General features: G+C 71.1%; 36 protein-coding genes and 11 pseudogenes. 23 read left to right on the top strand and 24 right to left on the bottom strand.

Annotated features, from left to right (window positions below; translation table 11 throughout):
* From ABZZ04_RS33460 to ABZZ04_RS33445, 4 genes are all read right to left on the bottom strand, one after another.
* A partial coding sequence (locus ABZZ04_RS33460) for a nitroreductase family protein (protein WP_356935979.1) occupies positions 1 to 194 on the bottom strand: 194 nt, incomplete at its 3' end.
* A 66-nt stretch (positions 195 to 260) separates the two neighbouring features.
* Complete coding sequence (gene fdhF, locus ABZZ04_RS33455; RefSeq protein ID WP_356935978.1) at positions 261 to 2,957, bottom strand: formate dehydrogenase subunit alpha; 2,697 nt, start codon at positions 2,955 to 2,957, stop codon at positions 261 to 263.
* The gene (locus ABZZ04_RS33450) at positions 2,954 to 4,648 is read right to left on the bottom strand and encodes an NAD(P)H-dependent oxidoreductase subunit E (protein WP_356935977.1); all 1,695 of its coding nucleotides are present in this window, start codon (positions 4,646 to 4,648) and stop codon (positions 2,954 to 2,956) included. Before ABZZ04_RS33450 ends, fdhF begins: the two co-directional genes overlap by 4 nt.
* A gap of 592 nt (positions 4,649 to 5,240) precedes the next feature.
* Positions 5,241 to 6,197 (bottom strand): helix-turn-helix domain-containing protein, encoded by a 957-nt coding sequence (locus ABZZ04_RS33445; protein WP_356935976.1) that lies wholly within the window; start codon positions 6,195 to 6,197, stop codon positions 5,241 to 5,243.
* A 133-nt stretch (positions 6,198 to 6,330) separates the two neighbouring features.
* On the opposite strand from ABZZ04_RS33445, the gene ABZZ04_RS33440 reads away from it, so the two are divergent.
* Positions 6,331 to 7,287, top strand: coding sequence for a proline dehydrogenase family protein (locus ABZZ04_RS33440; protein WP_356935975.1), 957 nt, complete (start codon positions 6,331 to 6,333; stop codon positions 7,285 to 7,287).
* Positions 7,288 to 7,419: 132 nt separating this feature from the next.
* Here ABZZ04_RS33440 and ABZZ04_RS33435 read toward each other — a convergent pair whose 3' ends face one another.
* Both ABZZ04_RS33435 and ABZZ04_RS33430 read right to left on the bottom strand, forming a co-directional pair.
* Entirely contained in the window at positions 7,420 to 8,844 is a 1,425-nt protein-coding gene (locus ABZZ04_RS33435; protein ID WP_356935974.1) for a HAMP domain-containing sensor histidine kinase, read from the bottom strand.
* Positions 8,841 to 9,575: a response regulator transcription factor gene (locus tag ABZZ04_RS33430; RefSeq protein WP_356935973.1), complete on the bottom strand. Its 735-nt coding sequence runs from the start codon at positions 9,573 to 9,575 to the stop codon at positions 8,841 to 8,843. Before ABZZ04_RS33430 ends, ABZZ04_RS33435 begins: the two co-directional genes overlap by 4 nt.
* A gap of 172 nt (positions 9,576 to 9,747) precedes the next feature.
* Between ABZZ04_RS33430 and ABZZ04_RS33425 the strand changes: the two genes are divergently transcribed.
* The 4 genes from ABZZ04_RS33425 (at position 9,748) to ABZZ04_RS33410 (ending at position 13,130) form a co-directional block, all read left to right on the top strand.
* Positions 9,748 to 11,112, top strand: a complete 1,365-nt coding sequence (locus tag ABZZ04_RS33425; RefSeq protein ID WP_356935972.1) for a ferredoxin reductase family protein — start codon at positions 9,748 to 9,750, stop codon at positions 11,110 to 11,112.
* A gap of 11 nt (positions 11,113 to 11,123) precedes the next feature.
* Positions 11,124 to 11,558 (top strand): FMN-binding protein, encoded by a 435-nt coding sequence (locus ABZZ04_RS33420; protein WP_356935971.1) that lies wholly within the window; start codon positions 11,124 to 11,126, stop codon positions 11,556 to 11,558.
* Complete coding sequence (locus ABZZ04_RS33415) at positions 11,551 to 12,318, top strand: FAD:protein FMN transferase (protein ID WP_356935970.1); 768 nt, start codon at positions 11,551 to 11,553, stop codon at positions 12,316 to 12,318. Before ABZZ04_RS33420 ends, ABZZ04_RS33415 begins: the two co-directional genes overlap by 8 nt.
* Positions 12,319 to 12,614: 296 nt before the next feature.
* Positions 12,615 to 13,130: a DUF2231 domain-containing protein gene (locus tag ABZZ04_RS33410; RefSeq protein ID WP_356935969.1), complete on the top strand. Its 516-nt coding sequence runs from the start codon at positions 12,615 to 12,617 to the stop codon at positions 13,128 to 13,130.
* Between the two features lie 82 nt (positions 13,131 to 13,212).
* Here ABZZ04_RS33410 and ABZZ04_RS33405 read toward each other — a convergent pair whose 3' ends face one another.
* Both ABZZ04_RS33405 and ABZZ04_RS33400 read right to left on the bottom strand, forming a co-directional pair.
* The gene (locus tag ABZZ04_RS33405; protein WP_356935980.1) at positions 13,213 to 13,632 is read right to left on the bottom strand and encodes a CBS domain-containing protein; all 420 of its coding nucleotides are present in this window, start codon (positions 13,630 to 13,632) and stop codon (positions 13,213 to 13,215) included.
* 309 nt (positions 13,633 to 13,941) lie between these two features.
* A complete protein-coding gene (locus tag ABZZ04_RS33400; protein WP_356935968.1) occupies positions 13,942 to 14,271 on the bottom strand; it encodes a hypothetical protein in 330 nt (109 codons plus the stop codon).
* 301 nt (positions 14,272 to 14,572) lie between these two features.
* Here ABZZ04_RS33400 and ppk2 point away from each other — a divergent pair, with 301 nt between their 5' ends.
* A complete protein-coding gene (gene ppk2, locus ABZZ04_RS33395; RefSeq protein ID WP_356935967.1) occupies positions 14,573 to 15,394 on the top strand; it encodes a polyphosphate kinase 2 in 822 nt (273 codons plus the stop codon).
* Between the two features lie 18 nt (positions 15,395 to 15,412).
* Here the strand turns inward: ppk2 and ABZZ04_RS33390 are convergent.
* The 3 genes and pseudogenes from ABZZ04_RS33390 to ABZZ04_RS33380 form a co-directional block, all read right to left on the bottom strand.
* Positions 15,413 to 15,549: pseudogene (locus ABZZ04_RS33390) on the bottom strand (universal stress protein); the annotation flags it as partial.
* Between the two features lie 63 nt (positions 15,550 to 15,612).
* Positions 15,613 to 17,988 carry a phosphoenolpyruvate synthase gene (gene ppsA, locus ABZZ04_RS33385; protein ID WP_356935966.1) on the bottom strand — a complete coding sequence of 792 codons (2,376 nt, stop codon included), beginning with the start codon at positions 17,986 to 17,988 and terminating at the stop codon, positions 15,613 to 15,615.
* A 329-nt stretch (positions 17,989 to 18,317) separates the two neighbouring features.
* Positions 18,318 to 19,346: a zinc-binding alcohol dehydrogenase family protein gene (locus ABZZ04_RS33380; protein ID WP_356935965.1), complete on the bottom strand. Its 1,029-nt coding sequence runs from the start codon at positions 19,344 to 19,346 to the stop codon at positions 18,318 to 18,320.
* A 413-nt stretch (positions 19,347 to 19,759) separates the two neighbouring features.
* Here ABZZ04_RS33380 and ABZZ04_RS33375 point away from each other — a divergent pair, with 413 nt between their 5' ends.
* Together ABZZ04_RS33375 and ABZZ04_RS33370 are read left to right on the top strand one after the other, a co-directional pair.
* Positions 19,760 to 20,761 carry a nitroreductase gene (locus ABZZ04_RS33375; RefSeq protein ID WP_356935964.1) on the top strand — a complete coding sequence of 334 codons (1,002 nt, stop codon included), beginning with the start codon at positions 19,760 to 19,762 and terminating at the stop codon, positions 20,759 to 20,761.
* 766 nt (positions 20,762 to 21,527) lie between these two features.
* Positions 21,528 to 24,254 (top strand): SpoIIE family protein phosphatase, encoded by a 2,727-nt coding sequence (locus ABZZ04_RS33370; protein ID WP_356935963.1) that lies wholly within the window; start codon positions 21,528 to 21,530, stop codon positions 24,252 to 24,254.
* A 208-nt stretch (positions 24,255 to 24,462) separates the two neighbouring features.
* On the opposite strand, the gene ABZZ04_RS33365 is transcribed toward ABZZ04_RS33370, so the two are convergent.
* Positions 24,463 to 25,344, bottom strand: coding sequence for a universal stress protein (locus ABZZ04_RS33365; protein ID WP_356935962.1), 882 nt, complete (start codon positions 25,342 to 25,344; stop codon positions 24,463 to 24,465).
* Positions 25,345 to 26,025: 681 nt separating this feature from the next.
* On the opposite strand from ABZZ04_RS33365, the gene ABZZ04_RS33360 reads away from it, so the two are divergent.
* The 3 genes and pseudogenes from ABZZ04_RS33360 (at position 26,026) to ABZZ04_RS33350 (ending at position 27,457) form a co-directional block, all read left to right on the top strand.
* A complete protein-coding gene (locus tag ABZZ04_RS33360) occupies positions 26,026 to 26,487 on the top strand; it encodes a cyclic nucleotide-binding domain-containing protein (RefSeq protein WP_356935961.1) in 462 nt (153 codons plus the stop codon).
* A 119-nt stretch (positions 26,488 to 26,606) separates the two neighbouring features.
* Positions 26,607 to 26,798: pseudogene (locus ABZZ04_RS33355) on the top strand (DNA-binding response regulator); the annotation flags it as partial.
* A gap of 413 nt (positions 26,799 to 27,211) precedes the next feature.
* Complete coding sequence (locus tag ABZZ04_RS33350; protein ID WP_356935960.1) at positions 27,212 to 27,457, top strand: transposase family protein; 246 nt, start codon at positions 27,212 to 27,214, stop codon at positions 27,455 to 27,457.
* A gap of 676 nt (positions 27,458 to 28,133) precedes the next feature.
* Here the strand turns inward: ABZZ04_RS33350 and ABZZ04_RS33345 are convergent.
* Complete coding sequence (locus ABZZ04_RS33345; RefSeq protein WP_356935959.1) at positions 28,134 to 28,541, bottom strand: DUF6193 family natural product biosynthesis protein; 408 nt, start codon at positions 28,539 to 28,541, stop codon at positions 28,134 to 28,136.
* A gap of 133 nt (positions 28,542 to 28,674) precedes the next feature.
* Between ABZZ04_RS33345 and ABZZ04_RS33340 the strand changes: the two are divergent.
* Both ABZZ04_RS33340 and ABZZ04_RS33335 read left to right on the top strand, forming a co-directional pair.
* A pseudogene (locus ABZZ04_RS33340) lies at positions 28,675 to 28,774 on the top strand (transposase); the annotation flags it as partial.
* Between the two features lie 110 nt (positions 28,775 to 28,884).
* A pseudogene (locus ABZZ04_RS33335) lies at positions 28,885 to 29,102 on the top strand (e9imm peptide).
* 15 nt (positions 29,103 to 29,117) lie between these two features.
* Here ABZZ04_RS33335 and ABZZ04_RS33330 read toward each other — a convergent pair.
* Positions 29,118 to 29,358 (bottom strand): annotated as a pseudogene (locus tag ABZZ04_RS33330) (IS5/IS1182 family transposase); the annotation flags it as partial.
* 454 nt (positions 29,359 to 29,812) lie between these two features.
* Here ABZZ04_RS33330 and ABZZ04_RS33325 point away from each other — a divergent pair.
* Positions 29,813 to 30,394 carry a hypothetical protein gene (locus tag ABZZ04_RS33325; RefSeq protein WP_356935958.1) on the top strand — a complete coding sequence of 194 codons (582 nt, stop codon included), beginning with the start codon at positions 29,813 to 29,815 and terminating at the stop codon, positions 30,392 to 30,394.
* A 454-nt stretch (positions 30,395 to 30,848) separates the two neighbouring features.
* Here the strand turns inward: ABZZ04_RS33325 and ABZZ04_RS33320 are convergent.
* Positions 30,849 to 31,085 (bottom strand): annotated as a pseudogene (locus tag ABZZ04_RS33320) (transposase); the annotation flags it as partial.
* A 113-nt stretch (positions 31,086 to 31,198) separates the two neighbouring features.
* Between ABZZ04_RS33320 and ABZZ04_RS33315 the strand changes: the two are divergent.
* From ABZZ04_RS33315 to ABZZ04_RS33305, 3 genes and pseudogenes are all read left to right on the top strand, one after another.
* On the top strand, positions 31,199 to 31,741 hold the full coding sequence (locus tag ABZZ04_RS33315) for a hypothetical protein (protein ID WP_356935982.1): 543 nt from the start codon (positions 31,199 to 31,201) through the stop codon (positions 31,739 to 31,741).
* Positions 31,665 to 32,130, top strand: a pseudogene (locus ABZZ04_RS33310) (transposase); the annotation flags it as partial. The gene ABZZ04_RS33315 and the pseudogene ABZZ04_RS33310, both read left to right, overlap by 77 nt.
* Positions 32,131 to 32,210: 80 nt before the next feature.
* Positions 32,211 to 32,843, top strand: coding sequence for a hypothetical protein (locus ABZZ04_RS33305; RefSeq protein WP_356935981.1), 633 nt, complete (start codon positions 32,211 to 32,213; stop codon positions 32,841 to 32,843).
* 53 nt (positions 32,844 to 32,896) lie between these two features.
* On the opposite strand, the pseudogene ABZZ04_RS33300 reads toward ABZZ04_RS33305, so the two are convergent.
* Positions 32,897 to 33,010: pseudogene (locus ABZZ04_RS33300) on the bottom strand (IS5/IS1182 family transposase); the annotation flags it as partial.
* Between the two features lie 561 nt (positions 33,011 to 33,571).
* Here ABZZ04_RS33300 and ABZZ04_RS33295 point away from each other — a divergent pair.
* The 4 genes and pseudogenes from ABZZ04_RS33295 to ABZZ04_RS33280 all read left to right on the top strand — a co-directional run bounded on the left by ABZZ04_RS33295 (position 33,572) and on the right by ABZZ04_RS33280 (position 35,954).
* Entirely contained in the window at positions 33,572 to 33,742 is a 171-nt protein-coding gene (locus ABZZ04_RS33295) for a hypothetical protein (RefSeq protein WP_356935957.1), read from the top strand.
* Between the two features lie 58 nt (positions 33,743 to 33,800).
* The gene (locus tag ABZZ04_RS33290) at positions 33,801 to 34,463 is read left to right on the top strand and encodes a hypothetical protein (protein WP_356935956.1); all 663 of its coding nucleotides are present in this window, start codon (positions 33,801 to 33,803) and stop codon (positions 34,461 to 34,463) included.
* Between the two features lie 52 nt (positions 34,464 to 34,515).
* Positions 34,516 to 34,848, top strand: a complete 333-nt coding sequence (locus ABZZ04_RS33285) for a glyoxalase superfamily protein (RefSeq protein ID WP_356935955.1) — start codon at positions 34,516 to 34,518, stop codon at positions 34,846 to 34,848.
* A 36-nt stretch (positions 34,849 to 34,884) separates the two neighbouring features.
* Positions 34,885 to 35,954: pseudogene (locus ABZZ04_RS33280) on the top strand (IS630 family transposase).
* Here ABZZ04_RS33280 and ABZZ04_RS33275 read toward each other — a convergent pair.
* Positions 35,919 to 36,580: pseudogene (locus ABZZ04_RS33275) on the bottom strand (transposase family protein); the annotation flags it as partial. The pseudogenes ABZZ04_RS33280 and ABZZ04_RS33275 overlap by 36 nt on opposite strands.
* Before the next feature lie 104 nt (positions 36,581 to 36,684).
* Here ABZZ04_RS33275 and ABZZ04_RS33270 point away from each other — a divergent pair.
* The gene (locus ABZZ04_RS33270; protein ID WP_356935954.1) at positions 36,685 to 36,885 is read left to right on the top strand and encodes a DUF2191 domain-containing protein; all 201 of its coding nucleotides are present in this window, start codon (positions 36,685 to 36,687) and stop codon (positions 36,883 to 36,885) included.
* 95 nt (positions 36,886 to 36,980) lie between these two features.
* Positions 36,981 to 37,263: pseudogene (locus ABZZ04_RS33265) on the top strand (IS1380 family transposase); the annotation flags it as partial.
* A gap of 279 nt (positions 37,264 to 37,542) precedes the next feature.
* Here ABZZ04_RS33265 and ABZZ04_RS33260 read toward each other — a convergent pair.
* From ABZZ04_RS33260 to ABZZ04_RS33230, 7 genes are all read right to left on the bottom strand, one after another.
* On the bottom strand, positions 37,543 to 38,574 hold the full coding sequence (locus ABZZ04_RS33260; protein WP_356935953.1) for a branched-chain amino acid aminotransferase: 1,032 nt from the start codon (positions 38,572 to 38,574) through the stop codon (positions 37,543 to 37,545).
* 45 nt (positions 38,575 to 38,619) lie between these two features.
* Positions 38,620 to 39,003 (bottom strand): nuclear transport factor 2 family protein, encoded by a 384-nt coding sequence (locus tag ABZZ04_RS33255; protein ID WP_356935952.1) that lies wholly within the window; start codon positions 39,001 to 39,003, stop codon positions 38,620 to 38,622.
* Between the two features lie 49 nt (positions 39,004 to 39,052).
* Positions 39,053 to 39,433 (bottom strand): hypothetical protein, encoded by a 381-nt coding sequence (locus ABZZ04_RS33250; RefSeq protein WP_356935951.1) that lies wholly within the window; start codon positions 39,431 to 39,433, stop codon positions 39,053 to 39,055.
* A 51-nt stretch (positions 39,434 to 39,484) separates the two neighbouring features.
* Positions 39,485 to 40,669: an alpha-hydroxy-acid oxidizing protein gene (locus ABZZ04_RS33245; protein WP_356935950.1), complete on the bottom strand. Its 1,185-nt coding sequence runs from the start codon at positions 40,667 to 40,669 to the stop codon at positions 39,485 to 39,487.
* A gap of 34 nt (positions 40,670 to 40,703) precedes the next feature.
* A complete protein-coding gene (locus tag ABZZ04_RS33240; protein WP_356935949.1) occupies positions 40,704 to 41,516 on the bottom strand; it encodes an alpha/beta fold hydrolase in 813 nt (270 codons plus the stop codon).
* Complete coding sequence (locus tag ABZZ04_RS33235) at positions 41,513 to 47,881, bottom strand: type I polyketide synthase (protein WP_356935948.1); 6,369 nt, start codon at positions 47,879 to 47,881, stop codon at positions 41,513 to 41,515. Before ABZZ04_RS33235 ends, ABZZ04_RS33240 begins: the two co-directional genes overlap by 4 nt.
* Before the next feature lie 70 nt (positions 47,882 to 47,951).
* On the bottom strand, positions 47,952 to 53,747 hold a 5,796-nt coding region (locus tag ABZZ04_RS33230), incomplete at its 5' end, for a type I polyketide synthase (protein ID WP_356935947.1).

Here is a 53,747-nt window from a genome sequence, read left to right as displayed (position 1 = left end):
CCCGGCTCGCCGGGGCGGCTCGTGAAGAAGCCCCAGGGCTGGGAGTTCCCGGCGGACGGCGCCCACCGCGCGGCTTCCATCAGCAGCCCCAGGGAATAATCATCCACGGTGGCCGCCGGGTCGAACCCGTAAGGGCTGAACCGTCCGGCCGGCAGAGGACGGATACTCCCAGGCAGCTCCGAATCATGTTGCACGACCCAGCTCGGCGAACCCGCAGGGAGGCCGGCCGGGTACCCGTTCCGACGGCGAGGAGCGGTGTTTCAGTCGTCGTCGGCAGCCGCACTCAGCCGTACCGCCGTGACTTTGTACTCCGGGCACGAGGTCACGGTGTCGGCGTGCCGGGACGTCAGGGTGTTGACGCCGTCCGCGGGAAAGTGGAACGCGCAGAAGACCTGTCCGGGGACGAGTTCCGTCCCCACACGGGCGACGAGGCGGGCTCGCCCGTGGCGGCTCCGGACGGTGACGGGGGCACCGTCCCGCACTCCGTACCGGGCGGCGTCCTCGGGGTGGAGGTCGAGGCTGCCCCGGTTGTCGAGCAGGAGGTTGGCACCCCGGCGGGTCATGCTGCCGGAGTTGTAGTGGGCCCAGCGGCGCCCCGTGACGAGCAGGAGGGGGTAGTCGTCGTCCGGCTCCTCGCCCGGTGGCAGGTAAGGGACGGCGCAGAGGTGGGCACGTCCGTCGGCCGTGGCGAACTCCCTGGTGTACAGAGTCGCTTCGCCGGGCTCGTCCGGTGAAGGGCAGGGCCAGTGCACCGCGCCCTCACGATCGAGCCGCGCATGCGAGAGGCCGCCGAGCAAGGGCGCGATTCGGGCACATTCGTCCAGGGCTTCGGCCGGGGTGGGGCAGCCGAGGTCGGCGCCCGTCGCTGCGGCGACGGACCGCACGACCTCGAAGTCGGTGCGGACCGCTCCGGGCGGGCACACGGCGGCCCGTACTCGCTGGAAGCGACGGTCGAAGTTCACGAAGGTACCGTCCTTCTCCAGCCAGGAGGCCACCGGCAGGACGATGTCGGCGTGCCGGGCGGTCTCTCCGAGGAAGAGTTCGTTGACGACGACAAGCGGGCAGGTGTCGAGGGCTTCGGCGACGTGCCGACTGTCGGGGTCGGTCGCGCACACGTCCTCACCGATGACCCAGAGAGCACGCAACCGGCCATCGCGGGCGGCCGTGAACATCTCGGGGATCCGCAGTCCGGGTGCCGACGGAACCGCTCGCCCCCACACCTCTTCGGCGCGGGCGCGGGCCTCGGGGTCGGTGACACGACCGTAGCCCGGCAACAGATCCGGCAGTGCGCCCATGTCCGAGGCGCCCTGGACGTTGTTCTGGCCCCGCAGTGGAATGATGCCGTGGCCGCGTCCGGTGCCGCCGACCGCACCGCGCAGGATGGGCAGGTTCGCCAGGGTGCGGACGCCGTCGGTGCCGTGCAGGTGCTCGGTGACACCGAGACCATATACGACTGCGGGATGTTCGGCCCGGCCGTAGAGCCGCGCGGCGGCGACGACGTCGGCCGCGGGAACACCGGTGATGTCGGCGACGCGATCGGGCGGGTAGTCGGCGAGGAGCACGAGGAGATCGTCGAGACCGGTGACCCGGTCCCGGAGGAAACCGGAATCGGCCAGGCCCTCGGCGACGAGGACGTGGGCAAGCCCGTGGAAGAGGGCGACGTTGGTCCCGGGGCTCGGCCGCAGATGGATGTCGGCGTGGTGGGCGAGGCCCACGGCACGTGGGTCGGCCACGATCAAGGAGGCTCCGGCCAGAGCCCGTTGGAGCAGACGGGCCCCGACGACGGGGTGCGCCTCGACCGGATTGGCGCCCACGACGAGGAAGCAGTCGGCGGTCTCGACGTCGTCGAAGGAGTCGGTGCCGCCTGCACACCCGAAAGAGGCGGTCAACCCTGCGGCGGAAGGAGCGTGGCAAAGGCGCGAGCAGTTGTCGATGTTGTTGGTGCCGATCACCGCCCGCATGAATTTCTGGACGAGATAGTTCTCCTCATTGGTCGCCCGGGCGGAGGAGATCGCGGCGACCGCGTCGGGGCCGCCGTCGTGCACGGCCCTGCGCAGCCCTTCGGCGAACCGGGCCAGCGCCTCTTCCCAGGTCGCGGGGCGCAGTTCGCCGTTCTCCCGGACCAGAGGTTCGGTGAGGCGTTCGGCGGAAGCGAGGTAGCCGTGCGCGAAGCGGCCCTTCACACAGGCGTGCCCGCGGTTGACCGGTCCGTCCCGCGCCGGAAGCACGGCCGCGACCCGCCCCTCGCGGACGACGACGTCGAGGGCGCAGCCGACCCCGCAGTAGCCGCAGGTGGTGGGCACCCGGTCGGGCGGGGGCCGCCCCGAGTCGAGGCCCCGGCCGGGACCGGGCTGGCTGATCGCCCCGGTGGGGCAGGTGTCGACGCAGCCGCCGCAGGCCACGCAATCGGAGGCGGCCCAGGGCCCACCGGTGCCCGGTGCGACGACCGTGTCGGCACCGCGTCCGGTGAGGGTGAGGGCGAAGGTGCCCTGGACGTCGGAGCACATGCGGACGCAGCGTCCGCACGCGATGCACAGGTCGCGGTCGAGGTGGACGAACGGGTGGCTGTCGTCCCTCCCGCGGCCGGAGGTCCCGGCGGCGGTCTGCGAGCCGATGTCCAACTCGGTGCAGACGCGTGCCAGTTCGGTTCCCGCGTCGGCAGCGAGTGCACGCGGCGGAAGCGCGGAGGCGATGAGGGCGACGGCGTCCCGGCGGAGGGTCCGCAGTTCGTCATCGGCGACGTCGACGGCGGCGTCGGGGACGGCGGGTGTGACGCAGGCGGCGACGAGACGGCCGTCGGCGCGCACGAGGCAGGTCCGGCACGAGCCGGCCGGTCGGAGGCGGTCGTCGTGGCACAGGGCGGGCAGATCGGCACCCGCCGCCCGCACCGCCTCCAACAAGGATGCGTCCGGGGGGAGTTCCACTGCCTTCCCATCGACCCGGACGACGGGACTCATCGGTCCCATCCCGCGAGAGCGGGGGCGAAGGCACGGGCAAGGCTGCGGACCGCGGCGGGGACGCGACGACCGAAGGCACAGAGGCTCGCCTCCGTCATCAGGCGGGCGACGCTCCCGTACGTCTCACCGGGCGGGCCGCCGTCACGGGCGAGCGCGAGCCCGCGACGGGTTCCGAGCCGACAGGGCGAGCAGGCACCGCAGCTCTCGTCCGCCGCGAACTCCCACAGGTGCCACAACAGCTCGTACGGATCGGTGCCGGAGTCGAAGGCGACGATGCCCGCGTGCCCGAGGGCGGCTCCCCGGTCCGCGAGCGCCCGCGCGGTGAGCGGGAGGTCGAGGGCGTCGGCACCGAGGAAGCCGCCGAGCGGGCCACCGATCTGGAGTGCGACGACCTCATGACCGTCCTTGAGGCCGCCTCCGTACCGATGCACGATCTCGCGCACGGGAACACCGAGTTCGACCTCGTAGGCACCGGGGCGCACGAACCGCTCGGAGAGACAGACCAGCTTCGTGCCGGTCTCGTCCGGTGCGCCGCGCCGCGCGTGGGCCGCCCCGCCGTGTCTCATGATCCAGGGGACCGCGGCGAGCGTCTCCACGTTGTTCACCACGGTGGGCGCGTCCCACAGTCCGTGATCGGTGGGATACGGGGGGCGGGGGCGCGCCACCCCGCGACCGCCCTCCAGGCGGGCGATGAGCGCGGTCTCCTCCCCCGCCACGTAGGACCCCGCCCCTTCGACGACCTCGACGAAGGGGCGGGGCCCGGAAGCCCCGGGCGAGTCGGCCAGGTCCCCCGCCTCGATCGCCCGTGCCACCGCGTCGCGCAGCCGGGTGATCGCCCTCGGGTACTCGGACCGCACGAGGACGGTTCCACGGCGGGCACCACAGGCGAAGCAGGCCATGGCGAGCCCGGCGAGGACCCGCGCCGGGTCCTCCTCCATCAGCAGCCGATCGGCGTACGAACCGGGGTCGCCCTCGTCCCCATTGGCGACGACGACGGTTCCCTGCCCTCGGGCCACCGCATCCCACTTGGCCGCCACGGGGAAGCCTGCCCCGCCCCGCCCGCGCAGCCCGGAGGCGGCCACTTCCCCGCGCACGTCGGCGGGGCGCAGCCGGGTCGCCACCCGACGCCACACGTCCCAGGCGGATTCCTCTTCCACGATGCCCGTGAGGAGAACGGGCGCCCCGGTGGTGTCGGTCACGGGAATGCGCGGTGCCCGCGGCTGCGAGCGTCCGGCGAGCTGGTCGGCGAGGTCGTGTCCCGCGTGGGGCCGGGTGCCGTCGAGGGCAGCGGGCCCCGCGTAGCAGTAGCCCAAACAGTGCACGGCCTGCAGCGAGGTGGTGCGCCTCTCGTCGACACTGCCCGCCCTCACCCCGAGTTCTCTCTCGATCTCTCCCAGGTGCTGCCCGCCCCGCGCGGCGAAGCACGCGGTCGCCGTGCACACGCGCACGTGCCGGGTTCCGTGCGGAGCCGCCAGATCCGCGAAATACGTCGCGGGTCCGAGGCCTGCTGCGGCGGGCAGACCGACGGCCCGCGCGACCTCGGGTGCCCATGCTCCGGGTTCCTCCGCGGTGCCGGACCTGGCCTGCCGGAGCCCGGCGGCCAGCAGGCCGTCGCGCCCACCGCGCCGTGCGGCCACCTCGCGAAGCCCGTCGCGGGCCTCGTCAGGTCCATGTGGAGTCCGACCGGCCATGGTCCCAGCATGGCCAGAAACGCCTTGGGACGCATCCCGGTCCCTGCGGGCGATCGGCGAGGGAACAACCTGCCCGGCCCCGCCGACGGCGTACCGCACGGCGCGGGCCGCGGGCCGCCGCCCATCCCTCCGTCCGCCGCCGCGCCGGTCCGTCCGGGTGGCAGACGGTGACCGCCCGCGAAGGTGCAGAGGCGGTCACCCGTGGCCTGGAGGTCCGCCTGCCGTGGTTGCGTCACCGAGTTCCTGGAGCCTGTAGCAAGATCACGACTGGGCTTTCCCGAGGCGTCTCCAGCAGATGAGACTGCAGGCCGGGGGGGCGAGGCGCCGTGGAGGCCGGTGCGGCGTTCCCGGCGGACGGCGAGGCGTTGAAAGACTCCGCTCCGCGCTCGACCACGTCCCACCTGCCGAGTACGAGGAAGCCTTCTGGCAGAGCCGGAAGCAGACGCCGCAGTCCGCCCGACCCGATCAGGACCGGACTCCACGGAACTCGGGGCAGCCCAACTGCACGGATCACGGGCTTTCCGGCTTTGTTCACGACTCTCGGACCGACAGCGCCGCGCGGCCCCTGCCGAGCTGTGGAAGGCGCGGATGGTCAGTTGGTGGGCGGGGTCCTGAACGTGTGCCGGTACGTCTGGGGCGTCGTGCCGAGGTGACGGGCGAAGTGGTGGCGGAGGTTGTCGACGGTACCGAAGCCCGCGCGGTGGGCGATCGCGGCTACCGGGTCGTCCGTGGTCTCCAGGTGGTGCTGCGCGAGCAGGACCCGTTGTCCGGTCAGCCATCGCAGCGGCGTGGTCCCGGTCTCCTGCCGGAAGCGTCGGGCGAAGGTCCGCGGGGAAAGGCGGGCACGGTCGGCCATCGTGTCGACGGTCAGGTCCTGGTCGAGGTTGGCCTCCATCCAGGCCAGGACAGGGGTGAGAGACCCGGTCCCCTCCCGGGGAAGGGGACGTTGGCGGTACTGGTGCTGGCCTCCGTCGCGGTGCGGGGGTGTGACCATGCGACGGGCGATCGCGCCGGCGACGGCGCTGCCGTGTTCCCTGCGGATGAGGTGGAGGCAGGTGTCGACGCCTGCGGCGGTCCCTGCGCCGGTGATGACCGGGTTCTCGTCGACGTAGAGCACGTCCGACTCGACCCGGGCACGCGGGTAGCGGCGGGCGAGTTCGTCGGTGTAGCGCCAGTGCGTGGTACAGCCTCGCTCGTCGAGCAGTCCGGCCTCGCCCAGGAGGAAGGCCCCGGTACAGATGCTCAGGACTTGAGCACCACGCTGCACGGCGGCCCGCAGTTCCTCGACCAGGTGGTCCGGCTGGCGCACATCGAGGTCGTAGGCCGGGACGCAGATGAGGTCCGCCGATGCCAGCCGCTCCAGGCCGTGCCGGGCCCGCACCTCGAAGCCATGCCGGGTCGGCACGCTGTCGCCGGTGGCCGAGACGAGAGCGAAGTCGTACACGGGCAGCGCGTCGTCGCTGCGGTCGATCCCGAAGACCTCGCAGAACACACCCAGCTCGAAGGCGTGGGCGCCCTGGAGGGCCAGGACGGCGACGTCGCGAAGCACAGGTTTCCGATCTCTTCCGGCGACAGTGGCAGGAATTTCAGCTTACCTGTCGTTTCTGCCACTCCCGGGTGGGAGCACCGGTCTGGAAGGCTCGCAGGCGTTCATCCGTCCCGCGAACAGCTAGGCACAAAGCATGACCACGCAGAACCCGACTGTCGACGCCGCCCTCTCGTCAGAGGCTGCCCAAGTCCTGCGCGGGCTCGCACTCGACGAGGAACTGAAGTGGCGTGTCCCCGGTGACCCGGTCCTGGGCCCTCTGGCCCGCAAAATCGCGCGGCGGTACGTGGCCGGTGAAACCCTGCCAGACGCCCTGGACCGGGCCCGGCAGATCCTGACCGCCGGCCATCGTGTGAACGTCGAGTACATGGGCGAGAGCTGCCGCGACCCGCAGCGGGCCACGGAAGAGACCGACACGTTCCTCTCCGCTGCCCGACTGCTGCCACCCGGGTGCTCGGTCTCCCTCGACCTGTCCCACATCGGCCTCGCCGTCGATGCGGAGCTCGCCCTCGTCAACGCCTCCCGCATCGCCCGGGCCACCGCCGACACCGGGCGGGAGATGATGATCTCGGCTGAGGGCTCCGACCGGACCGACGAGGTACTCGCCCTGCACCGCAAGCTGTGCGAGCGGTTCGACCATGTGGGCATCACCGTGCAGGCGCGCCTGTATCGCACCGCGGACGACCTGCCAGAGCTGCTTTCCCTGCCCGGCCGCATCCGCCTGGTCAAGGGCGCCTTCCTCGAACCCGAGGCCATCGCCCACCGTCGCGAGGCCCCCGCCCTGACCGCCGCCTATCTTGCGTATGCACAACAGCTGGCCGACTCGGGGCATCTGTGTTCCTTCGCCACCCACGACTGGGATCTGATCGACCGTATCGACCAGCACCTCGGAGGGAAGGGCACCTACTCCGATCCCTGGGAGTTCGAGACCCTCCTCGGCCTCGGGCCCGATCGCCTCCGGGTCATGGCCGAGCGCGGCCACCCCACCCGGGAGTACATCGTCTTCGGCACGGAATGGTGGCTCTACCTCTGCAACCGCATCGCCGAAGACCCCCAGCGCCTGCTCCAAGCCCTCGTCGACGCTGCCGCATGACCACCGCCCGGTCCGGGCCTGCGTCATTGACGCCTGCGCACCCTTCCCTGCGAAGCGCCGAGGACCTGACGGCCGGAGTGGTGGGGCCGCTCGTCGGACCCGCTCGATGGGCGTGCCGGCAGAGCGAGCGGTTCAGGCGGGGAGTGTGATGCGGAAGGTGGTGTGCCCGGGGCGGCTGGTGACGGTGGCGGTCCCGCCGTGGGCGGTGACGACGGCGTGGACGATGGCGAGGCCGAGTCCGGTGCTTCCGGTACTGCGGGAGCGGGCGTGGTCGGCGCGGACGAAACGGCCGAAGACGTCGGGCTGGATTTCCTCGGGAATGCCGGGGCCGTTGTCGCTCACGTCCACCAGGACGGTGCCCTGTTCCTCGGTGAGGGCAATGGTCACGTCGGTGCCGGTCGGCGTGTGGGTCCGGGCGTTGACGAGGAGGTTGCCGATCGCCTGCTGGAGCCGGTGGGCGTCGCCGGTGACGGTGACCGGTTCCTCGGGGAGGTCGAGGAGCCAGTGGTGACCAGGACCGGCGGCGCGGGCGTCGTCCGTCGCGTCGAGGATCAGCAGGGTCAGGTCGACCGGCTCGTGCTCGAGGGGCCGTCCGGCATCAAGACGCGCGAGAAGAAGCAGGTCATCGACGAGGCGGGTCATGCGCAGGGACTCGTTGTCGATGCGTTCCAGGGCATGACGGACTTCGGCGGGGACAGGTCCTCGGTGGCGCAGGGCCAATTCGGCGTGGCCGCGGATGTTGGAGACGGGGGTGCGCAGTTCGTGGCTGGCGTCGGCCGCGAAGCGCCGCAGGCGTTCCTCGACGGTCTGCCGCCGGGTGAGCGCGTCCTCGACGTGGCCGAGCATGTGGTTGAGGGCGGTGCCGACCTGGCCGACCTCGGTGCGGGGGTCGGTGTCGGAGAGTGGGTCGGGCATGGCGATCTCGCCGCTGGCGAGCGGTAGTCCGGCGACCTCCGCCGCATGGGCGGTGACCTTCTGGAGGGGGCGCAGGGAGATCCGCACCCACGCGGCTCCCGCGATGCCGGTCGCCACGAGAGCTGCACCGAACAGCACTGCTTCGACCGCTTCGAGGCGGTGGACGGTCTCTTCCACCGGGTGCAGGGGCAGGCCCGTGATCAGGATGTCCCGGTCATCGCCCCGGACAGCCGTGACACGGTACTTGCCCAGGCCGGAGAGGCGGATGCTGTGCCCGCTTCCGTCCACGGGGGTTCCGGTCAGGGCGCGGCGGTCCTCGGGGGTGAGTGTGAGGGGGCGGTCGACGGCATCGTCGACGACGGCCGCCCGGGTGACGGTGTCGTCCAGGAGGCGGGCGCCGAAGGTCTCCTCGGCCTGGCCCCGGGTATCGGGGCGGTTGTCGGCGTCGGGCCTGGCCTCGTGTTCCAGGCTGGCCGCGAACCGGCCACCGGATGCGGAGAGCTGCTCGTCCAGGCGTCCCATGAGGAAGTTCCGCAGAACAAGGGTGGTGGTGACCCCGACAGCGAAACAGGCGAGGGCGAGCAGGACGACGAGTCCGACGGTGAGCTGGCCGCGCAGCGAGCGGGGCGGCAGGCGCCTCATGGGGCTTCCGGCTTGAGTACGTAGCCGACGCCGCGCACGGTGTGGATCATCGGGGTGCGTCCGGCGTCGATCTTCTTGCGCAGGTAGCTGATGTACAGCTCGACGATGTGGGCACGGCCGCCGAAATCGTAGGACCAGACCCGGTCGAGGATCTGGTCCTTGGACAGGACCCGGCGCGGGTTGCGCATGAGGAAGCGCAGGAGTTCGAACTCGGTGCGGGACAACTCGACGACCGCCCCGCCGCGCCGGACCTCCCGGGCTTCCTCGTCCATGGTGAGATCGCCGACGGTGAGCCGGTTCGTGCCCGGCCCGGCGGTCATTCCGGCCCGCCGCAGCAGCCCGCGCAGCCGGGCCAGGACCTCCTCCAGGCTGTAGGGCTTGGTGACGTAGTCGTCACCGCCCGCCGTGATCCCGGCGATGCGGTCCTCGACCGCATCGCGGGCTGTCAGGAACAGGACGCACACCTCGGGCGTCTCACATCTGAGGGCCCGCAGGACCTGGAGGCCGTCCAGGTCGGGCAGCATCCAGTCCAGAACCACCGCGTCGGGCCGGAAGACACGCGCCGTCGCCAGCGCGGTCGCGCCGTCGCCCACGGTGCGCACCTGCCAGCCCTCACCGGTAATGGCCCCGGCCAGGACATCGGTGACGTCGGGTTCGTCGTCGACGACGAGGATCCGTACGGGGGCTCCGTCCGGGCGGTGCAGAAGCGGTGTCGTGTGCGGCTTGTCCATGGTTCCTTCAGCATCCCCGACACAGGCCGCGGCAGGGACGAGGTGTGTCTCTGAGTTTCCTCTGAATAGGGGCCGAGAGCGATCGATCAAGCTGTTTCAGAAGATACGCAGAAGTTGGGCTGTGAGGCTGGCCGCCCGTCGCCGGAACGTGCGCCATGTCCGGAGGAGCCTCATGACCACCACATTCACCACCATGACGTACACGAGCCGTGGGATGCGCCACCGGCGCCCGCGCCGCAGCCGCGTCCCGTTCCTGGTGCCGTTGGCGATCTGGGCCGGCGCCGCCGGGGTGCTGGGTCTGTGGTGGAGCGACACGACCTCGGTGGTCGGCCCGGCGGGCTGGCTCACCGGCGCGGGACGTATCACCGGCCTCCTGGCCGGATACGCCTGCGCGGTTCTGCTGGCGCTGATGGCCCGGACGCCGCTCCTGGATCGCACCATCGGCACCGACCGACTCGCCCGCTGGCACGCCTGGGGAGGCCGCTGCACCGTGTCCCTCGCCCTTGCGCACACCCTGCTGATCATCTGGGGCTACTCGCTGGCCTCCCGCACGAACGTGGTCGACCAGACCTCCATCCTCGTCCTTCACTACCCCGACCTGCTCAAGGGCACGGCCGGTTTCCTGCTGTTCGTGGCCACAGGGATCGTGTCCGCCCGCGCCGCCCGCCGCAGGATGAGTTACGAGACGTGGCACTACCTGCACTTCGCGACCTATCTGGCGGTCTTCCTCTCCTTCGGGCACCAGCTCTCCAACGGAGCCGACTTCGTCGGCAACCGTCTCGCGCAGGCGGCGTGGTACACGCTGTTCCTCGGGGTCACGGCCCTGGTCGCCTGGTACCGCTTCGCCGTCCCCGTCCGGCGAGGGCTGCGCCACCGCCTGCGCGTGGCCGCGGTCCACCCCGAAGCCCCGGGCGTGGTCTCCGTCCACCTCACCGGCCGGCACCTCGACGACCTCGGGGGCGAACCGGGGCAATTCCTGCGCTGGCGCTTCCTGACCCGCGGACTGTGGTGGACCGCCAACCCCTACTCCCTCTCCGCCCCCGCCCACCCCGGCCACCTGCGGATCACGGTCAAGGCCGCCGGCGGGCACAGCGCCGCCCTCGCCCTCTTGAGGCCCGGCACCCGGGTGTGGGCCGAGGGGCCTTACGGCTCCTTCACCTCGAACCGCCGCACCGTCCCCAAGGTCCTGCTCCTGGCAGGCGGCATCGGCATCACTCCCCTGCGTGCGCTCTTCGAGACGCTGCCGGGCCACGTGACCCTTGTCTACCGGGCACGCCGCACCGTCGACCTCGCGCTGCGCGGTGAACTCGACGCGATAGCCGCCCGCCGCCAGGCCACCGTGCACTACGTCGTCGACGAACCGGCCGAACGCTCCTCCCCTCTCACCGCCCGGGCCCTGAGCGCACTGGTCCCCGACCTGGCCGCGCACGACGTCTACCTCTGCGGCCCGCCCGGCATGACCGGGGCCACGATCGGGGCCCTGCGCGAGGCCGGAGTCCCGACCCGGCGCATCCACCACGAGTCCTTCGCGTTCTGAGGAGAACCGCCATGCGCCGAGCAGTCCTCACCACCACCGGGGCCAGCGCCCTGATCATCGCCCTGCTCGCTCTCAAACCCCACCAGCTTTCCGCCCCGGCCGGGGCGGCTCCCCGTTCCCCCGCGGCCTCGCGCCCTCCCGCAGGCGCCTCGCCGGGCACTCCCACCCGGACGGGCACGTTCACCGGAGATCCCGTCGACACCCAGTACGGAACCGTGCAGGTCGCCGCCACCCTCCACCAGGGCAGGATCACCTCGGTCAAGGTCCTCCGGGCCCCCGACCGCAATGGCCGTGACCAGGAGATCGCCGCCTACGCCCTGCCCCGCCTCACCCGGGAGGCCATCGGGGCCCAAAGCGCGCACATCGACGCCGTCTCCGGCGCCAGCTACACCAGCCAGGGCTACGTCCAGTCCCTCCAGAGCGCACTGGACCAAGCCCATGCCTGACACCGCGACCGGGCTGCGCCACGTCGAGCACGTCATGGGCACCGTGTTCTCCTTCGACATCCGCGACCGGCCGACCCCCGCCGTCCGCCGCGCCCTCGCCGAGGCCGTGCGCCACCTCCACCGCATCGATGCCATGTTCTCCACCTACCGGTCCGACAGCCACATCAGCCGCCTCGGCCGCGACGAGATCCGGCTGGAGGACTGCCCGCCCGAAGTCCACGAAGTCCTGTCCCTGTGCGCACGGGCCGCCCACACCAGCGACGGCTGGTTCAGCATCGTCCCGGCGGGAACCCTCGACCCCTCGGGACTCGTCAAGGGCTGGGCCACCGAAGCGGCCTCCCAACTCCTGCACGACGCAGGCGCGCACCACACGTGCATCAACGGCGGAGGCGACCTGCAGCTCCGCGGCCGGGCCGCCCCGGACACCGCGTGGCGCATCGGCATCGCCCACCCACTGCGCCCCGGTGAACCGGCCACCGTCATCACCGCCGACCACGACCTGGCCGTCGCCACTTCCGGCACGGCCGAACGCGGCCATCACATCGTCGACCCGCACACCGGCAGGCCTGCCGATACGTTCGCCTCCCTCACCCTCGTCGGGCCCCGCCTGACGCTGACCGACACCTACGCCACCGCCGCGTTCGCCCGAGGCGACGGGGCACGGGACTGGGTGGAAACGCTGGACGGCTACGAAGCCTTCGCGATCCTGCCGGACGGCCGGGAATGGCGAACTCCAGGATTCAGCCGCTATGGAACATAAGGTGCTGAACAGCGCCACTCCCGCATGCAGGGGACGGGCTCCTCCTGGTCGCGGCAACGGCTCGCCGTCCAGGATCTTCCGTCCGGATCGGGCCGGATCGGTGAGCGGGGTCCGGGTGCGTGCGATCGCGGGGCGGAGGAGGGAGCCATGGCGGAACCCCGGCGACCGACCCCGACGCGGCGGGCGCACACCCGGGGCACGCGAGCCCGGCATGACCCAGACGAAAGCCCCCGGCCGCTGCGGGAGTCCGACTCGTCCCCGTCCGGCATTGAACCCACCCCATGAAGGAGCCCCTTGTGGGACTCGATCTGATCAACGGCATTCCCGCCCACGTCCTGTTCGTGCACGTCGTCGTGGTCCTGGTGCCCCTCACCGCCCTCTCCCTGATCCTGTGCGCCACCGTCCCCTCCGTCATGCGCAGGTTCGGCCTCGCCCTGCCGGCCCTCGCCCTGGTACCCCTGATCAGCGTGCCGCTGACGACCAACGCCGGCGAGTGGCTGGAACGGCATGTGGAATCCAATGCCCTGGTCCGCAAGCACACCGGACTCGGCGACCAGCTGCTCCCCTGGGTCATCGGGCTCTTCCTGGCGTCCGCGGCGGTGTGGTGGCTCCACCACCGCGCCGGCCACCGCACCCCCGGGGCGGAGGGGTCCTCCGGCACGGTGAGCACGCCGCTCCGCGTCACCGCTGCGGTGCTGTCTCTCTTCATCGGCGTGGGTGCGGGCGTGCAGGTCTACCGAATCGGTGATTCGGGCGCCAGAGCCGCTTGGCACGACGCCTACTCCACCACTGCGCACCCCCATCGCGACTGACCGGCACGTGGTGTGCCGCACCTCCGTTCCAGGGGTGCGGCCGCACCGTCCAGGGGCCGTCCTCCCCGGCGGCCGCCGATGTTCACTTCGCGGAGCAAACGGCCTCGACGAAGTGGCCCACCTTCTCCTCCGGCAGGCGACGCGCCAGGTCCGCCTCACTGATCATGCCGACCAGCCGGTGGTTCTCGATGACCGGAAGCCGCCGGATCCTGTGTTCCTCCATGACACGCAGGACATCGTCCGTGTCGGTCTCGATATCGACGGTGATCGGTTTGCCCTGCTCGAGCATGCCTGCGGTCATGGTCTTCGGATCTTTCCCCTTGGCCAGGCACTTCACCACGATGTCGCGGTCGGTGACGATGCCGTGGAGCCTGTCGTCCGGCCCGCAGACCGGGAGCGCCCCGACATCCAGCTCGCTCATCCGGCGCGCCGCGGCCTCCAGGCTCTCACTCTCCTGGATGCAGGTCGCACCTGTGTGCATGATCTCGCGTGCGATGGTCATGGCCATCCCCTTCCGGACCGGAATGCCCGGACACAACCCATGGTCCGGGCACGATCCGAATCGCTCCCCCGAATCCAGTGTGGGTGCTTCGTGCCCCGTACGCATGCCGGTCGAGAAGGGGTGTGAACCAGCTACGTGTGAGCCGACACCGCGAGGAACCCGATGCCGCCCGGACCGGACTCGGCGGCACTGACGGGGCAGGGACGGCATTCGGAGAGGACCAGGCACCCGGACGGGCCGGTGCCGCAGCCGCCGAGGACCGCTACGTACCGCCCCCGAATATCCGGCCTCGGTGGGTGGCGGCGTTGTTCACCGCTGTTCACGCAGCAGTGCGAGACGGCGTTTGTACTCGTCCTCGTCGATTTCCCCGCGGGCGAACCGTTCCGCGAGCAGGTCTTCGGCCCGTCGGCTTCCCCACGCCGGATCACCGGAGGACGGGCCAGGTCGGTGATCACGGTGGAGGCCGGCTAGGTGGCGGGCAATGGCAACGGTCCCCACGATCAGCAGCGACCAGAACACAACCATGATCACTGTCATGAAGAGCCATCCGCTCCACCCCCAGCCGCCGTCGTACCACATCATGCCAATCACCTCCTTCCGGACTGTCGCCAACAGTTCCAGCGTGGCGCTGCGTGTCATCGATGAGAAGGGGAAACATGGCCCCTGTCGTGGGCTGAACGGTCCGTACCGGTCTGCGTTGCAGGCAGCCGCTGACGAGATCCGCTCAAGACGCTGTGCCTCGCGTACCCCGCAGGCCGGGAAGCCGGTTCCGGGAAACGTATGGCCGGACGACAGCGGCACGGCCACTCACGCGTTGGTGGATGAACCCGGCCCATCGGCCGACCCGGCTCATCGAACGCGTCGCAGTGAATCCGAGTGGCGGAGCCCGTTCGGCGCTGACGCTTGACTTCGGGCACCGTCTCTTCCGTAACGTCGCTCCATGCCGGAAGAGAAAAGCCCGGGCACGCCCGGAAAGCTGACGCGCTCGCTGTACGAGCAGGAGCTGTACCGGCTCCAGACCGAGCTGGTGAGGCTTCAGGAGTGGGTGCGTGCCGAAGGCGCACGGCTCGTCGTGGTGTTCGAGGGACGTGACGCGGCAGGCAAGGGCAGCACGATCAAGCGCGTCACCGAGCATCTCAACCCCCGGGTGGCGCGTATCGTCGCGCTGCCGCGGCCCACCGAGCGCGAGCGCGGCCAGTGGTACTTCCAGCGCTATGCCGAGCATCTTCCGGCTGCGGGGGAAATGGCCCTGTTCGACCGGAGCTGGTACAACCGGGCCGGCGTCGAGCGCGTCATGGGTTTTTGCACGATGGAGGAGCATCAGCGGTTCCTCCGGCAGTGCCCGATCTTCGAGCGGATGCTGGTGGAGGACGGCGTTCTGCTGCGCAAGTACTGGTTCTCGGTCAGTGACACGGTGCAGGAGGAGCGGTTCCGGCGGCGGCTGCGGGACCCCACGCGCCGGTGGAAGATTTCGCCGATGGACCTGGAGTCGATCACCCGCTGGGAGGCCTATTCACGGGCGAAGGACGAGATGTTCGTCCACACCGACATCTCGGAGGCCCCGTGGTACGTCGTCGAGAGCGACGACAAGCGCAGGGCCCGCCTGAACATGATCTCCCATCTCCTGTCGACCGTGCCGTACGGAATGGTCGAGCCGCCGGTGATCGAACTGCCGCCGCGGCCCTTGGCCACCGGGTACCGACGACCGCCGAGAGACCTTCAGACGTACGTCCCCGACCACGCCTCACAGCTCGGGAAGTAAGGCGAAGGGGGCACGCGATCAGGCCGCGGGAGGCACGACGGCCACTGGACAACCGGCGCGTGGCGGAGCAGGGCAGGGGCAACTCGGCCGAGTCGGAGTCCGAGGTGGTCCCGGCCGCGATGCGCCCCGGCGGCAACCAGGTCTGCGGCTCCGGCGGCACGTGTACCCGGCTGTCGGACTCGACGCGCAAGCGATGGCCGGGGCTGCCGGTCATCGGCTCACGGATCCCGTTCGGCGGCCGCCACGTGCTGTTTGACCGAGGCGAAGCTGTCCGGTGCCACCGAGATCGAGTCGATACCGGTCCTCACCAGGAATTCGGTGAAGGCGGGGTCGTCGCTGGGGCGCTGGCCGCAGAGGCCTACTGCCCGGTCGGCGGAATGGGCGCGCAGTACGAGCAGCCGAATGCTCTGTGTGACCGCGGGGTCGGTCTCGTCGAAGACGTGGGCGAGGATCTCGGAGTCGCGGTCGATGCCCAGGGTGAGCTGGGTCAGGTCGTTGCTCCCGATGGAGAAGCCGTCGAAACGTCGGGCGAAGTCCTCGGCCAGGATGATGTTTGAGGGAATCTCCGCCATGACGTAGACCTTGAGTCCGTTCCCACCGCGGCGCAGTCCCTGCTCCGCCATGACGTCCAGCACCTGGTCGGCCTCTTCCGTGGTGCGGCAGAAGGGAATCATGACGATGACGTTCGTCAGCCCCATCTCGTCGCGGACCCGGCGCAGTGCCCGGCATTCCAGGGCGAAGCCTTCGCGGTAGTCGTCGCTGTAATAGCGGCTGGCACCGCGCCAGCCGATCATCGGGTTCGCCTCGACGGGTTCGAATGCCCGGCCGCCGAGCAGCCGGGCGTACTCATTGGTCTTGAAGTCGCTGGTCCGTACGACGACCGGGTCGGGCCAGCGGGATGCGGCGATGCGCGCCACTCCGTGGGCCAGCCGGTCGACGAAGTACCGGGAGCGGTCGAGATGGCCCTCGGTGAGCTGCTCGATGGCACAGCGGTCGTGCCGGTCCAGGCGCTCCGGGTGCAGCAGTGCCATGGGGTGCGCCTTGACCTGGTGGGCGACGATGAACTCCAGGCGTGCGAGCCCGACGCCGTCGGCGGGCAGGCGCCACCACCGGAAGGCGGCGGACGGATCGGCGAGGTTGAGCATCACATGGGTCCGGGTGGCGGGGAGCTCGGTGAGATCGGTCTCGTGCTCCTCGTACGCCAGCAGTCCCGCGTACACCCGGCCGCGGGTCCCCTCGGCGCACGAGACGGTGGCGTTCTGGCCGCTGGACAGCACCTCGGTTGCCCGCCCCGTCCCGACGACGGCCGGCACACCGAGTTCGCGGCTGACGATGGCCGCGTGCGAGGTCCGGCCGCCGTGGTCGGTGACGATCGCGGAGGCCCGCTTCATGACGGGTTCCCAGTCGGGATCGGTGATGCCCGTGACGAGCACACCGCCGGTCGGGAAGCGGTCGAGGTCCACGGGCGAGCCGAGGACGACGACCGGACCCGAGCCGATGGCCTCGCCGACCGCGATGCCTTCGACGAGGCTTTGCTGCGGAGTGGCGCTCAGGCTGCAACGGCGCAGTGTCGTCGCGCGCCGACGCGACTGCACGGTCTCGGGGCGGGCCTGAACGATCGCCAGTTCCCCTGTCAGACCGTCCTTGGCCCATTCCAGGTCCATGGGGCAGCCGTAGTGTGCTTCGACGGTCATCGCCCATTCGGCCAGCTGCCGTACCTCCGTGCCCGTCAGCACGCATCGCGAGCGCTCCTCATCGGTCGTGTCGACGGAACGGGTCCGTCCGTGCCGCCCGTAGACCGCCTTCCTCCGCTTCCCTCCGATCCGAACATCGATCACGGGATCCAGCGCCGGGTACTTGAGACTCGGCTTGAAGACCGTGTGCTCGTCGGGGTCGACCTGGCCGCTGACGACGGTCTCGCCCAGGCCCCACGCGGCGCTGACCACGATGACCTCGGGAAATCCGCTCTCGGGGTCGAGGGTGAAGATGACCCCGGCGCCTGCGAGGTCGGAGCGGACCATGATCTGGACGCCGACGGAGAGAGCCACCGCAAGGTGGTCGAAGCCCATCCGTTCCCGGTAATCGATCGCCCGGTCGGTGAACAACGAGGCGTAGCAACGGTGGCAGGACAGGAGCAGCTGGGCAGGTCCGCGTACGTTCAGGTAGGTCTCCTGCTGGCCGGCAAAGCTGGCCTGGGGAAGGTCCTCGGCGGTGGCACTGCTTCGCACGGCGACTTCGGGGTCCTCTCGCCCCTGGTCGCGTGCGAGCTGTTCGTACGCGGAGACGATCTCGGTCCGCAGTCCGGCCGGAAGCGGCTCCGCCATGATCATCGATCGGATCCCCGCCCCCACCTCGTCCAGCGCGACCCCATCGTGCAATTGCTCGATCTGCTCCTCGATCCGCGCACGCAGCCCGTGGCTGTCGAGCAGTTCCCCGTACGCATCGGCCGTCGTCGCGAACCCCGGGGGCACCCGCACACCCGCAGCTGCCAGGTGTGCGGTCATTTCCCCCAGTGAGGCGTTCTTGCCGCCGACGAGGCCAACGTCCTGCCGGCCGAATTCCGCGAACGGTGCGACGCGCCGAGTGGTTGCCATGATGTCCTCCGCCGCGAGTGCGATGGCTGCGGGCTCAGTGGGGCACCGGTCGACCGCGGGGGTGCGCAGATCCTCTCGCGCATGGCGGCACTACCTCCCCGGCCGGGTCCTCATCCGGATGCGTTGCATCGTCGTCGCCCCTTCGGAAGGGGCGGAGTCCGGACGAGGCGCCCGAAATCCACGATCGCTCCCCCGGATACCTCGCCGCAGGGCCGAGGAGGCCAGGATCCGGGCCGAGTGGGCCGTGCCCGAGAGGGACCGATCGGCCCATGGCCGGCCGGGCAGGGGCCTTGCGGACGGGCAGCGGGGGTGCCGCGCCGGAACGGATCTCAGCCCGGGACGAGGACGGCGGCCCCGCGGACCCGGTCCGCGGCCAGATCGCCCAGAGCCCGGTCTGCACGGCTCAGCGGATAAGGGCTTACGGTGACCCGGATGCCGATCCGTGCGGCCGTGTCCAGAAAATCACGGCCGTCCTGCCGGGTGTTGGAGGTGACACTGCGCAGATCGCGTTCCTCGAAGAGGTGGCGCCGGTAGTTGAGCACGGGTATGTCGGTGAGGTGGATGCCCGCGACGGCAAGCGTTCCCGAACGGTCCAGCGCCTCCAGTGCCACGGGCACCAGATCACCGACCGGCGCGAACAGGATCGCCGAATCCAGGGGTTCGGGCGGACGGTCGTACGCACCGCCCGCGGAGGAGGCCCCCAGGTCGAGGGCGAGTTCACGGGCCCGTTCCGAACGGGTCAGCACGTGCACAGTCGCTCCTTCGGCCAGAGCGACCTGTGCCGCCAGATGGGCCGAGGCCCCGAAGCCGTAGATCCCGAGCCGGCCACCGGACGGCAGGGCGCTGCGGCGCAGGGCGCGGTAGCCGATGATCCCGGCGCACAGCAGTGGCGCCAGCTCTGCGGCGTCCTGGTCCTCCGGGAGCCGGTACGCGTAGTCGGCCGGTACGAGGGCGATGTCGGCGAAGCCACCGTCCGCGTCCCAGCCGGTGTAGAGGGAGGCCGGGCAGAGGTTCTCCCGGCCGGCACGGCAGTAGGGGCAGTGGCCGCAGGTGCTGCGCAGCCAGGCTCCACCGACCCGGTCCCCGGCCCGGAATCGCGTGACGGACTCGCCGACGGCGGCCACCCGGCCGACGATCTCATGGCCGGGAACGGTCGACGCCCGGTGCGGACTCAGGTCGCCCTCGGCAAGGTGCAGGTCCGTGCGGCACACACCGCACGCCTCCACCGTGAGCAACAGTTCACCGGGCCCCGGTGGGGGCATCGCACGCCGCACACGCACCAGCGGGCCGTCACCGATCGGTCCGGGGCTCCCTACGGCCCACCCGGTCAGCACTTCCGAAGCCGACCCGCGTGTCATGCTCCCAGCCTCGCGCCGACCGGCAGGTCCGGCAAACGCCCACTGCGAAGCGGAAGCTGCTCACCGCTCCGTCCGGCCACGCCCCGGCCGTTCGGACAGGTGACGAAACCCACCGATGTGGCCGGTGCGCCCTCGCCTGCAGCCGCGATACCGAGAACGGGCGGCGGTCTCCGCCACCCCGTCGGCCGATCACGACTGGGGGCACCGGTTTCCCGGCCCTCCGGGGGATGGATCTGTCGCTCGGAGGCCCGGTACCGGCCTCGGCCCGGTCCGCCGGACAGGCCCTGGCCCAGGGAACGGGATGCGCTGCGTCGAAGAGCCATCCGGGACCGGGACAGGGACGATCGGCCCATACGTGCCGGGCGGCGATCCGCTGCATGCTGAAGCCACCGCCCCCTGCCCCGGAGCCCACAATGCTCACCGAAACACCCGGCGACACCGTACTGACCGACCTCGTCACCGATGCCACCGCCGCCCCGTCGATGCACAATGCCCAGCCCTGGAAGTTCCGCTACGGGCGCCGGAGCCGCACCCTCACGCTCCGGGCGGACTTCGAGCGCGCGATGCCGAAGGCCGATCCCTCTACCCGCGCCCTTCACATCGGCTGCGGCGCGGCCCTGCTCAACCTGCGGGTCTCCGCCGCCCACCACGGCCTGGACGCGGTCACCGTACTGCTGCCCGTGCCGTCGGACCCCGCCGTACTGGCCACCGTCCGTCTCGGCATCCGCCCCGAGGCCGCGCGGGAACCCGCTGATGGGGCTCTCGCGGTTCTCCACCCGGCGATCAAGGACCGGCACACCAGCCGTTATCCGTTCGACGAACGGCCGGTGCCTGACGACGTCCGGGCACGACTCGCCGACGCGGCCCGGGCCGAAGGCGCGGACTTCGCGTTCCTGACCCCGATTCACCTGGAGACCGTGCTCGGACTGATCCGGGACGCCGAGGGCTACGACCGCGGTGACCCGGCGCGGGACGCGGAACAGCGACGCTGGACGCGGAACACGAGGAGCGAGGCTCCCGTGGACGGAATCCCCGACTACGCTTTCGGCCCTCGCGACGCCTCCGAACGAGCCACCACCCGCGACTTCGCCGGGACCCGGATCGTTCCCGGCCGGGCCCGTGTCCTGTTCGAGAACCGGCCTCAACTGGCCCTGCTGAGCACCCCGGGCGACCGTGTCGCGGACTGGCTGTGCGCGGGCCAGGCTCTGGAACGCGTCCTGCTGACGGCCACACTCCACCAGGTGTCCACCTCGTTCGCGACGCAGCCGCTCGAATGGCCGGACCTGCGCTGGATTCTGCGCGACCCGGTCTTCGGCACGGGACACCCGCAGATGATCGTCCGTCTGGGGTACGGGCCGAGCGGGCCGCGCACGCCGCGACGTCCTCTCGACCATGTACTGACCATCGACCCGTAGGAACCACGGCCGCGTGCATCGCAGCGGGGAGCCATCCGAGCAGGAAAGACGGTGGGAGCCACGCAGCTTCCGGTAGCCGTCGGAGCGGGCGGATCGGAGGGCGGTCTCCGCGCCCCGGACCGGACCGTGGCAGAAGCGGCGCGCTCACGGCTTTCCTCGTGCGTCGTCCATGCTTCGTTGTGGGAACACTACGAAGGCATGCTTCCCGCCTTCGACGCCGGGCGTCCGGCCGAGCAGGTCCTCGACAGGCAGCTCGTCGCATCCGCACAAGAACGTGCAGGCCGCCTCCACCCGGAGGTGAGGACGGTCTCCGGCGTACGGCCCGAGACCCCGGAGCGTCGGCACCTCGCGGTCGGGCTGCTGCGCTTCGTCACCACGGCAGATGGCCTCCCCCGGCCGGTGCGGTTTCCTCACCGCCACCGGTCCGGCCATCCGGCCCGGGGCAACAACCGTCCTTGACCAGCTTCTGTTCCGCGGCCGTGTCGACGGCACGGAGCCCTTTCTGCAGGCCGCGGAGCATCACCCGAATCCCGGGTCCGCGAAAGGAACACCTGCTCGCGCGAGTACCGGGAATCTCGCGAGGGCCGCGACCGGACGTCGGCACGGCCCCGGCAAGCCCTCCTGATGATCCGGCCATATCCGTACCTGTCCTGGCGCCGATCCGGTTCCACTGCTGCGGAATTGGCGTCGGATCGCCACGCGGTCACCTCCCCGGGCGCGACGCGACCGCACGCACATTCGACCTCGCGGTGTTACAAAGGGCACTGTGGTTAGTCGCTTCGGCCGATTTCGGAGCGCACGGATTCGGTCACTTACGGGCAGACGTCCCCGGAGTCTTGCAGGCCAGGTCTTCGCTCTGCAGGTGGCTGTCGTCGTGCTCCTCGTGGTCGTTGCGGTGCTGGCACTCGTAGCGGAGGCCCGGCACGACAACAGCACGGAGGCGAAAAACCGCTCCATCGCCGTCGCGCAGACGTTCGCCCACTCCCCGGGCCTCCTGGCCGCCCTGAGGAGCCCTGACCCTGCTGCGGTGCTCCAGCCGCTCACCGAGTCGGGCCGGAAGGCGGCCGGCGTCGATTTCATCGTGGTGATGGACACGAAAGGGACCCGCTACACGCACCCCCGTCCCGAGCTGATCGGGAAGAAGGCGGTCGCCACCATCGCCCCGGCACTGGCCGGTCAGGTGTACACCGAGAGCGTCAACGGCCCGCTCGGGCGCGAGGCGCAGGTGATCGTCCCCGTCCACGATCACGCGAAGGTCGTCGCCCTGGTGGCTGCCGGCATGAAGGTCGAGAACGTGAACGGAGCGGTGGCACGGCAGATTCCGATCATCCTCGGTGCGGGAGCAGTCGCGCTCGGAGCAGCCATGAGCGGGACGGCTCTGGTGTCCAGGCGGCTGCGGCGGCAGACCCACCGTCTGGGCCCCGCCGAGATGAATCTCATGTACGAGCATCACGACGCGGTACTGCACGCCGTGCGCGAAGGCGTACTCATCATCAGCAAGGACGGTCGACTACTGCTGGCCAACGACGAGGCCGGACGGCTGCTGGATCTGCCGCTCGACGCCGAGGGACGACACGTCTCGGACTTGTCCAGCCTTGATCCCGGCATGGTGGAGCTGTTGACCTCGGGGCGCGCGGCCACGGACGAAGTGCACCTCGCAGGAAGCCGACTGCTCGCGGTGAACCAGCGACCCACGGATCGTCACGGTGGGCCCCGGGAGACAGTCGCCACCTTGCGTGACTCCACAGAACTGCGAGCGCTGTCCGGCAGGGCGGAGAACGCGCGCGAGCGGCTGCGGCTGCTGTACGACGCGGGTCTCGGCATCGGTACCACGCTCGATGTGGTGCGCACGGCCGAGGAACTGACCGAGATCGCGGTCCCCCGGCTCGCCGACTTCGGAACCGTCGACCTGGCCGAACCGGTCCTCCACGGGGACGAGCCGGCCAGTACGGACACGGGCATGCGCCGCACCGCTGTACGCGGCATCCGGGACGGCCATCCCCTGTACGAACCCGGTCGGCTGATCAATTTTCGTCCCTCCACGCCACAGGCACGGGCCTTCGTCACAGGTCTGCCGGAGCTGGTGCCCGACCTGTCCGACGCTCCCGGCTGGCTCGCCCAGGACCCGGAGCGAACTCGGATGATCATCGATTACGGCATCCATTCGCTCATCACGGTGCCTCTCCAGGCACGGGGCGTCATCCTGGGCATGGCCAACTTCTGGCGCTCCGAGAAACCCCAGCCATTCGAAGAGGACGACCTGTCCCTGGCCGAAGAACTGGCCGCACGGGCGGCCGTCAGCATCGACAACGCCCGCCGCTACACCCGTGAGCACACCATGGCAGCGACGCTGCAACGCAGCCTGCTCCCGCGGGCCCTGCCCGAACAGAGCGCGCTCGACGTCGCCCATCGCTACCTGCCCGCATTCTCCGGGGTGAGCGGCGACTGGTTCGACGTGATCCCGCTCCCGGGCAGCCGGGTGGCACTGGTCGTCGGAGACGTCGTCGGCCACGGCCTGCACGCGGCCGCAACCATGGGCCGGCTGCGTACGGCCGTGCACAACTTCTCCACACTCGACCTGTCGCCCGACGAGATCCTTCGCCACCTGGACGACCTGGTCGGGCGCATCGACCAGGAGGAGGCGGAAGCCACCGCCGATCCGGGGGTCATGGGAGCCACCTGCCTGTACGCGATCTACGATCCCGTCTCCCGCCGTTGCGCCATGGCCCGGGCCGGGCATCCTCCGCCCGCGCTGGTCCGGCCCGACGGCAGTGTGTCGTTCCCCGACCTGCCTGCCGGCCCGCCCCTGGGCCTGGGCGGCGTGCCGTTCGAGACGGCTGAGCTGGAGGTGGCGGAGGGCACGCAGTTCGTCCTCTACACCGATGGGCTCATCGAGGACCGCACCCGGGACATCGACGTGGGGATCGAGCTGCTGCGGCAGGTCCTGGCGGGCCATCCCGACCGGTCGCCGGAGAAGAGCTGCCAGGCGGTTCTCGACGCGCTCCTGCCAGATCGGCCGAAGGACGATGTGGCGCTGCTCATCGCCCGGGCGCGGGCGATCCCGCCCAACCGTGCCGTCGACTGGGACGTGCCGTTCGATCCTGCCGCTGTGGCGGGAATGCGTGCTGCCGTGGCAGAAAAAGCCGACGACTGGGGTCTGTCCGAGCTTGCGTTCGCCACGGAACTGGTGCTCAGCGAGTTGATCACCAACGCCATTCGCTACGGCTCCGCGCCGGTCACCGTACGGCTGCTGTACGACCGCACCCTGACCTGCGAGGTGGCCGACAGCAGCAGTACCTCGCCCCATCTGCGTGATGCCGCCGCGATGGACGAAGGGGGCCGCGGTCTGTTCCTCGTCGCACAGCTGGCCCAGCGCTGGGGCACCCGTTACACCCCTCGGGGGAAAGTCATCTGGGCGGAGATGTCGTTGCCCCGACCCGACGGGAGCACGGAAGGCCCGGCGCGGTCGGACGTCCTCGACGCGGAACTCTGACCGCTCGGCAAGTCCCCGAGAAGAGCAATTCCTCGACCGTCCGGCACGGTGGCCTGGGCAACGGTCGTCGTGCGACCGACGCCGACAGCCACGGACATCTGCGGCACGCGCACCGCGTGAGCAGTCGTGCCCTGTCCGTCCCCGGCGGTCATGCCCCGGAGCTTCGCTTGATCGTGGGCAAGGGGTCCGGAGAAGGCCCTGAAAGCGATCAAGGATGGGGTACGAGGAGGACCGGGCAGTGCGAATGGTGCAGGACCGCATGCGTCACATGGCCGAGCGGGGAGCCGATGGAGTGGGGACGTCGACGGGATCCGATGACGATCACGTCGACGCCGGCAGTCGCTGCCACCAACGCCTCGGAGACGGAGCCGGTACGAACGACGTGTTCGGTCACCGTGAGGTCCGGGAAGTCCTTGCGCACGGGCGCGACGAGCCTGGCGGTGGCGGTCGACTGGTCAGCGGCGAGCCGGTCCGCACCGTCGAACATCGTCGCCATGCTGCCGATGTTCTCCAGGAAGACCCATGCACTGAGCACCTGCAGCGAGGATCCGTCCCTCGTTGCCAGGGCGGCGGCGACGCGCAACGTCTCCTCGTCGCGCTCGTCCCGTGCCGCGGCCAGCACGACGCCGACCGGTTCGCGGCCGTCACTCCTCGGCACGACGACGACCGGGAGGGGGGAGCGTGCGGCCACCCGGAGGGAGTCCGAGCCGACCAGCAAGGACGCGAATCCGCCACGCCCCCGGGAGCCCACGACGATCGTGGCGTCGGAACCCGCTGCGTCGAGCAGGCATGCCGCCGGTTCGTTCTCGCACATGGCCGTCGTCACAGGGACGGCGGGCGCAAGCCGGCGGGCGAGTACGGCAGCCCCTTCCAGCACGCCTTGCGCGAAGTCTTCGATCTGACGGCTGTCCTCCCGGGAAAGGTACGGTCTGCCGTGGCCCGTCGCGGTCGCGTACACGATCCGCAGCGGCCGACCACGAGCAGCCGCCTCGCCCGCGGCCCACCGCACCGCCCGCGTCGCATGGTCGGAGCCATCGGTGCCGACCACGACCGGTCCCGTCATGGCCACGTCTGATCGAGTGATGTCCATGGTCTCTCCTCGGAATTACGCGTGCCGATCCGCCGGCGATTTCGGAACTGCTCGGGCAGTTCGGCTTCCCCTCGTCCCACTCCTTCTTCCACCCCCCCCCTCGGCCTGATGGTGTCCACTGCGGGGTCTCCGGCATCGGAGACGAGCCGGGCTTCGGTCCTCACGGCATCCGGGAGAACTGCGGCACGACGGATCCCGGTGCCGTGCACCGCGCAGCCCGTGGCGGTCGATGCGAAGAACGCAGCCGACAGAAGAACCTGAACCGGGCACCCTGTCCCAGTGCTGGTTCCGGTCCAAAGCGCAAACCGGCAGACCACGGGTACCGAACCCGCCGGGTCCTGGGCCTGTTCCCGCTTCAGGGGCACTTCCTCGGTCATGTTCCAGCCTCACTCCCCGACTGCGCCGCTCCTTGCCCGTGGCGCGCCGTGAAACCCGTGGACGGGAGCGGATGCCACCATCCTGTCCGCCCTGTGCGGCTTGCAGCATGGGCTGAGCGGGGCGCGGAACCGGGCCGGTCGGCCCAAGCGCCTTGTGTCCCGGGCCGCACACAATGGGGTGGACCAGGAGTATGCGGAACGATGTTTCGTGCCGCGCGGCGTGGCCGAGCCGCCCCTCCGGAGGAACGCATATCGTCCGGAGCGGATGGGCGGGTCCATACCATCGGCCGGAAATGGAAGCCCCATGTCAACGACCAGGAGTCTGCTCGACGCGGTCCCGCCCGAGAGCCGGGCCCGCTTGCTCGGCAAGGCGGCCCACGAGGTACCGCTGGTTCTCGGCGCGCGGCTCTTCGAGGAAGGAAGAAGGGCCGACCGATTCTGGGTCATCCGCTCCGGACAGGTCGAGGTCGACCTCCATGTGCCCGGCCGCCGCGCGGCGGTCGTCGAGACATTGGGACGGGACGATCTGCTGGGATGGTCGTGGCTCTTTCCCCCACATGTGTGGCACCTGGGCGCGCATGTGATCCGGGCGGGGCAGGCCGTGGAATTCGATGCCGCCGCCGTCCGCTCGCTGTGCGAGGCCGATGCGGTACTGGGCCGGGCCGTGTACAGGTTCGTCGCCGAGACCGTGGCAAAGCGCCTGTACGGAACACGGGAACGGCTGTTGCAGCTGTACGGCCCCCAGGGTGGGACTCCGGATGCCTGACCGGATCGGAGAACGGGACCGTTCGGCTCCGGGGTGTTCCGTCTGGACGAACTCACGACGGCGAGGAGGGTCGCCATGAGCGACGGCATGGGGCTCTCGGTGCAGAGGCGCCGATCCGCATGTTCCTGCTGGACTGCCGTGAGGTGGTCAGGCGCGGCGTGCAGGATCCTCTCGACGCCGAAGTCGTCGGCATCGGCACAGTCGATCACGTGTTGTCCCACTGCCCGGCTCTCCGCCCCGATGTCACGATTCTCGATGCGCGGCTGCCGGGCGGCGACGGGATCGCGGTCTGCGATGAGCTGCTCTCCCGCCGCGGAACGCCGACCCCCGGTCGGCCGTAGCCGCGCGAAGATGCTCACCTGACCGAGCGCCTCCGTCCGGGGCGCGAGCCACACTGCCGCCCCGGCGCCGTGCTCCCCGACGCCACACCGGCCGACCAGTGCGAGACCGCGCAGGCAGCGACTCCGAAGCGGCAACGAAAGGCATACCGGGCCCGCTTTCGGAACGCACCCCACGAGCTCGTGCGCGGTGGGCGGTGGGCGGTGGGCGGTGAAGCGTCGAGGCCGGGATGGCCGATCATGGCGGGTGATGGGGAATGCGTCCCGCGGAGTGGTCCTCGGCAACCGCCGGATCACGGATTTGCCGCCGACGTGATTACTGAACTCATCGCCGAGGCAGGTCCGTTGTGGCATGAACGTCATCAGGCCGGGATTGCACCCGGCTGGTGTTCGTCGCCCGGCTCCTGGTCTCCCTCGTCCACCTCCGTCACGGTGCCACTCACAACGTGCCGGCCTACTGGTTCGAAGTGGACCGCTCCACCATCACCCGGGCCATCGGCGAGGTGCGGCCCTGCTTGCCGAGTGGGGTGCACCATGAGCCCCGACGTGCGGCTGCGGGCCCTGGCCGATGCCGGCCGCCAGGACCCCGGAGCCCCGACCGTCGGACGCGTGGTGACACCACCGCACCGTAAGTCCGAGAAGGACGCCCACGACTGGTACGAGGAGATGTACGAGCGACAGCGCAAGGTACCTTCCTCGCATCACATCCGGGTCGAACACAGCATCGCCTGCCCGAAGATCGGATCTGTCTGTTGTGGCGCGATGCGAGCATCGAATGGTTCGGTCGAGTGGCTTGAGGACTTCATCACTGCGTGGCACGGCCCACGTCAACCGAGCTACGGCCTGACCGAGACAGAACTACCCGCGTTCCTCCCAGCGCCGCTCCAACGCCTGTATCGCCATGCCGGACGCTGGCCCGGCCCGAATCCGGAGGAGCACCTGCCGGACTCGCCCGGGATCTTCCAACAACAAGATGTGCTCGTACCCGCCGAGTCCCTGAGCCTTCATGACGGAACGGTCGAGTTCCTCAGCGAGAACCAGGACAGCTGGACATGCGGAAGAGGACCTGGATGCTTTGTCCGGCTCGGCGCGCGCACTCGGCAGGGTCGAACTCCGGGGCCAACCAGAACGAGATGCCGGCGCGGCGCAGGTCGTAAGGGCGGTTCGCCGGCTCAAGGACGTGCTAGTCAAGGGCGGGAGCGGCGTCACGCGTTCGTCCCCCAGACGATGCCGTACACCGCAGCATCGATGTGGGCCCGTCTTCAAAGGCGCTCGCGGAGCGGCTTCCACGAAACCGGCCGGCCGCTCCTACCTGCTGTCCCGTGCCCTCTCGTAGGCGGCGAGCTCCTCCGCATCACCGATGAAGGCCGGTCCGCAGTACGGTGGCAGGCGATCGATGACCATCGTTACTGCCGCTTGCGCGTCGTCCGTCTCGGCAATCCGCGGGCTGGTCCGACTCGGTCCTTCGACGTAGTACCGGCCGTCTCCCAGTGTGCCGATGTAAGGGACGTCCCAGGTATGGCGGATCTCCGTGCACCTGCTGAAGTGCAGCTCCCACATGCCGGTCCAGGGGTAGAGCTGACGCAGTAGCGGCTCGGCATGCGCCACCCGCACCAGCTCGGCAAACGGGGCGAAGAGCGGCGATTCCTCCGGCCGGCGAGGTTCACCCGCAGTGGCCAGGATCTTGTGCCAGGCTGCTTCGACATCATGAGTCATGCCGAGATTGTGCAGGCCCTGCCGCCATGTCACCAAAGATCGCCTCCTGGCAGATCATGGTCCGGCAGGCCGACATGAACTCAGCGACCAGGAGTGGGATCCGCCGACTCCGCCGATACCGCGGGCCGTGACCGGCCGACCGGGGGTGGATGACCGGCGGGTCATCCACGGCGTGCTCTACAAGATCCGCACCGGCCCGCCGTGGCGTGACCTCCCCCGACCGCTACGGGCCCGGACAAACGGTCTGCACCCGCTTCCGTCGCTACGCGTTGAACGGTGTCTTCGCCCAGGACTTGTCCGGCCGATCATGCTGCTCGTTAGGCTGGTGCCCAGGGAGGCTGTGATGGGTGCCGTGGAGATGAGCCGGACTGAAGCGGTCGCGCTCGTGCAGCGGACCATGTGTCCGAGGACGAGGTGGATGGGTGGCTGGACAGGCTCGACAGAGCTCTGGCCTGTCCATCGGGCCATGTCAGCAGTCTGGTCTTCTGGCCGCCGGAGCGAGAGCTTTCTGCCGATGAGGTGGTCGATCAGGCATTGGCCCATCGGGCGATCGTGTTGTGACACACGCGCCCAGGTGCGAAGCCAGATGACGAGGGCTGCTGCGGTTGCGGTGCCGAGGAAGACGCAGCCCCGCTTGTCGTAGCGGGTGACCACGGCTCTGGCGTGCTTGAGCCGGTTGGATCGTCCGTTCGACGGTGCTGCGTTTCCTGTACCGCTCTTCGCCGAAGCCGGGTGGCCGTCCGCCGCGTGCCCCTTTGCGCAGTCGGGCGGTCCGGCTGTCGGTCCTCCCCGGAATCGTGTGCCGGATGGCCCGGCGGAGGCCAACGCCAAGCCCCTCCGGGGCCGGGCCCGCGTCGAGCACGCATTCGCCTGCATGAAGCACTACAAGATCTTCCGCGACTGCCACCAACGCCACGACGGCCCCCGCCATGCGGTCCACGCCGTCACCCCATGCACAACCCCACCCTCACCGCCTGACCAGGACCACCGGAACCCGGCCCCGACCCGGCCGGACACAACCTTCCGCAACGCGCTTCAGGGCATGTCCGGCGCGGCCTCGCCGCAATTGCCGACACCCGGCCCGGTACCGGAGCGCTCAGCTCCCAGCACGGCGGCACTGGCGCAGATATACGAAGAATTCCTTCTTTGTACCCGACCAGTCCTGCGGTGTCACGCCCTGGACTCACCCGAAATGACAGGTATACGACCTATCGGTACGTTCGCCGCAAGTCGGCCGTCCGGTCGACGCCTCTGAGACGGAGAGAAGTGACATGTCTTCGCGCACCTTCACTGTGGCGGCCGCCGTAGTCAGCGCAGCCATCCTTGCCACCGGCATCACCTATGCCTCGGCTGACGGATTCGCCCAGGCCGAACCGGCTGCCGAGCGGGCCGAGCAGCCCGCTCACCGGGCCGCCCCGCCCGCCCGACCAGCCGCCCCCGCACCGGCCCCCCTCGGCAGCGAAGACGGAACGGAGAGCAAGGGCGACAAGGGCGGCGACCACGAAGGCTCCGATCGCGGAGGGCGCGACGACGAGGGCGGTGGGCGCGATCGCGGCTACGACGGGAAACGGGAAGAGAAGATCTACTTCAACGAACGGGCATACCCCGCCCATCCGGGGGGATGCGTCTCCGCGGCCAGCGGGCTGGGATCGAGCAGCTTCAGCATCTACAACAACAGCCGGAATGCGGTCGAGGTCTTTCGGGGGCTCGCCTGCGACGGCGGTTCCCCGGTCGCCACGGTCGGCCCCTATGGCAGCACCTACGGCGTCGCGACGCCCGCCGTCCAGGGCGGCGGGTTCATCGACAACGGCGTCGTGGGCAGCTTCCGGGTGATCGGTCACGACGAGTGGTGACAGCCCGTACTCCCGAGCGCCACCGGTAACTCTCAGCTCCTGGACAGCGGCGTCGGCAGCCTGCACATGTCGTTGAAGACCACGATGCCCCGGCCTTCCGACCAGTGCGCCGGGGCCGCCCCGCCCACATGGCCGAAGGCTCGCATCCAGGCTGATCGGGCGGCCCGCGCACCGTAGGTGAGGGGTCCCGGTCCCGTCCTGCGGCCGGGCCCCTCATCGGGCCAAGGCCCGCCGGACAGAACCTGACCTGCTGCACAGGGCGCGCCGGCAGGCCGCCGAGGCAGAAGTCACCGGCAAGGCCGTCGTCGGCCTGCGGTTCCTCGCCGACCGCCTGAACACTGCCACCGGTCTCGTCGGCTACCACCGCCGTCAGGTCCGGCCCCGGTAACAACGAAACAGCCGTCAGCGCTGGAAGGAGCTGACGCAATGCTCGGACTCGTCTGCAGGTGATCACTCAGCAGGCGAGTTCGAGGAATGCCTCATGGATGCCGTCACGGATGTCCCAGCGGATCCGTAGCCGTCCGAAGCCGTGGATCCAGACGTTCGTGCGCTCGACGACCCAACGGGCGGTGCCCAGGCCGGATCCGTGGGGTGCACCCCGGCGGGCGACAGCAGGCTCGATGCCGTGTTTCCACAGCAGGCGGCGGTACTTGTCGCAGTCGTAGCCACGGTCGGCGAACAGCTGCCGGGGCGGTAACGCGGTCGGCTGCCGACCGCCTGGGTCACCCCGGGCGAGGCATACGGGCAGGACCGGAACTTCCGCGCCGCCTGCTCGAACACCCCGGCCCGGGCCACGTCGTCGCGGTGCCCAGGTCCCGGCAGGTCAGGTCACTGGCCGGTGCCTGGCGCATCGACCGGCTCGTCGACGAAGCCCCCGCCGATGCCTGGCAGCCGCTGTCCTGCGGCAACAGGGCCAAGGGCCTGCGCGTCTACGACCGGGCCGCGGCGAAACTGCCCGCCGACATCGCCTTCGGCCCGGATCCGCCGTCCCGCCACCGCCGGGTGCCGACCCGGCGCAGCCTGTCCGACCCCGGCGAGATCGCCTGCTGCCTCGCCCACCCACCCGTCGGCTTCGAGACCGGCGAACCGGCCCGGGCCACCGGCAGCGGACGGGCGGTCGAGGAGTGTTTCCAGGCCCCGAAGAACGAGTACGACCCAAACGAGTACGAGGCCCGCCGCCACACCGGCTGGTACCGGCGCATCACCCCGGCCGTACTCGCCCACGCCGCCCTGGCCGCACCCGCCGCCCGGGCCGGCGACGAACCCGCAAAGAGGGCTGCCGACCGGACCGGATCCGACCGATCGCGGCAAGAACGGATCGAAGATCCACCTGATCGTCGACCGTAACGGCCTCCCGCTTGTGGTCGCCATCTCTGCGGCGAACACGCACGACAGCGCTCAACCTCTGATCCGGTCCATTCCGCCCGTCCGAAGCCGCCGCGGGCGGCGCCGAAGGCACTCTGGGAAGCTGCACGGCGACAAGGGCTACGACTACGACCACCACCGCCGATGGCTGCGCACACGAGGGATCACGCCCCGTATCGCAATCGCACGCCGCGGGACCGAGTCATCCCAGCGACTGGGCAGACACCTCTGATTCGTCGGACGCACCATGTCCTGACTGAACGGCTGCCACCGACGTTACGGACTGCACCGACGTTACGAGCGGCAGGCCCGAATACTTTCTCGCCTTCACCGCCATAGCCACCGCCCTGATCAACTATCGCCGACTCACCGAGTGGGAGCTGCACGGACGGGGGCGGCTTTGCGCTCATCGCCCGGATGGATGCGCGGTCGTGCTTCACAATGTCTCTCTGTGACGAGCACCTTGATGACCACGGCCATCGCGGTCGTCGGCACGCTGCTGGGCAGCGGACTGACGGCACTTGTGACCGCTCGGATTGAACGGCGAAAGAATGAGGCTCTGGAACGGCAGCAGATACGCCAAGAGGCCGCACAAGATCGCGCTGCGCTTCGTGAACTACGGGTCGAGCACCGGAGGTGGCGCCGGGATCGTCGACAAGCGGCCTACCAAGGCTTGATGGATGCAGCTCATGAAGCGCAGGGGGCTGTCTGGCAACTGGCACAGCTGACGCTGGAGCCCTACGACCAGCATCGTTACGACAAACGGCGTGGTGCAGCCATCGATGCTGTACGCGCAACCCGGCAGGCGGCGACCACGGTTGAGCTCGAGGGACCCACTGATGTGGCGCAGGCCGGTGCCGAGTACGCCGAAGCCATAGATCGGCACATCCACCCGCCCATTCAGTACCTGATGGAACTGAGCAGGGGGCCGCTGACCGATGAGCAGAAGGACCGCTATCGCTCCTCGGCTACGGAAACGGGCCTTCTCGTGGAGGACATGCGGCGGTGCTTCGTTCCTCTCGCGCGCGCGGCTCTGGACGAGTTGGTGGACGAGGCTGACCAGGGGACGCAAGCGGCTGCATGAGGTGCGGAGGGGCTGCCTGACCTCGTATCAGGGCTTCCGCGGCACTCACCGTGCCCGGCCCGCCGACGCCTGCCACCCTGCGGACGTATCACCATGCTCTCCGGCACCACCCGCCGGAACAGCTCCCACAACTCCTCAGGCACCATCTGCCCAACAAGGCTCGCCATGCCCTGGACGACAAGCCACTACGCCAAACGAAACGACGCCTTACGATCCGGTGCGTGACGTAGCGGGTCGCTGTCACTTCTGTAGGCATTTCCCCGGGCTGTCCATTCACCCGTTCCCACCGTCCGAGCGATTCACTCCCCCGGACCCACCGCCCGTTGGCCTCGCAGGCGCACCAGTGAGCGGGACCCGGGGCGGCGCACCCGAGCGGCCCGAACGGGGCGACGCCCCTGGAGGGCGGCTGCCCCGTCGGCGACCAGGATCTCCTCGACGCGCAGCCGGTACCGCCCGGCCCGGCGGGCCGCGTCACAGCCTCGATGTCGGAAAGGCGAAGGCGTACGAGTCGGTACGCACCACACGCGGGCCGTCACCGTGACAGGAACGGATCCGGAAGTCTCCCTCCGACCGATGTACGGAGATCGTCGACGCGGCGGCCATCGCCCTGACCGAAGGGCTGGAGTCCATCACCCTGCGCCGGATCGGTGACCGGCTCGGTGTCCGGCCGGGCTCATCAGCCGTTGCTTCCCCGCCGACGCGGCTCCGTGGCCGAGGTGTTCGGCGCCATGGCCAGTGCCGAACCGGACCCGCTCCTGCCCGCGGACCCGGCGGCGGGCCCACCCGCGGAGCGGCCGGCCCGCTCCTTCGCGCTCGCGACGGGCCCCGCGTACGACGACATCAGCCGCCTGTGGATCAACGCCCGGCGCCTCAGCCGCTACCACCCTGCGCCCGCGTGACCATCGTCGCCCCGTCCACGCGTCCCACGCCCCATTCGGATTTGTCTACTGTGGTGTCATGCGAGCATCGGATGGTTCGGTCGAGTGGCTTGAGGACTTCATCACTGCGTGGCACGGCCCACGTCAACCGAGCTACGGCCTGACCGAGACGGAACTACCCGCGTTCCTCCCAGCGCCGCTCCAACGCCTGTATCGCCATGCCGGACGCTGGCCCGGCCCGAATCCGGAGGAGCACCTGCCGGACTCGCCCGGGATCTTCCAACAACAAGATGTGCTCGTACCCGCCGAGTCCCTGAGCCTTCATGACGGAACGGTCGAGTTCCTCAGCGAGAACCAGGACAGCTGGACATGCCGTGTCACCGCCGCCGGTCCAGCGGCGCCCGTCGTGCTGAGCAACGCCCACTGGATGTGGGACGACGGCTCGGAAGACGAATACACCCCGTTGACACCGTCTCTCGAACAGTTCCTTACGAGCTTCGTGCTCCAGGAAACGGTCTTCGGGTGCCGCAACCTCGCCACCGCCGACGAGCCGACGCCCCTGCCCGACCGGTCGGTCCCGCTCTGGCTGGACGGCTGGTACGTCTTCGAAGAACCCAGCCACAGCTTCTGGAGCGTTGACTCCGCGCTCGTCGCCGACATCAGCGGAACCCGCTGGGTCGGCTGGAACGGTCCGGACACGCCCGCAGCCGAGCTCGGCAAGCTGCAAACGATCCGAAGCTAGTGCCGTATCGGGCAACGTTGGCCCTGGGGGGTGGTCTGCGACGATGGGCTGCATGGACGAGGAAATCATTCCCATTCTTCGCGTCAAGGACGCTGCGGCGGCGGTTGCTTGGTACGAGCGACTGGGCTTCGCCAAGCAGTGGGAACACCGCTTCGAACCGGGGCTTCCCGCGTTCGTCGAGGTCGCCCGGGGCGGGGTGCGGTTGTTCTTGTCGGAGCACCGGGGCGACGCCCGCCCCGACACGTTGGTCTACCTCCGCATTCGTGATGTCGAGGCCATCGCTTCCGAGTTCGGTGTGCAGGCGAAGGACGCTCCGTGGGCGCGTGAGATCGAGCTGCGCGACCCCGACGGCAACCGGCTGCGGATCGGCACGCCGACGGAATGACACTCGCTGGCAGCGCACGGCGGGGAAGGTGTGCTGGTGGCTGAGCCAGTACGCGTCCGCGAGATCGACGACGAGGGGAAACGGCTGCTGCGGATCATCCGCCGGGGCAGCGGGTCGGTGGTGACCTGGAGGCGGACTCAGATGGTACTGCTGTCCGCGCAGGGCATGCCTGTGCCGAAGATCGCCGAGGTGACGTTCACCAGCGCCGACCGGGTCCGGGACGTGACCCACAACTTCAACGCCGACGGCTTCGGCTCCCTCCACCCCAGGTACAAGGGCGGGAGGCCGACAACGTTCACGCTGCCCGGGCGGCGCGAGACCAAGAAGACCGCCAAGTCCAGGCCGGCCGAGCACGGCCTGCCGTTCTCGACCCGGAGCCTGGCCAAGTCGGCCGACTCTTCCTGGTCGCCGAGGGGGTGGTCGACGACATCAGCCACGAGGGCCCACGCAGCCTGCTCCGCGAGGATGGCGTGTCCTTTCGAACGCATAAAGACCTGGAAAAGGCCTCTCGCGACCCCGAGGACGGCGAGCCCGGCGTCGCCTTCCACCTGGACGGGTTCGGGCCGCTCGACCTCCAGCCCCACCCCGGCCGGCAGTGGGCCGAACTCGGCGGGAAGCACCAGCACCCCGGCCGGGAACCCGGGCCCGGCAGGCGGGCAACCTGCACCCGCCCGCACGGGGTGAGGCGCCTGTTCGCACCTACGGCCCGGGCAAGGACAAGCTTCTGCGGCCATATCGAGCCGAGGAAGGGCCGGACGAGGTTTCTGGAGTTCTGCCGCTGCCTGCGCAGCCTCCACCCGCCCAAGACGCGCATCACGATCGTGATCGACACCTTCTTCCCTCACCCGACCACGAAGAAGGACACCCGGGTCGGCGGCTGGGCCGCGGTCAACAACGTCGAGCTCGCCCACACACCGGCCAACAGCGCCTGGCTCAACCGCGTAGAGGCCCCGTTCACCGCCCTGCGCCACTTCGCGCTGGACGGCACCGACCACGCCGGCCACAAGGAACAGGGCAGCATGATCCGCCGCTGCATCATTCGGTGGAACGAGCACTCCTCCGATCAGTGCCTTCGCAAGGTCGTGATCAGGGCGAACCTTGCCTGATCGGGAAGCGTTGTGCTCCTCCTTCCAGGCCGGGAGTTCGGCCTGGCCGGGCTCGCGGCGGTGCGGGATGACCAGGCCGGTGCTCCGGTAGCCGTCGTCCTTGATCGCTGCGATCCTGCCGACGGCGTCTTTCGCACCGGGCAGTTGCCACGCCTTGCAGTCGTTGCGGTTGCCGGGCACGGGCCGGCCGACAGCGACGACGATCCGGGGGTCGGCGTCGATGACGGCCCGGTGACTGGTCGAGTACCGGTAGCTCTTCGACTGCTCGGCGACGGTGCGGTCACGCGTGGGCACCGGGGTGCCGTCCACGATCAGCACGGTGTCCCTGCAAAACCGCTTGCGGGGCTGTGGTGCCGGCAATGGCCCAAGGTGGTCGACGACGCGGTCGGCGGTCGGCTTCGAGATGCCGAACAGCGGGGCGAGTTGCCGCAAGGTGGGATTCGGGCGCCGGTACGCGGCACCCAGCAGAACCCTGCTCTCCGTAGGCAGGCTCCATGGCCGGCCCTTGCGGACGGGGTCGCGCCTTCACGTCGCAGCGCGGTGATCAGCCTGCCGGACCGATGCGGGCTCAGCCCGGTGAACGGAGCTGTCCAGGACGGCTCCGAAGCCGTGATCACACCGGCCACAGCAAGATCATCCCACTCGGGGCCTTCATTGAGGTCGAATCTTGAGCACAAGCTGTGGGACCGTGAGCGGCTGGAGTGCGGATGCGACGCGATGAGGGGGCACGGTGGCCAAGGTCAATATCAGTCTCGACGCCGAACTCGTGGTGGAAGTGATGGTCCTGGCGGGGATCGGATCGCCCCAGGACGCGATCGAGGCGATCGTGCGGGACTACATCGCCCGTGGCCACCGTACGGAGGCCCGCACCGAGCTCAAGGACCAAAGTCTGCGCGAGCTCGACGTCAAGCCGCAGGAGCCGCAAGGCTGAGCCCTGCCCCGTGCCGCCGCCCGCCGCCGGGCGACGCATCCGGGAGTCCGCGTTCCCGCAACCGTCGGAGGCACTGCCCTGGCGGAGGAGCGTATCGGGTTCTGCCTGCAATACGAGCCGCTCGGGCCGAAACCCGCGAGCACGTCTGGAACGTGGCCAGGAATGCGGCTCCGGATGCCGCGGGGCAGGTGCTCGTGGGCCTGGACAGGGTGCTCGTGTCGACCCGCTCCGAGGGACAGGACGCCACCGCGACCTGGAGGAAGACCTTCGGGCATCACCCTTTGACGGCCTTCGTCGGCCACGGAAGCGGCGGGAGCGGGGAGTCGGCGGCCGACCCGGCTCAGGCCCGGCAACACAGGCGGCAGCACCGCCGCCGACCCGGACGGCCGAAACGGCCCGCCGAAGAAACCGACGGACCGTCACGAAAGATCGAGGTCGGGTTCACCCGGAGAAGGTTTACCCGGGAAACCCGCCCTTGATCCGTCGAGGGAGCCCACCACGGCCACCGCCCCGCACAGCGCGCTCCGCTCAGCCCGGCCCGCGGCCGTCGTCGGCCGGCAGTCGGGCGCTCTCGTCGTGAGCAGCGGGCACGGCCTGCTGATGCCGACCCGCACCGTGGCCCTGCGGCGTGCCGGGAGGGGCCCTCCCTCCGGCGTCTCAGCCGCGGGCCACGCTTCGCAGCCAGCCGTCCGGGGCCGGGGCCCGCCCCGTGTGGATGTCCAGCAGCGCGTCGCGCAGGGCGAGCGTCACCGGACCTGCCTTCCCCTCCCCCACCTGCCAGCTCTCCTCTCCGTCGAGTACGAGCCCAACAGGTGTGACCACCGCGGCCGTTCCGCAGGCGAAGGTCTCGGTGAGCGACCCGTCCCTGCTGCCCCGCCGCCACTGGTCGACGGTGACACCCTCCTCGGACACCGGGATGCCGAGCCGGTCGGCCAGCACCATGACCGAATCACGCGTGATGCCGGGGAGCAGTGTGCCCGAGCACGGTGGGGTGACAAGCCGCGCCTCCGGGCCGGTTCCGAAGACGAAGAACAGGTTCATCGCCCCCAACTCCTCGACCCAGCGGCGCTCTGCGGCATCGAGCCACACGACTTGTTGGCCGCCTTCCCGCACGGCCTGTTCCTGGGCCAGGTAGGCGGGGGCGTAGTTGCCCCCGAACTTCACGTCGCCGGTGCCTCCTGAAACGGCCCTTACGTATTCCCTGCCGATCCGGACCGTGACGGCGTCCACCGTGCCGGAGAAGAAGCCCCGGGTGACAAAAGCGATCAACAGAAAGGTGTACGTCCGTGCGGGCCTCGGCACCAGGTTCGCCTCACTGGCGAACAGCAGCGGGCGCAGGTAGAGGCTCAGCGCCGGGTCGTCGGGCAGGTCATCCTGATCCACGGCGAGAAGGAGGTCGAGCGCCTCCAGGAATGCCCCGTCGGGCAGCGGCGGAATGGCGAGGCGCTCGGCCGATCGGGCGAAACGCGCGGAATGATCGGCCGGACGGAAGACCTCCACCGTCCCGTCGCCCCTGCGATAGGCCTTGAGCCCTTCGAAGACCGACTGCCCGTAGTGCAGTCCGACCGTGGCGGGCGAGAGGCTCAGATCGGCGAAGGGACCCAGCCCGAGCGGGGACCAGCCCTCTTCCGCGCTCCACTCGGCGGTGACCATGTGACGGGTGAAGCTCTCACCGAATTCGTGCGGCATGGAGTTCCTTCCGGAAGGTTCCGTTCAGCATTCGTACGGCGGCGCTCAGACGAGCGGCGCATAGAAGAAGGTGCGCCGCATGGAGAATGTTCCGCGAGGAGTCACGCTGAAGAAGTCAGCAAAATCCACGGAGACGTCCGAGCCGTTTCGTAATACGCCTTCGAACGTTCCATGGACAGCCACTTCCTGATCCTGCTCGATGATTTTCGTGATGGTGTGGCGACCGCTCTCTATGACGCGCTCGGACCGGTAGAAATGGGCGAGTTCGGAATGGTTCACCAGTGGGCCGTAGCCCGGGCGATGGTATTCGGCGGTCGGTTCGAAAAGGTCGAGCAGTCCTGATACGTCTCCCTCGTCCACCAGGTCGTAATACCTGCGGACCACTGTCGACGGGTCACCGGGCACGAGCGCACTCGGCTGCCGGGGCATGGGTACTCCTGTCTCTTCGTTCGGGATTCCAAGGAGGGAAGGAAACGGACTACTTCTCTTTGTCGTCGCCGTCCGGGCGCTTGATGCGCACGACGCCCTGGTCCAGGTCGACGCGGAACAGCGGATCCTCGCTGGGCCGGACGTCCTTGCGGGACCTCTCCTGCTCCATTGCGCGCTTCATGGCCTGGGTGGCCGGATCGAACTCCTGGAGCATCCCCGCAACCATCCCTTTCCGGTTGCGGTAGTAGATCCACCCCCTGGCCTCGGCCCACCGAAGGAGTCGATCCAGGAGGAAGAGGAGGACAATGGCGCCTACGCCGATCAGGATCACAATCATGGTGTTACTCATACGTGGTGAACGAATCTCCTGTCGGGCCAGTTCCGGCCCCGCCTCGGCCAACTCCCGTTCCTGGCTGCCCTTTTCGGCCAACTTTCCCTCCTGGAGACAACTGGCCGACAGCAATTGGGCTCTCGTTCGCTTTCAGGGGTGCAAGGGGACGGCGAGCGGCCCCGGCGGGGCCAGCAGACCGGGGCGGATGTCGTCGATGGAGGTGCAGCCCGTCAGCGCGAGGGCCAGGTCCAATTCGGCGAGCAGGCACCGCAGTACGTGGGTGACGCCCCGCTCCCCGTCCAGCGCGAGGCCGTACAGATAGGGCCTTCCGTACAGCACCGCGTCCGCGCCCAGGGCGAGGGCCTTCACCACGTCGGTGCCGGTCCTCACCCCGGAGTCCAGCAGCACCGGCACGGAGTCCCCGACCGCTGCCCGCACCGCGGGCAGCGCGTCGAGGGCCGCCACCGCCCCGTCGAGCTGCCGCCCTCCGTGGTTGGAGACGACGAGGCCGTCCACGCCGTGCTCCATCGCCAGCCGGGCGTCATCCGGATGCAGGATGCCCTTCAGCAGGATCGGAAGCCGGGTGAGGGAACGCAGCCACGCCAAGTCGTCCCAGGCGAGGGTGGGGTTGGCGAAGATGCGTGCCCAGTGGGCCACGACGGCGGCGTCGTCCGCGCCGTCCGGCAGACCGGCCCGGAACGCGGGGTCACTGGTGAAGTTGGCTGTCCCGGCTCCCTGCAGGAACGGCAGGTATCCGTGGTCGAGGTCCGCCGGGCGGTATCCGAAGGCCGGGGCGTCGACGGTGACGACGAGGGCCGTGTAGCCGGCCCCCTCGGCCCGGCGCACCAGTGACTCGGCGACCGTCCGGTCCGACGGCCAGTACAGCTGGAACCAGCGCGGCCGGTCCCCGGTGGCCTCGGCCACGTCCTCCAGCGTGTGCGACGCGGCGGTGGACAGCACGACCGGAACACCCGCCTCGGTGGCACCCCTGGCGGAGGCCAGCTCGCCCTCGGGATGCACCACGGTCTGTGCGCCGACCGGCGCAAGGAGCACCGGGCTCGGCAGGGTCTGCCCGAAGAGGGACACGGACAGGTCGCGCGCGGCGGTGTTGCGCAACATGCGCGGCAGCAGCCGCCACCGGTCGAACGCGACGCGGTTGGCGTCGCTCGTCGCGCCCGTTCCGGCGTTGCCGGACACATACCCGAAGGCGGTCGCCGTCAGCTCCCCGGCCGCCGCGTCCTCCAGGGTGGTCAGGTCCGTCGGCAACCGCGGTGTCCGGCCCCGGGAGCCATCCGTATAGATCGTACGCACCAGGTCGGCGGGGGCAGACCCCATGACGTCTCCTCTCGTGGTGTTCACAGGTGTCGGGTCACAACGGGGCGCGGTCGCCCCGTATCCGGTCGACGAGCAGTGGTGCGGCACCCGACTGCCGCTCCAGCAGGGCGAAGTGGCCGCCGGCCAGCACCTCGACGGACGACTCCGCGCTGGTGTGGTCGGCCCAGCCCCGCACTTGTCCGACGGTGTTCTTGGGGTCCGAGTCGCCGACGAGCACCGTGACGGGAATCGTCAGGACGGCGTCGGCGGGACAGTCGTAGTGACGCAGCGGCCGGTGGTCGGACCGCAGCAGGCGCAGCACCTCCCGTACCGTCTCCTCGTCCCGGAGCAGCGGTTCGGGGACGCCTCCCAAGCGCCTCAGCTCCTCGACGATCTCGCCGTCGGTGCAGGCGTCCAGGTCGCGTTCGCCCCAGTCGTGCGAGGGCGGCCGGGCTGCCGAGGCGAACAGCCGGACCGCCGCGCCGTGTTCGGCGAGGCGCCGGGCCGTTTCGAAGGCGGTGAGCGCCCCCATGCTGTGGCCGAGCAGGTGCAGCGGGCGATCGCGCCGTTCCGCGAGTGCCCCCGCGATCTCGTCGGCCAGTGCGCCGATGCCCTCGGCGCACGGCTCGGCGCGCCGTTCCTGGCGCCCGGGGTACTGGACTGCCAGCACCTCGATGTCGTCCGGCAGCGCCGCGGACAGCGGGACGAAGGCGTTCGCGGCTCCGCCCGCGTGCGGGAAGCACACCAGGCGAGCGGCGCCGTGCTTACCGGCCCGCAGAACCTTGAGGCAGCGGGGCGCGCGCCCGGTCGGTGCCTGAGCGGGCGGCGCGGTGCGGCCGGGTGCGTGCGTGGTGATGCGGTCGGTCATGCTCCGTGCTCCCCGTCCTGCGGCGCGGCGCCGTCGGTGCTCAGCTGTTCCCTGAGGTGGACCACGAGTTCGGTCGGTGTCGGCCAGTCGTAGATGAAGGTGGCGGGCACCTTCACCCCGGTCGCCGCGGCGATCCGGTTGCGCAGTTCCACCGCGGTCAACGAGTCGAACCCGATCAGTTCGAAGGGGCCGTGCGGGTCGATCGCCGCGGTTGAGGCATGGCCCAGGACTCCCGCGGTCTCCCGGCGCACCGCCTCCAGGAGGTCGTCGCCGGCCGGCGCTTCGGCGCCGGCCTCGGGCTCCGCACCCGGCGCGGTGCCGGGGAGCAGGTCGCGCAGCACGGACCGGACGTTGCCGGTGGCGCCTCGGGCGCCCAGCGCATCCAGGTCCCACTGCGCGGCGACGGCCACCGCCCGGTCGCGGCGGACCGCGGTGTCGAACAGCTCCAGTCCCTGCTTGGCGGAGAGCGGGGCCACGCCCGTGCGCGCCATGCGGGCGATGTCGGCGTCGGTGAGCCCGGCCCCCATGCCGCCCTCGCCCTCCCACAGGCCCCAGACCAGGGACACCGCGGGGCGGCCCGTCGCGCGCCGGTGCTCGGCCAGCCCGTCGAGGAAGGCGTTGCCCGCCGCGTACCCGCCCTGTCCGGCGGAGCCCAGCGTGCCTGCCAGGGAGGAGAAGAGGACGAACCGGGAGAGCCCGAACTCCTCGGTGAGCTCGTGCAGGTTGAGCGCGGCGTCCACCTTGGGCCGCAGCGTCCTGGTCAGCTTCCGTGGCGTCAGCGTGCCCAGGATTCCGTCGTCGAGGACGCCTGCCGCGTGGACGACGCCGCCCACCCGGATGCCGTCGGCCGCCAGTGCGTCCAGGGCGGTGGCGAGCGCCTGCCGGTCCGCGGCGTCACAGGCCACGGTGTGCACCTCGGCCCCGAGGCCGCGCAGTTCGTCGACAGCGGCGAACGCCCCGTCCCCCCGGGCCGGGACGCGCCGGCCCATCAGGACGAACTGCCGTACCCCGTGCTCGGCGGCGAGGTGCCGGGCGACCAGTCCCCCCAGCCAGCCGAATCCGCCGGTGACCAGGACGGCCCGGGAGACGTCCCAGGGTTCCTCGTCGGCCGCCACCGGGTCGAGGACGACCTTGCCGGTGTGCCGGGCCTCGCTGAGGAAGCGGAAGGCCTCGGGGGCGTGGCGCACGTCCCAGGCCGATACGCGCGGCGGTTCGAGCGCGCCCTGCTCGAAGAGGCCGAGCAAGGTGTCGAGCATCTGGCGGATGCGCTCGGGGCCCGGCTCCCTGACGTCGTAGGCACGGTAGTCGACTCCTGGGTGGGCCGCCGCCACGTCGGCCGGGTCGCGCCGGTCGGTCTTGCCCATCTCCAGGAACCGGCCGCCGCGCGGGAGCAGTCGCAGGGACGCGTCGGTGTACTCCCCGGCCAGGGAGTTGAGTACCACGTCGACGCCGCGGCCGCCGGTGCGGTCGAGGAACTGCCCCTCGAAGGCGAGGGACCTGGAGGAGGCGATGCGGTCGTCGGGGAGCCCCGCGGCACGGAGCACGTCCCACTTCGCGGGGCTCGCCGTGGCATACGCCTCGGCCCCCAGGTGGCGGGCGAGTTGCAGGGCGGCCGTGCCGACACCGCCCGTTCCCGCGTGGACGAGTACCGACTCGCCCGCGCGCAGGCCCGCCAGGTCCACCAGGCCGTGGTACGCGGTCAGGTAGGCCACCGGGACGGCGGCGGCCTGCTGGAAGGACCAGCCGCGCGGCACCCGGCACACCATGCGGTGGTCGGTCACCGAGGTCGGCCCGACGCCGGAGAACAGTCCCATGACGGGGTCGCCCGGGCGCAGGCCGGTGACGCCCGGCCCCACTTCCAGGACGACTCCCGCGCCCTCGCCGCCCTGCCCGGGGTCGGACGCGGACACGTCGACGGACGGCGGGATCACGCCGAGGGCCAGCAGCACGTCACGGAAGTTGAGGCCCGCCGCGCGCATGCGCACCCGGATCTGCCCCTCGCCCAGCGGGGCGGCGGCCTCCGGCCAGGGTTCCAGGGCCAGCCGGTCCAAGGATCCCTTGGCCACGTAGTCCAGCCGCCAGTGCGGGGTGCCGGGCGGCGGGACGAGGCCCGTACCGGCGGCCGTCCCGATGAGCGCGGGCCGGTAGCCGGTGCCGCCGCGCAGCGCGAGCTGCGGCTCGCCCGTCGCGAGGGCCGCGGGCAGGGCCCGGCGCGCCTCGGCGGTGCCGTCCTCGTCGATCAGCACGAAACGTTCGGGGTGCTCGGTCTGGGCCGAGCGGATCAGGCCCCAGACGGCGCGGTGGGCGAGGTCGCCGGGGTGCTGCTCGCCGTCGACGGCCACGGCGCCCCGGGTGAGGACCACCAACCGTGTGCGGGCGAACCTGTGGTCGGAAAGCAGGAGCTGGACGGCGGACAGCACCTCTTCCAGCCCCTGGTGGACGGCCTCCGCGTCCGAGGGCGCACCGGAGGCGGTGGCGGCGGTCCGGTCCTCGGGCACGCGGCAGACGAACCAGGCAGTGTCGGGAGCCGTTTCTCCGGGGGCGAGGCCTGCCGCGAGAGCCGCCGGGTTCGTGTCCCGGTCCGGCGGGGGCTCCTCCCCGGGCGTCGCCACGGGCAGCTCCGGCAGGGCCGTCCAGGCGGGGACGAGCAGGCCGTCCTCGGCGACGGCCGCTCCCGTCCCGGTGTCCACCGGGCGCGCAGGACGCAGCGCGAGCGAGGCGATCGAAAGGACCGGCGCCCCGTCGAGGTCCGCCACCTGGACGGAGACGGCGTGCGGTCCTGCGGGGGCCAGCCTGACGCGTGCCCGGGCGCGGGCAGCACCGTGGACACGCACTCCGCCCCAGGCGTACGGGAGTTTTCGGGGTCCTTCCACCCCCCGGCCCGCCGGCAGTCCGAGGGCGATCGGGTGGAGCGCCGCGTCCAGCAGGGCGGGGTGCAGGGGGTACGCGCCGGGGCGCGTCCGCATCCCCTCGGGGAGCGCGACCTCGGCGAAGACCTCCTGTCCGCGCCGCCACACCGCCTGAACTCCGCGGAACACCGGTCCGTACCCGAGGCCCTGGGCGGCGAGACCGTCGTACAGCTCGGCGGGCGTCGCTCCCACGGGTTCGGCGTCCTGCGGGGGCCACTCCACCAGGCCGTCCGGGCCGTCCCGATCGGTGCTGGCGACCGTGCCGTGGGCGTGGCGCGTCCACGGCTGCGGTCCGTCGGCGTCCTGTTCGCGGGCGTGGACGGTGAGGGCCCGGCTGCCCGACGCGTCGGGGGCCGCGAGGAACACCCTCAGTTCGATCTCCCCCTCCTCGGGCACGACCAGCGGTGCCTGCAGGACGAGTTCCTCCACCAGGTCGCACCCCGCCTCACGCGCGGTCCGCTCCGCCAGGTCGAGCAGCGCGGTGCCGGGCACGACGACCTCGTGGGCCACCCGGTGATCGGCCAGCCAGGGGTGCGCGGCGACGGACAGGCGGCCGGTGAGCAACAGCCCCTCGGGTTCCGGGACCTCGACGGACGCGGTGAGCACCGGATGATCGAGTCCGTCGACCCCGGATGCGCCGGTGGCGCCGGACGGGACGCGGCCCCGGATCCAGTACGGTTCGCGCTGGAAGGCGTAGGCGGGCAGCGGCACCCTGCGGGTCCCGCGGCCCGCGAAGACGGCACCCCAGTCGACGTCGCCGCCGCAGGCGTGCAGACGGGATACGGCGGTCAGCACGGCAGTGGTCTCCGGCTGCCGTCGCCGCAGCACCGGGATCGACGTACGCCCCGGAGCGCTTTCGGGGCGCGTACCGGCGCCTTCGGCCGTCCGCTCCTCGTCGGCGAGGCATGCCGCGGCCAGGGCGGCGAGGTCGCCCGAGGGCCCCACGTCGAGGAAACGGGTGCAGCCCAGGGCCGCGAGGCTGTGCACGCCGTCCTCGAAGCGAACGGTGTGTCGCGCGTGGCGCACCCAGTACTCCGGATCGGTCAGTTCACCGGGCTCGGCGAGCCTGCCCGTCAGGTCCGACACGACCGTGATCCGCGGTTCGTGGTAGGTGACGCGCGCGGCGACCGCGCGGAATTCGGACAGCGCCGGTTCCATGAGCGGGGAGTGGAAGGCGTGGCTGACGGGCAGCCACGTCGCCCGGCCGCCGTCCGCCTCGAAGTTCTCGACGAGGGCGGCGAGCGTCTCCCGGTGGCCGGAGACGACGGTGGCGGCGGGCCCGTTCACCGCGGCGACCGCGGCTCTTGCCTCATGGCCCGCCAGCAGTTCGGCGGCTTGTTCCTCGGAGGTGCGCAGGGCCACCATCGCGCCGCCCGGCGGCAGTTGCTGCATCAGGCGGCCTCGGGAGGCAACCAGCCGCGCGGCGTCGTCGAGCGAGAGGACACCGGCGACGTGGACGGCCGCGAGTGCGCCGACCGAGTGCCCCAGCACGGCGTCGGGGCTGATCCCCCAGCTCTCCAGGAGCCGGTACAGCGCGACTTCACAGGCGAAGAGGGCGGGCTGGGTGTATTCCGTGCGGTCGAGCGGGCGAACCCCGTCGGATCCCTCCGGCGCGAGGACCACCTCGCTGAGCGGCCGCTCCAGGTGGGCGTCGAGCGCGGCGCACACCTGGGTGAACGCCTCTTCGTACACCGGGAAGAACCGGCGCAGTTCGTGTCCCGTCGCGGCGCGCTGGGAACCCTGGCCCGCGAAGAGGAACGCGGTCCTGCCCTCGGCGAGCGCCCCGGTGACCGCCGAGGGCGTCGGCGTGCCATCGGCCAGCGCACGGAGCTCCGCGAGGAGTTCGGTCCTGTCGTGGGCGAGGATCGCCGCGCGGTGGGCCAGGTGGCCGCGCCGGGCGGCCAGGGAGAACCCGGTGTCGGTGAGGTCCGCGGACGCGTCGGCGGACAGGTGGCCGTGGAGGCGGTCGGCCTGGGCACGCAGCGCGGAACGGCTGCTCGCGGACAGCAGGACGGGCACGACGGGCAGGGCCGCAGGTGCGCCGGCGGGTTCGGGAACCCGCGGCTCGGGGGCCTGTTCCAGGATCACGTGCGCGTTGGTGCCGCTGATGCCGAACGAGGACACGGCCGCCCTCCTGGGGTGGTCCCGCTCGGGCCAGGCGACGGATTCGGACAGCAGTTCCATCGTGCCGCTCGACCAGTCCACGTGCGGCGTCGGCTCGTTCGCGTACAGGGTCTTGGGCAGTACGCCATGGCGCATCGCGAGCACCATCTTGATGACACCGCCCACTCCCGCAGCCGCCTGGGCGTGTCCGATGTTCGACTTGAGGGAGCCCAGGTACAACGGCCGGTCCGCGCTCCGGGCCCGCCCGTAGGTGGCCTGCAGGGCGCGGGCCTCGATCGGGTCGCCCAGCGCGGTGCCCGTGCCGTGCGCCTCCACGGCGTCGACCTCGTCGCCCCGCACGCCCGCCGCGGCCAGGGCCTCCTCGATCAGCCGCTCCTGGGCGGTGCCGTTGGGCGCGGTCAGGCCATTGCTGGCGCCGTCCTGGTTGACGGCTGAGCCCCGGATCACGGCCAGCACCTCGTGGCCCCTGCTGCGGGCGTCCGAAAGCCGCTCCACCAGCAGCAGCCCGACTCCTTCGGCCCAGCCCGTGCCGTCGGCGTGCGCCGAGAAGGACTTGCACCGTCCGTCCCCGGCAAGACCGCGCTGCCTGCTGAACTCGACGAAGGGGGTCGGCGTCGCCATCACGGTCGCGCCTCCCACGAGGGCCGTCGAGCATTCGCCGCGGCGCAGCGACGCGACGGCGAGGTGCAGCGCCACCAAGGACGAGGAGCACGCCGTGTCCACGGTCAGGGCGGGCCCTTCGAGACCGTAGGTGTACGCCAGCCGCCCGGAGGCCACGCTGCCCGCGCTGCCGATGCTGAGGTATCCCTCGAACTCCTCGGGTGCCGGGGACAGACGCGACGCGTAGTCGTCGTACATCGTCCCCACGAACACCCCGGTGCGGCTGGAGCGCAGGGTCTTGGGATCGACGCCGGCGTCCTCGAACGCCTCCCACGCCGTCTCCAGGAGCAGTCGCTGCTGCGGGTCGATCGCCTGGGCCTCCCGCGGCGAGACGCCGAAGAAGCCGGCGTCGAACGACGCGACGTCGCGCAGGAAGCCGCCCTCCTTGACGTACGAGGTGCCGGGGGTGGCGGGGTCCTCGTCGTACAGGCCCGCCAGATCCCAGCCGCGGTCGGCCGGGAACGGGCCGACCGCGTCCCTCTCCTCGGTGACCAGCCGCCACAGGTCCTGGGGCGAACCGACCCCGCCGGGGAAGCGGCAGGCCATGCCGACGATCGCGATCGGCTCCGTGTCGCGTGCGGTGAGGCGCGCGTTGACGCCCTTGAGCCGCTCGTTCTCCTTCAGTGTCGCGCGCAGTGCTTCGACGACCTGGTCGTCGGATGTGGACGCCATCGTGTTTCTCCGTACTTCCCCGCCCGGGTGGGGCAGGACTCGGTCGGTTCGGGACTCGGCTCGGGTCGGGTCAGGATTCGCTGTCGCCCAATGCCAGGCGTACGAGATCGTCGGCGCTCAACTCGTCGAGGTGACTGGCCTCCTCGGGTGCCTCGCCGCCGTCAGTGCCCTGCGGGCCGGCGGCAGGTGTCGCGGGTTCGGCGGGGGTCTCGGGGCCGAGTTCGGAGCGCAGCCAGTCCGCGAGCGCCTCCGGTGTGGGCCGTTCGAAGACGAGCGTCGGCGGCAGTGCGGTGCCCGTTGCCCTGGACAGGCGGTTGCGCAGTTCCAGTGACATCAGGGAGTCGAAGCCGAGGTCCTGGAAGCGGCGCCCCGCCGTGACCGTGTCCCGGTCGCTGTGGCCGAGGACGGCCGCTGCCTCGGTCCGTACCGTTTCGAGCAGGACGTGACGGCGCTCCCCGTACGGCACCCTGGCCAGGCGCTCGCGCAGGGCGTCGGCGGGGGCCGCGGTGGTCCTTCCCGGCCCGTCGCGCAGTGTCCGCGTCGCGAACGGGGCCAGGGCGTGCAGGACGGCCGGGGCCGTGTCCGGGTCCAGCGCCGTCGGGTCGATCCGGGCGGCGGCCAGTTCGGGCGCACGCGTGGCGCAGGCCGCGTCGAACAGCGCCAGTCCCTGCTCGACGGTGAGGGGCAGCACGCCGGAGCGTGCCAGGCGTCTGAGGTCGGCGTCGCCCAGTCCCGAGGTCATGGCGCCCTCCGTCTCCCACAGGCCCCATGCCAGGGACAGCGCGGGCAGCCCTTCGGCGTGGCGCACCCGTGCGAGGGCGTCCAGGAAGGCGTTGGCCGCCGCGTAGTTGCCCTGCCCGGGGGTGCCGAGCATGCCCGAGACGGAGGAGAAGAGGACGAACGCGGTCAGGTCCATGCCGCGGGTGAGCTCGTGCAGATGGGTCGCGGCGTCCACCTTGGGCCGCAGCACCCGGTCGAGTCGCTCGGGGGTCAGCGCGTCCAGCACGGCGTCGTCGAGCAGGCCGGCCGCGTGCACCACACCGGTCAACGGGTGTTCGCCGGGGATGGCGGCCAGGACGCCGGCCAGCGCGTCGCGATCCGCGCTGTCGCACGCCACGACGGTCACCCGGGCGCCCGCCGTGCTCAGTTCCGCGACGAGGTCGGCGGCGCCCGGGGTGTCGGGTCCGCGTCGGCCGGTCAGCAGCAGCCGCCGTACGCCGTGCACGGTCACCAGGTGCCGTGCGACGAGACGGCCCAGGCTGCCCAGGCCGCCGGTGATCAGGACGTGGCTCCGTTCGTCGAACGGCGCGGTGGCGTCGGACACGGCGGGCGCCTCGCGCAGCGCCGGTGCGAACACGGTGGTGCCGCGCAGCGCGAGCTGGTCGTCGCCGAGGCGCAGGGCCGCGGCGAGCGTACGTGCGGCGTCCGGTCCCGAGTCGGTGTCGACGAGGGCGAAGCGTCCCGGGTGCTCGGCCCGGGCGGAGCGGATCAGGCCCCACGTCGGGGCCATGGCCGGGTCCGGGGTCTCGTGCTCGCCGACCGCGACGGCGCCCTCGGTGACGAGGACGAGCCGCGATCCCGCGAGGCGCCCGTCGGCGATCCAGTGCTGGGCCAGGTCCAGCGTCGCGTGCGCGTCGCGTGCGGCGGCCTGCGCGGGGGTCGCCGTGCCCGTGTCGGGCTTGCCGGTGCCGATGGCGACGACCGTGGCGGGCACCTGCTCCCCCTCGTCGAGGGCGCGTTGCAGTCCCGCCAGGTCGCGGTGGGTGCGCACGGTCGTTCCGGTGGCCCGTACCGCGTCGGCGAGTTCGGCGGTGCCGGTTCCCAGGACGGCCCAGGGGCCCGCGAGGTCCGGCCCGGCGCTCTTCGCGGTACGTTCGCGCCGCGCCCACTCCAACGTGAGCAGCGCGCCCTCCCGCGCCAGGAGGTCCGGGTCCCCGGTCCGCGCCGGGAGTTCACGCACGATCAGGGTGTCGGCCGTGAGAACGGGGGCGCCGGTGCCGTCGGTGACGAGAAGCTCGTACGCGTCGCGCTCGCGTCGGCGCAGGCGCACCCGCAGTTCGGTCGCGCCGCTCCGGTGCAGCACCACGCCGTTCCAGGCGAACGGCACGACGAGCCGGGTGTCGTCGTCATCGGCGCCGACGAGCAGGGTGTGGAGCGCTGCGTCCAGGGCGGCCGGGTGCAGCAGGTGCCCCTCGCCGCCCGCGCCGGCCGCCTCGGGCAGCGCGACCTCCGCGTACAGGTCGTCGCCGCTGTGCCAGGCGGCGCGCAGCCCCTGGAAGGCGGGGCCGTATCCGTAGCCTCGCCGGGACAACCCGGCGTAGAGGCCGTCCAGCGGGACGGCCGGCGCCTCTCGGGGCGGCCATTCCGTCAAGTCGTCGGGTTCGTCCGGGAGTCGGCCGTCCAGTGTGCCGGCGGCATGGCGCACCCAGGCGTCGTCCGGCGCGTCGTCGGGCCGGGTGTACAGGACCAGGCCGCGGGTGTCGTCGTCGCCGGGGGCGCCCACCATGACCTGCACGGCGGTGCGCCCGGTCAGTGCGATCGGCTGCTCCAGGGTCAGGTCGGCGACCCGCGCCGCGCCCGTCCGCCGCGCCGCGTACAGAGCGAGTTCGGCGACGGCCGCGCCGGGCAGCAGCATCCGGTCCCGCACGGTGTGCTCGGCGGGCCAGGAGCCTGGCCCGGCGGTGATGTGCCCGTTCAGCAGCCAGCCGCTGCCGTCCGCCAGCCGGATGGAGTCCCCCAGCAACGGGTGGCCGCCGGGGCGCGGGGCGGAGGTGGTGTCGGGTGCGGTGAGCCAGTAGCTGCGGCGCTGATAGGCATACGTCGGCAGGGGCACGGCCCGGCCGTCGGGGAAGAAGCCGCTCCAGTCGACGGCCGCTCCGTTGACGTGGGCCTGTGCCAGTGCCGTCAGAGCCGTACGGGCCTCCGGCTGGTTCCGCCGCAGCAGCGGTACCGCCACGGCCCGCCGGTCGCCGTCATCGGCCAGCACGGAGTGGACCATGGCGCTGAGCACCCCGTCGGGTCCGAGCTCGACGTAGGTGTCGACGCCGTCGTCCGCCAGGTGGCGCACTCCGTCGGAGAACCGCACGGTGCCGCGCAGTTGGCCGACCCAGTACTCCGGGTCGGTCAACTCGTCCGCCGTGGCGATCTTGCCCGTCACGTTGGAGACGACGGAGATGGTCGGTGCGCGGAAGTCGACCCGGGAGGCGGCGTCGCGGAACGCGTCCAGTACGCCGTCCATGTGGGGCGAGTGGAAGGCGTGGCTGACGCGCAGACGCCCGGTCCGCCGCCCCTCGGCCCGCCAGTGCGCCTCCACTTCGGCGACGGCCTCCTTGTCACCGGAGACCACGACCGCGCGCGGCCCGTTGACCGCGGCGATCACGACCGGGCCCGTGCGGCCCACGAGGGTGGGGGCGACCTCGTCCTCGGTGGCCTGGATCGCGGCCATCGCGCCGCCGCGGGTGGCGGAGTGCATCAGCCGGCCGCGGGCGGCCACGAGCGCGCAGGCGTCGTCGAGCGCCATGACCCCGGCGACGTGGGCCGCGGCCAGTTCGCCGACCGAGTGGCCCAGCAGGTGGTCGGGGGCCGCGCCGCGGCGTTCCAGCAGCCGGAACAGAGCGACCTGGAGGGCGAACAGGGCGGGCTGGGTGTACCGCGTCTCGTCGAGCAGCGCGGCCCGCGGGGTCTCCGGGTCCGCGAAGAGCAGCTCCTTGAGCGGCACGTCCAGGTGGGGGTCCATGTGTGCGCACACCGCGTCGAGCGCCGCCGCGAACGCCGGGTACGTCCCGTACAGTTCACGCCCCATGCCCGGTCGCTGGCTGCCCTGCCCGGTGAAGAGGAAGGCTGTCTTGCCCGGGCCGTCGGCGCTGCCCGTCACCAGGTTGGCGGCCGTTGTCCCCGCGGCGAGGGCATCGAGGCCCTGCCGCAGGTCTTCGGGGTCCGAGGCGATGACCACGGCCCGGTCCGTGAGCACCGAACGGGTCGTGGCCAGCGCGTAGCCGGTGTCCAGGTGCCCGGGTCCCAGGCGCGCCGCGCCGTCGCCGTCCCCGGTCAGGGCGCGCAGTTCTGCGGCCTGGGCCTGCAGTGCCTCGGTGCCCCGGGCGGAGACCACCCACGGCAGCAGGCCCGGCACCGCCGTGTCCCGGGGGGCCTCGGGCCCGGCCGCGGGCGGCTGCTCGACGATGACGTGGGCGTTGGTGCCGCTGATGCCGAACGAGGAGATTCCGGCCCGGCGCGGACGGTCGCCCTCGGGCCACGGCACCGGCTCGGTCAGCAGCGCCACCGTGCCCGCGCTCCAGTCGACGTGGGTGGTGGGCCGGTCGGCGTGCAGGGTGCGGGGCAGGGTCCCGTGCCGCAGCGCCATCACCATCTTGATGACGCCGCCGACACCGGCGGCCGCCTGGGCGTGCCCGATGTTGGACTTCAGCGTGCCCAGGCGGAGCGGCTGTCCGGCCTGCCGCGCCCGCCCGTACGTGGCGAACAGGGCCTGGACCTCGATGGGGTCGCCGAGCCTGGTCCCCGTTCCGTGCGCCTCCACGGCGTCGATGTCGGAGGCGGCGAGGCCGGCGTCGGCCAGGGCGTCGCGGATCACCCGTTCCTGGGAGGGACCGTTGGGGGCGGTCAGTCCGTTGCTGGCGCCGTCCTGGTTGACCGCCGAGCCGCGGACGACCGCGAGCACCTCGTGTCCCGAGCGGCGCGCGTCGGAGAGCCGCTCCAGGAGCAGCACGCCCACGCCCTCGCTCCACGCGGTGCCGTCGGCGGCGTCCGAGAACGCCTTGCAGCGCCCGTCGGGGGCCAGGCCGCGCTGACGGCTGAACTCGATGTACGTGTTCGGCGCGGCCATGACCGTGACGCCTCCCGCGAGCGCGAGGTCGCACTCGCCCCTGCGCAGGGCCTGTGCGGCCAGGTGCAGCGAGACCAGGGACGAGGAGCAGGCGGTGTCCACCGTGATGGCGGGCCCTTGCAGGCCCAGCGTGTAGGACACCCGGCCGGACACGACGCTCGGGGCGCTGCCGATGAACCGGTACGCCTCCACGCTCTCCGGTGTGGTCTGCAGGCGCGAGGTGTAGTCGCTGTACATCACGCCGCTGAAGACTCCGGTACGGGTGCCGCGCAGCGCCGTGGGGGCGATGCCCGCGCTCTCGACCGCCTCCCAGCTGGTCTCCAGCAGGAGCCGTTGCTGGGGGTCCATGCCCGTGGCCTCGCGGGGGCTGATGCCGAAGAACTCCGCGTCGAACCGGTCGGCGTCGTACAGGAATCCGCCGTGCCGCGTGTAGGACTTGCCCGCCCGCTGGGGGTCGGGGTCGTAGAGGTCGTCGACGTTCCAGCCGCGGTTCTCGGGGAAGGGGCCGATCGCGTCGGTGCCGTCGCCGACCAGTTTCCACAGATCCTGCGGTGAGCGCACGTCCCCGGGGTAGCGGCACGCCATGCCGACGATGACGATCGGGTCGTCGTCCTGCGGTGCGGGGCGCGACAGGGCAGGGGTGTGCTCCTCGGGGAGTGGCTCGGGCTGTCCGGACAGCCCGGCGATCTCCGCCATCAGGTGGTCGGTGAGAGCGGCGGGGGTGGGGTGGTCGAAGACGGCGGTGGACGTCAACCGGACGCCGGTCGCCGTCCGCAGGCGGCCGCGCAGTTCGAGGCCGGCCAGCGAGTCGAGGCCCAGCGCTTGGAACGTCGCTTCGGTGTCGAGCGCCGTCCCGTCCTCCAGCCCCAGCACCGTGGCGAGGCTGTCGCGCAACAGCCGTGCGACCGTCCGCCGGCGTTCGGCGTCCGGCAGCCGGGCCACGTCGTCCAGCCAGCCGCCCGTGCCCGCGGCTCCTTCGGCCGCCGGGGCGGCGCGGCCGCGCCCGGGGCGCGCCAGGCCGTGCAG

Origin of the sequence: Streptomyces sp. NPDC006435, assembly GCF_040612315.1 — a bacterium.
Lineage (GTDB): Bacteria > Actinomycetota > Actinomycetes > Streptomycetales > Streptomycetaceae > Streptomyces.
The sequence above is the reverse complement of the archived record's forward strand: the minus strand, read 5'-3'. Positions and strand labels throughout refer to the sequence as shown.

Coding starts and splice junctions, on each gene's coding strand:
- fdhF (WP_356935978.1), bottom strand. CDS start 2,957: ATGAGTCCCGTCGTCCGGGTCGATGGGAAGGCAGTGGAACTCCCCCCG.
- ABZZ04_RS33450 (WP_356935977.1), bottom strand. CDS start 4,648: ATGGCCGGTCGGACTCCACATGGACCTGACGAGGCCCGCGACGGGCTT.
- ABZZ04_RS33440 (WP_356935975.1), top strand. CDS start 6,331: ATGACCACGCAGAACCCGACTGTCGACGCCGCCCTCTCGTCAGAGGCT.
- ABZZ04_RS33435 (WP_356935974.1), bottom strand. CDS start 8,844: ATGAGGCGCCTGCCGCCCCGCTCGCTGCGCGGCCAGCTCACCGTCGGA.
- ABZZ04_RS33430 (WP_356935973.1), bottom strand. CDS start 9,575: ATGGACAAGCCGCACACGACACCGCTTCTGCACCGCCCGGACGGAGCC.
- ABZZ04_RS33425 (WP_356935972.1), top strand. CDS start 9,748: ATGACCACCACATTCACCACCATGACGTACACGAGCCGTGGGATGCGC.
- ABZZ04_RS33420 (WP_356935971.1), top strand. CDS start 11,124: ATGCGCCGAGCAGTCCTCACCACCACCGGGGCCAGCGCCCTGATCATC.
- ABZZ04_RS33415 (WP_356935970.1), top strand. CDS start 11,551: ATGCCTGACACCGCGACCGGGCTGCGCCACGTCGAGCACGTCATGGGC.
- ABZZ04_RS33405 (WP_356935980.1), bottom strand. CDS start 13,632: ATGACCATCGCACGCGAGATCATGCACACAGGTGCGACCTGCATCCAG.
- ABZZ04_RS33400 (WP_356935968.1), bottom strand. CDS start 14,271: ATGACACGCAGCGCCACGCTGGAACTGTTGGCGACAGTCCGGAAGGAG.
- ppk2 (WP_356935967.1), top strand. CDS start 14,573: ATGCCGGAAGAGAAAAGCCCGGGCACGCCCGGAAAGCTGACGCGCTCG.
- ppsA (WP_356935966.1), bottom strand. CDS start 17,988: ATGGCAACCACTCGGCGCGTCGCACCGTTCGCGGAATTCGGCCGGCAG.
- ABZZ04_RS33380 (WP_356935965.1), bottom strand. CDS start 19,346: ATGACACGCGGGTCGGCTTCGGAAGTGCTGACCGGGTGGGCCGTAGGG.
- ABZZ04_RS33375 (WP_356935964.1), top strand. CDS start 19,760: ATGCTCACCGAAACACCCGGCGACACCGTACTGACCGACCTCGTCACC.
- ABZZ04_RS33365 (WP_356935962.1), bottom strand. CDS start 25,344: ATGGACATCACTCGATCAGACGTGGCCATGACGGGACCGGTCGTGGTC.
- ABZZ04_RS33360 (WP_356935961.1), top strand. CDS start 26,026: ATGTCAACGACCAGGAGTCTGCTCGACGCGGTCCCGCCCGAGAGCCGG.
- ABZZ04_RS33345 (WP_356935959.1), bottom strand. CDS start 28,541: ATGACTCATGATGTCGAAGCAGCCTGGCACAAGATCCTGGCCACTGCG.
- ABZZ04_RS33325 (WP_356935958.1), top strand. CDS start 29,813: ATGTCTTCGCGCACCTTCACTGTGGCGGCCGCCGTAGTCAGCGCAGCC.
- ABZZ04_RS33295 (WP_356935957.1), top strand. CDS start 33,572: ATGGCCAGTGCCGAACCGGACCCGCTCCTGCCCGCGGACCCGGCGGCG.
- ABZZ04_RS33290 (WP_356935956.1), top strand. CDS start 33,801: ATGCGAGCATCGGATGGTTCGGTCGAGTGGCTTGAGGACTTCATCACT.
- ABZZ04_RS33285 (WP_356935955.1), top strand. CDS start 34,516: ATGGACGAGGAAATCATTCCCATTCTTCGCGTCAAGGACGCTGCGGCG.
- ABZZ04_RS33260 (WP_356935953.1), bottom strand. CDS start 38,574: ATGCCGCACGAATTCGGTGAGAGCTTCACCCGTCACATGGTCACCGCC.
- ABZZ04_RS33255 (WP_356935952.1), bottom strand. CDS start 39,003: ATGCCCCGGCAGCCGAGTGCGCTCGTGCCCGGTGACCCGTCGACAGTG.
- ABZZ04_RS33245 (WP_356935950.1), bottom strand. CDS start 40,669: ATGGGGTCTGCCCCCGCCGACCTGGTGCGTACGATCTATACGGATGGC.
- ABZZ04_RS33240 (WP_356935949.1), bottom strand. CDS start 41,516: ATGACCGACCGCATCACCACGCACGCACCCGGCCGCACCGCGCCGCCC.
- ABZZ04_RS33235 (WP_356935948.1), bottom strand. CDS start 47,881: ATGGCGTCCACATCCGACGACCAGGTCGTCGAAGCACTGCGCGCGACA.